Origin of the sequence: Peptoanaerobacter stomatis (assembly GCF_000238095.2) — a bacterium.
Classification (GTDB): Bacteria; Bacillota; Clostridia; order Peptostreptococcales; family Filifactoraceae; genus Peptoanaerobacter; species Peptoanaerobacter stomatis_A.
Genome location: NZ_JH815225.1, coordinates 847,111 through 902,654, shown reverse-complemented (window position 1 = coordinate 902,654; position 55,544 = coordinate 847,111). Strand labels below are relative to the sequence as shown.

The 55,544-nt window shown below is 30.0% G+C and carries 76 protein-coding genes, 1 tRNA gene and 1 pseudogene (1 of these 78 running past the window's edge); 61 read left to right on the top strand and 17 right to left on the bottom strand.

What is annotated here, in order from left to right; genetic code table 11:
- Window positions 1-393: 393 nt before the first annotated feature.
- From rnc to guaA, 4 genes are all read left to right on the top strand, one after another.
- A complete protein-coding gene (gene rnc, locus HMPREF9630_RS03870; RefSeq protein WP_009525577.1) occupies window positions 394-1,095 on the top strand; it encodes a ribonuclease III in 702 nt (233 codons plus the stop codon).
- A 204-nt stretch (window positions 1,096-1,299) separates the two neighbouring features.
- On the top strand, window positions 1,300-2,328 hold the full coding sequence (locus HMPREF9630_RS03865) for an elongator complex protein 3 (RefSeq protein WP_009527230.1): 1,029 nt from the start codon (window positions 1,300-1,302) through the stop codon (window positions 2,326-2,328).
- Between the two features lie 46 nt (window positions 2,329-2,374).
- The gene (locus tag HMPREF9630_RS03860) at window positions 2,375-3,496 is read left to right on the top strand and encodes an amidohydrolase family protein (RefSeq protein WP_009527229.1); all 1,122 of its coding nucleotides are present in this window, start codon (window positions 2,375-2,377) and stop codon (window positions 3,494-3,496) included.
- A gap of 404 nt (window positions 3,497-3,900) precedes the next feature.
- Window positions 3,901-5,430: a glutamine-hydrolyzing GMP synthase gene (gene guaA / locus HMPREF9630_RS03855; RefSeq protein ID WP_009527228.1), complete on the top strand. Its 1,530-nt coding sequence runs from the start codon at window positions 3,901-3,903 to the stop codon at window positions 5,428-5,430.
- 51 nt (window positions 5,431-5,481) lie between these two features.
- On the opposite strand, the gene HMPREF9630_RS03850 is transcribed toward guaA, so the two are convergent.
- The 5 genes from HMPREF9630_RS03850 to HMPREF9630_RS03830 form a co-directional block, all read right to left on the bottom strand.
- Complete coding sequence (locus HMPREF9630_RS03850; RefSeq protein WP_009527227.1) at window positions 5,482-6,600, bottom strand: site-specific integrase; 1,119 nt, start codon at window positions 6,598-6,600, stop codon at window positions 5,482-5,484.
- Between the two features lie 374 nt (window positions 6,601-6,974).
- Window positions 6,975-7,733: a type II toxin-antitoxin system PemK/MazF family toxin gene (locus tag HMPREF9630_RS03845; RefSeq protein ID WP_009527226.1), complete on the bottom strand. Its 759-nt coding sequence runs from the start codon at window positions 7,731-7,733 to the stop codon at window positions 6,975-6,977.
- 74 nt (window positions 7,734-7,807) lie between these two features.
- Complete coding sequence (locus tag HMPREF9630_RS03840) at window positions 7,808-8,599, bottom strand: thermonuclease family protein (protein WP_009527225.1); 792 nt, start codon at window positions 8,597-8,599, stop codon at window positions 7,808-7,810.
- Window positions 8,600-8,633: 34 nt separating this feature from the next.
- Window positions 8,634-9,056 carry an ImmA/IrrE family metallo-endopeptidase gene (locus HMPREF9630_RS03835; protein ID WP_009527224.1) on the bottom strand — a complete coding sequence of 141 codons (423 nt, stop codon included), beginning with the start codon at window positions 9,054-9,056 and terminating at the stop codon, window positions 8,634-8,636.
- Between the two features lie 12 nt (window positions 9,057-9,068).
- Entirely contained in the window at window positions 9,069-9,488 is a 420-nt protein-coding gene (locus HMPREF9630_RS03830) for a helix-turn-helix domain-containing protein (RefSeq protein WP_009527223.1), read from the bottom strand.
- Between the two features lie 179 nt (window positions 9,489-9,667).
- Here HMPREF9630_RS03830 and HMPREF9630_RS03825 point away from each other — a divergent pair, with 179 nt between their 5' ends.
- The 49 genes from HMPREF9630_RS03825 (at window position 9,668) to HMPREF9630_RS03600 (ending at window position 40,926) form a co-directional block, all read left to right on the top strand.
- Window positions 9,668-9,877, top strand: a complete 210-nt coding sequence (locus HMPREF9630_RS03825; RefSeq protein WP_009527222.1) for a helix-turn-helix transcriptional regulator — start codon at window positions 9,668-9,670, stop codon at window positions 9,875-9,877.
- A gap of 53 nt (window positions 9,878-9,930) precedes the next feature.
- Window positions 9,931-10,143 carry a hypothetical protein gene (locus tag HMPREF9630_RS03820; RefSeq protein WP_009527221.1) on the top strand — a complete coding sequence of 71 codons (213 nt, stop codon included), beginning with the start codon at window positions 9,931-9,933 and terminating at the stop codon, window positions 10,141-10,143.
- An 11-nt stretch (window positions 10,144-10,154) separates the two neighbouring features.
- Window positions 10,155-10,331: a hypothetical protein gene (locus tag HMPREF9630_RS10405; protein WP_009527220.1), complete on the top strand. Its 177-nt coding sequence runs from the start codon at window positions 10,155-10,157 to the stop codon at window positions 10,329-10,331.
- Window positions 10,328-10,594, top strand: a complete 267-nt coding sequence (locus HMPREF9630_RS03815; protein WP_009527219.1) for a hypothetical protein — start codon at window positions 10,328-10,330, stop codon at window positions 10,592-10,594. Before HMPREF9630_RS10405 ends, HMPREF9630_RS03815 begins: the two co-directional genes overlap by 4 nt.
- A 294-nt stretch (window positions 10,595-10,888) precedes the next feature.
- Window positions 10,889-11,143: a hypothetical protein gene (locus tag HMPREF9630_RS03810; RefSeq protein WP_009527217.1), complete on the top strand. Its 255-nt coding sequence runs from the start codon at window positions 10,889-10,891 to the stop codon at window positions 11,141-11,143.
- 2 nt (window positions 11,144-11,145) lie between these two features.
- Window positions 11,146-11,628: a siphovirus Gp157 family protein gene (locus HMPREF9630_RS03805; protein ID WP_009527216.1), complete on the top strand. Its 483-nt coding sequence runs from the start codon at window positions 11,146-11,148 to the stop codon at window positions 11,626-11,628.
- A gap of 11 nt (window positions 11,629-11,639) precedes the next feature.
- A complete protein-coding gene (locus tag HMPREF9630_RS03800) occupies window positions 11,640-12,350 on the top strand; it encodes a hypothetical protein (protein ID WP_009527215.1) in 711 nt (236 codons plus the stop codon).
- A gap of 105 nt (window positions 12,351-12,455) precedes the next feature.
- Complete coding sequence (locus HMPREF9630_RS03795) at window positions 12,456-12,968, top strand: hypothetical protein (RefSeq protein ID WP_009527214.1); 513 nt, start codon at window positions 12,456-12,458, stop codon at window positions 12,966-12,968.
- Complete coding sequence (locus HMPREF9630_RS03790) at window positions 12,965-13,237, top strand: hypothetical protein (protein WP_009527213.1); 273 nt, start codon at window positions 12,965-12,967, stop codon at window positions 13,235-13,237. The genes HMPREF9630_RS03795 and HMPREF9630_RS03790 overlap by 4 nt, the downstream gene beginning before the upstream one ends.
- A gap of 30 nt (window positions 13,238-13,267) precedes the next feature.
- Complete coding sequence (locus HMPREF9630_RS10070) at window positions 13,268-14,077, top strand: helix-turn-helix domain-containing protein (RefSeq protein WP_207634964.1); 810 nt, start codon at window positions 13,268-13,270, stop codon at window positions 14,075-14,077.
- Complete coding sequence (locus HMPREF9630_RS03780) at window positions 13,971-14,813, top strand: DnaA ATPase domain-containing protein (RefSeq protein ID WP_081580846.1); 843 nt, start codon at window positions 13,971-13,973, stop codon at window positions 14,811-14,813. Before HMPREF9630_RS10070 ends, HMPREF9630_RS03780 begins: the two co-directional genes overlap by 107 nt.
- A gap of 195 nt (window positions 14,814-15,008) precedes the next feature.
- The gene (locus HMPREF9630_RS03775; protein WP_009527210.1) at window positions 15,009-15,431 is read left to right on the top strand and encodes a single-stranded DNA-binding protein; all 423 of its coding nucleotides are present in this window, start codon (window positions 15,009-15,011) and stop codon (window positions 15,429-15,431) included.
- Between the two features lie 14 nt (window positions 15,432-15,445).
- Entirely contained in the window at window positions 15,446-16,012 is a 567-nt protein-coding gene (locus HMPREF9630_RS03770; protein WP_009527209.1) for an NUMOD4 motif-containing HNH endonuclease, read from the top strand.
- 18 nt (window positions 16,013-16,030) lie between these two features.
- Complete coding sequence (locus tag HMPREF9630_RS03765) at window positions 16,031-16,381, top strand: DUF1064 domain-containing protein (protein WP_009527208.1); 351 nt, start codon at window positions 16,031-16,033, stop codon at window positions 16,379-16,381.
- Window positions 16,382-16,440: 59 nt separating this feature from the next.
- Window positions 16,441-16,644, top strand: coding sequence for a hypothetical protein (locus HMPREF9630_RS03760; RefSeq protein ID WP_009527207.1), 204 nt, complete (start codon window positions 16,441-16,443; stop codon window positions 16,642-16,644).
- Window positions 16,645-16,808: 164 nt separating this feature from the next.
- On the top strand, window positions 16,809-17,222 hold the full coding sequence (locus HMPREF9630_RS03755; RefSeq protein ID WP_009527206.1) for a sigma factor-like helix-turn-helix DNA-binding protein: 414 nt from the start codon (window positions 16,809-16,811) through the stop codon (window positions 17,220-17,222).
- A gap of 204 nt (window positions 17,223-17,426) precedes the next feature.
- A tRNA-Trp gene (locus tag HMPREF9630_RS03750) sits at window positions 17,427-17,500 on the top strand.
- A 97-nt stretch (window positions 17,501-17,597) separates the two neighbouring features.
- On the top strand, window positions 17,598-18,515 hold the full coding sequence (locus tag HMPREF9630_RS03745; RefSeq protein ID WP_009527205.1) for an HAD family hydrolase: 918 nt from the start codon (window positions 17,598-17,600) through the stop codon (window positions 18,513-18,515).
- A 107-nt stretch (window positions 18,516-18,622) separates the two neighbouring features.
- Window positions 18,623-19,621, top strand: a complete 999-nt coding sequence (locus HMPREF9630_RS03740) for a hypothetical protein (protein WP_009527204.1) — start codon at window positions 18,623-18,625, stop codon at window positions 19,619-19,621.
- 714 nt (window positions 19,622-20,335) lie between these two features.
- Window positions 20,336-20,722 (top strand): hypothetical protein, encoded by a 387-nt coding sequence (locus tag HMPREF9630_RS03730; RefSeq protein ID WP_009527202.1) that lies wholly within the window; start codon window positions 20,336-20,338, stop codon window positions 20,720-20,722.
- A gap of 390 nt (window positions 20,723-21,112) precedes the next feature.
- The gene (locus HMPREF9630_RS10300; RefSeq protein WP_141567346.1) at window positions 21,113-21,250 is read left to right on the top strand and encodes a plasmid mobilization protein; all 138 of its coding nucleotides are present in this window, start codon (window positions 21,113-21,115) and stop codon (window positions 21,248-21,250) included.
- Window positions 21,251-21,305: 55 nt separating this feature from the next.
- Complete coding sequence (locus HMPREF9630_RS03725) at window positions 21,306-21,587, top strand: HNH endonuclease (protein ID WP_009527200.1); 282 nt, start codon at window positions 21,306-21,308, stop codon at window positions 21,585-21,587.
- 90 nt (window positions 21,588-21,677) lie between these two features.
- The gene (locus HMPREF9630_RS03720; RefSeq protein WP_009527199.1) at window positions 21,678-22,037 is read left to right on the top strand and encodes a P27 family phage terminase small subunit; all 360 of its coding nucleotides are present in this window, start codon (window positions 21,678-21,680) and stop codon (window positions 22,035-22,037) included.
- Window positions 22,034-23,788 carry a terminase large subunit gene (locus HMPREF9630_RS03715; protein WP_009527198.1) on the top strand — a complete coding sequence of 585 codons (1,755 nt, stop codon included), beginning with the start codon at window positions 22,034-22,036 and terminating at the stop codon, window positions 23,786-23,788. The genes HMPREF9630_RS03720 and HMPREF9630_RS03715 overlap by 4 nt, the downstream gene beginning before the upstream one ends.
- Complete coding sequence (locus tag HMPREF9630_RS03710) at window positions 23,789-24,988, top strand: phage portal protein (RefSeq protein WP_009527197.1); 1,200 nt, start codon at window positions 23,789-23,791, stop codon at window positions 24,986-24,988.
- The gene (locus tag HMPREF9630_RS03705) at window positions 24,972-25,550 is read left to right on the top strand and encodes an HK97 family phage prohead protease (protein WP_009527196.1); all 579 of its coding nucleotides are present in this window, start codon (window positions 24,972-24,974) and stop codon (window positions 25,548-25,550) included. The genes HMPREF9630_RS03710 and HMPREF9630_RS03705 overlap by 17 nt, the downstream gene beginning before the upstream one ends.
- Window positions 25,519-26,889 (top strand): phage major capsid protein, encoded by a 1,371-nt coding sequence (locus tag HMPREF9630_RS03700; RefSeq protein WP_009527195.1) that lies wholly within the window; start codon window positions 25,519-25,521, stop codon window positions 26,887-26,889. The genes HMPREF9630_RS03705 and HMPREF9630_RS03700 overlap by 32 nt, the downstream gene beginning before the upstream one ends.
- 12 nt (window positions 26,890-26,901) lie before the next feature.
- Complete coding sequence (locus tag HMPREF9630_RS03695) at window positions 26,902-27,168, top strand: hypothetical protein (RefSeq protein ID WP_009527194.1); 267 nt, start codon at window positions 26,902-26,904, stop codon at window positions 27,166-27,168.
- A gap of 8 nt (window positions 27,169-27,176) precedes the next feature.
- Window positions 27,177-27,482, top strand: coding sequence for a phage head closure protein (locus HMPREF9630_RS03690; RefSeq protein WP_009527193.1), 306 nt, complete (start codon window positions 27,177-27,179; stop codon window positions 27,480-27,482).
- Window position 27,483: 1 nt separating this feature from the next.
- The gene (locus HMPREF9630_RS03685) at window positions 27,484-27,837 is read left to right on the top strand and encodes an HK97 gp10 family phage protein (protein WP_009527192.1); all 354 of its coding nucleotides are present in this window, start codon (window positions 27,484-27,486) and stop codon (window positions 27,835-27,837) included.
- Window positions 27,834-28,154: a hypothetical protein gene (locus HMPREF9630_RS03680; RefSeq protein ID WP_009527191.1), complete on the top strand. Its 321-nt coding sequence runs from the start codon at window positions 27,834-27,836 to the stop codon at window positions 28,152-28,154. The genes HMPREF9630_RS03685 and HMPREF9630_RS03680 overlap by 4 nt, the downstream gene beginning before the upstream one ends.
- A 2-nt stretch (window positions 28,155-28,156) precedes the next feature.
- Window positions 28,157-28,372, top strand: a complete 216-nt coding sequence (locus HMPREF9630_RS03675) for a hypothetical protein (protein WP_009527190.1) — start codon at window positions 28,157-28,159, stop codon at window positions 28,370-28,372.
- Window positions 28,362-28,943: a major tail protein gene (locus tag HMPREF9630_RS10065; RefSeq protein WP_009527189.1), complete on the top strand. Its 582-nt coding sequence runs from the start codon at window positions 28,362-28,364 to the stop codon at window positions 28,941-28,943. The genes HMPREF9630_RS03675 and HMPREF9630_RS10065 overlap by 11 nt, the downstream gene beginning before the upstream one ends.
- Window positions 28,944-28,956: 13 nt before the next feature.
- Window positions 28,957-29,499, top strand: a complete 543-nt coding sequence (locus HMPREF9630_RS10060; protein WP_009527188.1) for a hypothetical protein — start codon at window positions 28,957-28,959, stop codon at window positions 29,497-29,499.
- An 80-nt stretch (window positions 29,500-29,579) separates the two neighbouring features.
- Complete coding sequence (locus tag HMPREF9630_RS10465; RefSeq protein ID WP_009527187.1) at window positions 29,580-30,965, top strand: DUF4236 domain-containing protein; 1,386 nt, start codon at window positions 29,580-29,582, stop codon at window positions 30,963-30,965.
- 143 nt (window positions 30,966-31,108) lie between these two features.
- A complete protein-coding gene (locus HMPREF9630_RS10400; RefSeq protein WP_009527186.1) occupies window positions 31,109-31,279 on the top strand; it encodes a hypothetical protein in 171 nt (56 codons plus the stop codon).
- A 121-nt stretch (window positions 31,280-31,400) separates the two neighbouring features.
- Complete coding sequence (locus HMPREF9630_RS10100) at window positions 31,401-32,192, top strand: BRO-N domain-containing protein (protein ID WP_009527185.1); 792 nt, start codon at window positions 31,401-31,403, stop codon at window positions 32,190-32,192.
- A gap of 1 nt (window position 32,193) precedes the next feature.
- Window positions 32,194-32,439, top strand: coding sequence for a hypothetical protein (locus tag HMPREF9630_RS03650; RefSeq protein WP_009527184.1), 246 nt, complete (start codon window positions 32,194-32,196; stop codon window positions 32,437-32,439).
- A 71-nt stretch (window positions 32,440-32,510) separates the two neighbouring features.
- Complete coding sequence (locus HMPREF9630_RS03645) at window positions 32,511-34,517, top strand: phage tail tape measure protein (protein WP_009527183.1); 2,007 nt, start codon at window positions 32,511-32,513, stop codon at window positions 34,515-34,517.
- Between the two features lies 1 nt (window position 34,518).
- On the top strand, window positions 34,519-36,753 hold the full coding sequence (locus HMPREF9630_RS03640) for a hypothetical protein (protein WP_009527182.1): 2,235 nt from the start codon (window positions 34,519-34,521) through the stop codon (window positions 36,751-36,753).
- Window positions 36,750-37,772 (top strand): hypothetical protein, encoded by a 1,023-nt coding sequence (locus tag HMPREF9630_RS03635; RefSeq protein WP_009527181.1) that lies wholly within the window; start codon window positions 36,750-36,752, stop codon window positions 37,770-37,772. Before HMPREF9630_RS03640 ends, HMPREF9630_RS03635 begins: the two co-directional genes overlap by 4 nt.
- On the top strand, window positions 37,765-37,956 hold the full coding sequence (locus tag HMPREF9630_RS03630; protein WP_009527180.1) for a hypothetical protein: 192 nt from the start codon (window positions 37,765-37,767) through the stop codon (window positions 37,954-37,956). The genes HMPREF9630_RS03635 and HMPREF9630_RS03630 overlap by 8 nt, the downstream gene beginning before the upstream one ends.
- A complete protein-coding gene (locus HMPREF9630_RS03625; RefSeq protein ID WP_009527179.1) occupies window positions 37,949-38,614 on the top strand; it encodes a pyocin knob domain-containing protein in 666 nt (221 codons plus the stop codon). The genes HMPREF9630_RS03630 and HMPREF9630_RS03625 overlap by 8 nt, the downstream gene beginning before the upstream one ends.
- 19 nt (window positions 38,615-38,633) lie before the next feature.
- Window positions 38,634-38,894: a hypothetical protein gene (locus HMPREF9630_RS03620; RefSeq protein WP_009527178.1), complete on the top strand. Its 261-nt coding sequence runs from the start codon at window positions 38,634-38,636 to the stop codon at window positions 38,892-38,894.
- Between the two features lie 2 nt (window positions 38,895-38,896).
- Window positions 38,897-39,070, top strand: a complete 174-nt coding sequence (locus HMPREF9630_RS10395) for a hypothetical protein (RefSeq protein WP_009527177.1) — start codon at window positions 38,897-38,899, stop codon at window positions 39,068-39,070.
- Window positions 39,071-39,142: 72 nt separating this feature from the next.
- Window positions 39,143-39,487, top strand: coding sequence for a hypothetical protein (locus HMPREF9630_RS03615; RefSeq protein WP_009527176.1), 345 nt, complete (start codon window positions 39,143-39,145; stop codon window positions 39,485-39,487).
- Window positions 39,484-39,831: a hypothetical protein gene (locus tag HMPREF9630_RS03610; protein ID WP_009527175.1), complete on the top strand. Its 348-nt coding sequence runs from the start codon at window positions 39,484-39,486 to the stop codon at window positions 39,829-39,831. The genes HMPREF9630_RS03615 and HMPREF9630_RS03610 overlap by 4 nt, the downstream gene beginning before the upstream one ends.
- Before the next feature lie 79 nt (window positions 39,832-39,910).
- Window positions 39,911-40,570, top strand: coding sequence for an endolysin-like domain-containing protein (locus HMPREF9630_RS03605; protein WP_009527174.1), 660 nt, complete (start codon window positions 39,911-39,913; stop codon window positions 40,568-40,570).
- 5 nt (window positions 40,571-40,575) lie between these two features.
- Window positions 40,576-40,926, top strand: coding sequence for a hypothetical protein (locus HMPREF9630_RS03600; RefSeq protein WP_009527173.1), 351 nt, complete (start codon window positions 40,576-40,578; stop codon window positions 40,924-40,926).
- Between the two features lie 315 nt (window positions 40,927-41,241).
- Here HMPREF9630_RS03600 and HMPREF9630_RS10585 read toward each other — a convergent pair whose 3' ends face one another.
- Window positions 41,242-41,367, bottom strand: coding sequence for a hypothetical protein (locus HMPREF9630_RS10585; RefSeq protein ID WP_009527172.1), 126 nt, complete (start codon window positions 41,365-41,367; stop codon window positions 41,242-41,244).
- A 27-nt stretch (window positions 41,368-41,394) separates the two neighbouring features.
- Window positions 41,395-42,411 (bottom strand): hypothetical protein, encoded by a 1,017-nt coding sequence (locus tag HMPREF9630_RS03595; protein WP_040465177.1) that lies wholly within the window; start codon window positions 42,409-42,411, stop codon window positions 41,395-41,397.
- A gap of 709 nt (window positions 42,412-43,120) precedes the next feature.
- Here HMPREF9630_RS03595 and HMPREF9630_RS03590 point away from each other — a divergent pair.
- Complete coding sequence (locus tag HMPREF9630_RS03590) at window positions 43,121-43,951, top strand: type II restriction endonuclease (protein WP_009527170.1); 831 nt, start codon at window positions 43,121-43,123, stop codon at window positions 43,949-43,951.
- 18 nt (window positions 43,952-43,969) lie between these two features.
- Here the strand turns inward: HMPREF9630_RS03590 and HMPREF9630_RS03585 are convergent, their stop codons facing one another.
- From HMPREF9630_RS03585 to HMPREF9630_RS03545, 10 genes are all read right to left on the bottom strand, one after another.
- Window positions 43,970-44,884, bottom strand: a complete 915-nt coding sequence (locus HMPREF9630_RS03585; protein WP_009527169.1) for a DNA adenine methylase — start codon at window positions 44,882-44,884, stop codon at window positions 43,970-43,972.
- 45 nt (window positions 44,885-44,929) lie between these two features.
- Window positions 44,930-46,099: a tyrosine-type recombinase/integrase gene (locus HMPREF9630_RS03580; RefSeq protein WP_009527168.1), complete on the bottom strand. Its 1,170-nt coding sequence runs from the start codon at window positions 46,097-46,099 to the stop codon at window positions 44,930-44,932.
- Entirely contained in the window at window positions 46,092-46,307 is a 216-nt protein-coding gene (locus tag HMPREF9630_RS03575) for a DUF3173 domain-containing protein (RefSeq protein WP_009527167.1), read from the bottom strand. Before HMPREF9630_RS03575 ends, HMPREF9630_RS03580 begins: the two co-directional genes overlap by 8 nt.
- A gap of 5 nt (window positions 46,308-46,312) precedes the next feature.
- Entirely contained in the window at window positions 46,313-46,729 is a 417-nt protein-coding gene (locus HMPREF9630_RS10045) for a hypothetical protein (RefSeq protein ID WP_050995388.1), read from the bottom strand.
- Window positions 46,696-47,172, bottom strand: a complete 477-nt coding sequence (locus tag HMPREF9630_RS10040; RefSeq protein WP_009527166.1) for a hypothetical protein — start codon at window positions 47,170-47,172, stop codon at window positions 46,696-46,698. Before HMPREF9630_RS10040 ends, HMPREF9630_RS10045 begins: the two co-directional genes overlap by 34 nt.
- 41 nt (window positions 47,173-47,213) lie before the next feature.
- Window positions 47,214-48,479, bottom strand: coding sequence for a cell division protein FtsK (locus HMPREF9630_RS03565; protein WP_040465176.1), 1,266 nt, complete (start codon window positions 48,477-48,479; stop codon window positions 47,214-47,216).
- Complete coding sequence (locus HMPREF9630_RS03560) at window positions 48,472-48,816, bottom strand: hypothetical protein (protein ID WP_009527164.1); 345 nt, start codon at window positions 48,814-48,816, stop codon at window positions 48,472-48,474. Before HMPREF9630_RS03560 ends, HMPREF9630_RS03565 begins: the two co-directional genes overlap by 8 nt.
- Before the next feature lie 116 nt (window positions 48,817-48,932).
- Window positions 48,933-49,307 carry a hypothetical protein gene (locus HMPREF9630_RS03555; protein WP_009527163.1) on the bottom strand — a complete coding sequence of 125 codons (375 nt, stop codon included), beginning with the start codon at window positions 49,305-49,307 and terminating at the stop codon, window positions 48,933-48,935.
- A 392-nt stretch (window positions 49,308-49,699) separates the two neighbouring features.
- Complete coding sequence (rhuM, locus tag HMPREF9630_RS03550) at window positions 49,700-50,647, bottom strand: RhuM family protein (RefSeq protein WP_009527162.1); 948 nt, start codon at window positions 50,645-50,647, stop codon at window positions 49,700-49,702.
- Window positions 50,648-50,660: 13 nt separating this feature from the next.
- Window positions 50,661-51,833 (bottom strand): DUF6076 domain-containing protein, encoded by a 1,173-nt coding sequence (locus tag HMPREF9630_RS03545; RefSeq protein ID WP_009527161.1) that lies wholly within the window; start codon window positions 51,831-51,833, stop codon window positions 50,661-50,663.
- Between the two features lie 102 nt (window positions 51,834-51,935).
- Here HMPREF9630_RS03545 and HMPREF9630_RS03540 point away from each other — a divergent pair, with 102 nt between their 5' ends.
- The 7 genes and pseudogenes from HMPREF9630_RS03540 to HMPREF9630_RS10620 form a co-directional block, all read left to right on the top strand.
- Entirely contained in the window at window positions 51,936-52,163 is a 228-nt protein-coding gene (locus tag HMPREF9630_RS03540) for a hypothetical protein (protein ID WP_009527160.1), read from the top strand.
- Complete coding sequence (locus HMPREF9630_RS10755) at window positions 52,164-52,676, top strand: tyrosine-type recombinase/integrase (RefSeq protein WP_009527159.1); 513 nt, start codon at window positions 52,164-52,166, stop codon at window positions 52,674-52,676.
- Window positions 52,639-53,229 (top strand): site-specific integrase, encoded by a 591-nt coding sequence (locus HMPREF9630_RS10750; RefSeq protein WP_009527158.1) that lies wholly within the window; start codon window positions 52,639-52,641, stop codon window positions 53,227-53,229. Before HMPREF9630_RS10755 ends, HMPREF9630_RS10750 begins: the two co-directional genes overlap by 38 nt.
- A gap of 10 nt (window positions 53,230-53,239) precedes the next feature.
- Window positions 53,240-53,377: a hypothetical protein gene (locus HMPREF9630_RS10520; protein ID WP_009527157.1), complete on the top strand. Its 138-nt coding sequence runs from the start codon at window positions 53,240-53,242 to the stop codon at window positions 53,375-53,377.
- A 30-nt stretch (window positions 53,378-53,407) separates the two neighbouring features.
- Window positions 53,408-53,623 (top strand): hypothetical protein, encoded by a 216-nt coding sequence (locus HMPREF9630_RS10515; protein WP_009527156.1) that lies wholly within the window; start codon window positions 53,408-53,410, stop codon window positions 53,621-53,623.
- Window positions 53,624-53,730: 107 nt separating this feature from the next.
- The gene (locus HMPREF9630_RS10510; RefSeq protein WP_009527155.1) at window positions 53,731-53,946 is read left to right on the top strand and encodes a hypothetical protein; all 216 of its coding nucleotides are present in this window, start codon (window positions 53,731-53,733) and stop codon (window positions 53,944-53,946) included.
- 250 nt (window positions 53,947-54,196) lie between these two features.
- A pseudogene (locus HMPREF9630_RS10620) lies at window positions 54,197-55,544 on the top strand (VapE domain-containing protein) (it continues 38 nt past the right edge of the window).

The window sequence follows — 55,544 nt, the reverse complement described above, 5'->3', positions numbered from 1 at the left end:
TCTCCTATCTATAAAATGATAATAATATAAAAATTTACTGATAAACAATCTGAGCATATACTAAACATAAAATATATCAAATGAAGATTGTAGTTTTAATATTAAAAATAAAAACATATATCTATATAGATAAAAAAAAGTTCAATAATGTCTGATTGTTTATGAATAAATATAAATCAAAAAATGGGTTTATATTTATTAAATTTATTTTAAAATATAGTTTTTGTTATTTATATTCAAATAAATTTTAATATAAAATACATTTTTTATTTATACCATAAAAAATTTAATATTAACATTTTGATACATTATTTTTAAAAAATATGCTATAATTATAAAGAGATTTTGTATAAATTTTTGTATTTAAAATTTATTTTATTAAGTAGGTGGACGGTGAAATCGGACAAAGCATTTTTTAGCGGGATAGAGAAAAATATAGGTTATGTCTTTGAAAATAAGGGGCTTATAAAAACTGCACTTACACACAGTTCGTATGTCAATGAAAATAAAAATTCAAGAGATAATGAAAGGCTTGAATTTTTGGGAGATTCTATATTAAGTCTTGTAGTGAGCAACTATATATTTAATTACAAGAGTAATTTAAAAGAGGGTGAGCTCACAAAAATAAGAGCAAGCTGTGTATGTGAAAAATCACTTATAAATGTTGCTAATAAACTTAAAATTGGTGATTATATAAGGCTAGGTAAGGGAGAGCAAAACTCCGGAGGGAAAAAAAGAACTTCTATATTGGCAGATGCAACTGAGGCGATAATTGCCGCTATATATTTGGATTCTGATTTAGAAACAGTTTCTAAATATGTGATATTATGGCTTGAAGATACTATTGTATCAGCTATTAAACACAAAAAAGACAGTGATTATAAAAGCAAACTACAAGAAGAGATTCAAAAAGTAAAAGGTAGAGTTTTGAAATATGAAGTGGTCGATGTAGAAGGTCCGGACCATGACAGAAAATTTACTATATGCGTTTATTGTGATAACAAATTGATAGGAAAAGGACAAGGGAACAGCAAAAAAGAGGCTGAGCAAAATGCTGCTCAAGATGCACTTTCCAAACCAAATGATAATTTATAAGCTAAAGCATGAAGTTAAAAAAATTTGACATTATGCTTTAACCTATATAGTTATTTAATGCTAACTGTTTTAAATATTTATTTAGCAGTAAATTAATTTTTTACAATTTATCCAATATAACCGTCAATTTTTGATTAAAGATGACAGCAGATTGATTATGATGAAACCATATAAATTTTTATGATTAAAAAAGGAATGATTTGATTGAAAAAAACAGCATCTGTATTTATACCTCACTATGGTTGTCCAAATGATTGTGTTTTTTGTAATCAAGTCAAAATATCGGGCAAGACAACCAATCTTGACTATGCTGCTATAGAAAAAGACATAATTAGAGATATATCAACGATTGATGAAAAAGATATAGCAGAAATAGCTTTTTTCGGAGGGAGCTTCACAGCAATAGAAGGTGAAGTACAGGAGATATGCTTATCGCTCGCTGATAACCTAAGGAAAAAGTTAAGTAGAGACATAAAAATAAAATTGTCAACAAGACCGGATGCAATAGACGAAAAAATTATAGACAGATTATTAAAATATAAAGTAGACACAGTAGAACTTGGAGTACAATCTTTAGACGATGAAGTTCTTTTTTTTAGCAATCGAGGACATAACAGCGAGCAGGTGTTTAAAGCATCTCAGCTTATAAAACAGGCAAATATTTCTTTGGGATTGCAGATAATGATAGGTCTTCCAAATGACACAAAAGAAAAATTGTATAATACAATAGAAAAAGTAATATCAATAAAACCTGATATTGCAAGGATATATCCTGTATTAGTCATAAAAGATACACAGCTTGAGCATATGTACAGACAGGGAATATATAAGGCAATGGAGCTTGATGAAGCGATAGATTTGTCAGCATATATGTACAAAAAATTTGAAAATTCAGGCATAAATGTAATACGCATAGGATTACAAGCTACAGATAATATAAATTTTGACAAAGACGTAGTTGCAGGTCCATTTCACAGTGCATTTGGAGAATTGGTTTTAAACAAGATTTATAGAGATAAAATTGAGCAGATATTGTTGGAAGAAAATTTTGCTCAAAAGACAGTAGTTATAAAATCACCTAAAAAATATATTTCCAAAATACTTGGAAATAAAAAGAGAAACTATAACTATTTTAAAGACAAATATGGAATAAGCATAAAAATAGAAAGCTCTCAGGATGATATAATAGACATAATGGGGAGAAGATTTTCAGATAAATCTGTATTACAATAAATTTTTATCTGCACATATAAAATTATTAATATTGATTGGAGGAACAATGTTAGTCATTTATTCAGACAAGATAGTATTGCCCGATAAAATTTTTTCGGGATATATAAAAATACAGGACAATTATATACAATCAATAGATAAATCTATCACAAAGGAAGAAGAAAAATATTTGACGGATCTTAGTGGAACAACTATTATGGCAGGAATTATCAATATAAACAGCAATAATATGAATAAAAATGATTTATATGATATGAACACACTAAGATTTACAAATAAACTTAGAGTTATAGAATATTCTTATGCAGCAGGAGGCGTAAGCACATTATACCATGGTATAAATCTCTCGGAGAAAAACATCAAAAGTGAGCACGAAAAAGGGAAAACTATGGAGATAATGCAATTTATAAAAGATTACAATAATTCTCCTATTTCACTGATTGACAACAAGACGCATTTAAAATTCCAAATACACTCTGTGAAAACTATGGACGATGTGAAACTTATGTTGGATGAAAATTTGCTTGATTTTGTATCTTATGATTTGCTGACAAATTATAAGAATAACAACCTTTATAAAGACTTATATATGCAAAGTTTTTTGCAAGACGAGTTGAACCTCACAGAAGAAAAAGCAGACAAAGTGATTGAAAGAATAAGAGAATTAAGAGGAGAATCGAATATAGACGAGCTTGCATATCTAATCAAGTACGCCCATTTTAGAGGAGTAAAAGTGTGCACATCGGAGTACAAATCCGCAGATAAAATTTATAAAGAGTTTAAAGACACAACAGACATAATAACACTTACGAGCGAAAATTGTAAAGAAAACATATCAAAAGATATATATTTCAAGCTGATAAATACATCAAAAGCCTTGGAAAAATGTACAGATGAGTACTTATCAGATGGAAAAGTTATAATTTCCTCAGATAGAGAACCGAGTGAATTGCTGATATGTCTAAATAAAATGGCAGACAAAATAGGATTGAAAGATGCAGTGAAAACTGCTACAAAAAATCCTGCAGATGCACTTGGAATAGAAGACAGAGGAGAAATAAAAGAAGGTAATATTGCAGATATAATCGCTTTTAAAACTTTTGATGAAGAGCCGATTGTAGTTAATATGATAAAATCAGGAAAAGAAGTGTTTAAGATAAATATTTGATGCTGATAAATTATATCTTTTCGATATTGTCTTGTGCTTATTAGGACATTTACTGTTTTTTTTAAGTTGCTAAAGATAGTATAATATATAAAAAAGATATTTTTGACAAAGATAATTTATAATATTCAAATTAAATAATAAGCGATTACAAACAGATATAATATTTTTATTGTGTATTTTTTAAAATAAGTTTTCATATGATACTAAAACCTATTTAAAATAACATATAACATTAAAATATAAAAAATGCTTTTAAATGTGTTTGATTAAGTGAATTGTTAACACTATCGCAGCAAAAGTACCCATAATCAAATACATATCTGTTCAGCATTTTTGTTGTATGTCTATTTAATATTAGTATTATTTGTTTTAAATAAAAAATTAGTATAAAAGTGGAGGAATACATGAAAAACGAAACAGCCATTATAGTAGATTTTGGTGGACAATACAACCAACTTATAGCAAGAAGAGTAAGAGAAGCTAATGTATATTGTGAAATAGTTCCTTATGATAAAGCTCTTGACAGAATAAAAGTTATTCAGCCTAAGGGAATAATATTCACAGGTGGACCAGCAAGCGTTAATGAAGAAGGCAGTCCTGATATAAGCGATGAAATATTCAAATTAGGTATACCTATTCTTGCAATATGCTATGGAGCACAATTGGTAGCAAAAAAAACAGGCGGAAAAGTAGAAAAAGCAGAAAACAGAGAATATGGAAAAACTACGATAGACTATGCAAACAGTAGTCTGTTTAAAAATATAAGCAAATCAAATATATGTTGGATGTCACATACAGACCATATAGTTGAGTTGCCTAAAGGATTTTCCATATCAGCAAGTACAAAAAATTGTAAAATAGCCTCTATGGAAAACCATGATATGCAAGTTTATTGTCTGCAATTTCATCCGGAAGTAGAGCATACTGTAGACGGATTTACAATAATAAAGAACTTTTTATATGAAGTATGTCATCTATCTCCAAGTTTTACATCAACATCATTCATAGATGATAAAGTAGAACAGATAAAAAAATTAGTAGGAGATAAAAAAGTAATATGTGCGTTAAGTGGCGGAGTTGACTCATCAGTTGCAGCAGTACTCGTAAACAAAGCGATAGGTTCAAATCTTACTTGCATATTTGTAGACCATGGCTTACTTAGATATAAAGAAGCTGAACAAGTAGAAAAAGTATTTAGAGAAACATTTGATATAAATCTTATAAAAATAGATGCAAGTCAAAAATTTTATGATGCATTAAAAGGAGTAACTGATCCTGAAAGAAAGAGAAAAATAATAGGTGAAGAATTTATAAGAATATTTGAAGAAGAGGCAAGAAAATTAGGGAATATAGATTATTTAGTACAAGGCACAATATATCCTGATGTAATAGAAAGTGGAACAAAAGACGCAAGTGTAATAAAATCTCATCACAATGTAGGTGGGCTTCCAGAAGATATGAAACTTACTTTAATAGAGCCACTAAGAGAATTATTTAAAGACGAAGTAAGAAGAGTAGGTTTGGAATTAGGTATTCCGGAAAAAATGATATTCAGACATCCTTTCCCTGGTCCCGGACTTGGTATAAGAGTATTAGGAGAAGTAACAAAAGAGAAATGTGATATATTAAGATTAGCAGATCATATATATAGAGAAGAATTGGATAATTTCGGACTTACTAAAAAAATCTGGCAGGCATTTGCTATACTCCCTGATATAAAAACAGTTGGAGTAATGGGAGATGAAAGAACATATAGCTATGCGATTGGACTAAGAGCAGTAACATCAACAGATGGAATGACAGCTGAATTTTACCCGATGCCATATGACGCATTGCAAAAAATATCATCAAGGATAGTAAATGAAGTAAAAGGAATAAATAGAGTAGTGTATGATGTAACAAGTAAACCTCCAGCAACAATCGAGTGGGAGTAGTTGTCGAATGATAAAATGATTGAAATTGCAAGGTTTATGATATATAAAAAACTATGTTGACCACGTTTTGACCACGTTGTTATTTATTGCTGAAATTAACTTTTCATTTGCGTTTGGATATAAATGTCCATAAGTTTTTAAAGTTTCAACAGTAGAAGCGTGTCCGAGTCTTTTAGATACTGTCAATATATCTACACCTAAACTAATCAAATAAGAAGCGTGGGAGTGCCTTAAACCGTGAACTTTTATTCGAGGTACTCCTGCGATTTTTGCATATTTATCTATAAATTTAGAAAAATATGTTTTTGTCATAGGATAGTAGTTATCAGTAAATAGAAAGTTAATATCATCTTTTACTAAAAATAACGCCTGTAATTCCTGCCATTCCTTAGTTAGTTTTATAGTGTTATCATCTAAGTCAATTATGCGATAAGATGATTTTGTTTTTAAAGTAGAATAATAATATTCATCCTGTGTTTTATAAATTAGATTTTTATTAATATCAATAAGATTATTATTAAAATCTTTAGGTGATAGTCCTGTAAATTCTCCAATTCTCAATCCTGTAAAAAATAAGAAGTGAATGGCGTAATACATTATCTGTTGTCTTAGATCTTTTCTTGGATTTACTTCCTGAAATTTATTAAAATCTTCCAATGTCCAAAACTCTATTTTTGTGTTTTCTGTTTTTACATTCCCTGCAATCTCCGCAGGATTGCTATTAATTATATTGAGCCTTACAGCTCTTTCAAAAATCTGATGCAAAAACACATGAATGCCTTTTACATATCGTTTAGAATACCCTTTTTGTATTAGCTTATCCTGCCAATTATTTATGCTCATCGGAGTTATTTTTTTCAGTTCAGCGTTTTTAAAATATCCTAATATATGAACATCAGCTATGGTTTTTCTGTTATGAAATGTAGTTTCTTTTACTTGTGTGCTATACCAAGCCATAAATGTATCATAAAATTCTCCGAAGATAGTGGTTTCATTATAGATTAATATGCCTTTATGATAACTACTTTTTAATTTAGTATATTCTATCTCAGCTTCTTTTTTTGTCTTAAATCCTCGTCTTGTGGTTTGTTGTCTTTTGCCGGTTATTGGATTAGAGCCTAAGCTTATCTTGAAATAATACTTTCCGTTTTTATCTTTTTGGATATTCATTTTGTATCACCTCCTGATTGTGTATTAGAATATCAATATTATATTTGTAGATAAAAAAGTTGAAGACGTATAAATACACCTTCCACAAAAACACAAAGTTTTATCAATTCGTATATTTATACTATTAAAATTATTAAGGGGTAGGTAGAAATACTGAGAATTCCTATGTGCCTAGGGTTATCCTTTTTTATGCCTTTTTTAGGCTTTCAACAAATCTTTCGGGTTTTTTAAGTAACTGAAAAAAACCCTATACATAAAGTATAGGGTTTTCTTGATTTAGTGTTGCCTCGATAGCAACTTGTAAATTAAGTTTAACTACGACTTAGTTTCCTAATCGTATTGTTCCTATATTTTATCATTTAATTAATAAAATGTCAATATTCTTTTATGAATAGTTGTGTAATCTTTTTATCTATTTGCTCCATAGTTTTATTGGACAGTTGTATATCATAAAGTGGTTCTTTTTGATTTAAAGGATCTTTTACTCTCATTTTACTTATTGTTGTTATTTGGGAAATTAATGCAATTCCTCCTTGCTTTAAGTGAATTATTTTATTTCTACATTTATTTAATTCTTTAACTTTAATATGTGTTAATGATATTTTACTTTCTATTTCATTTACAAAACTATTATAATCTTCTAATGAATTAAAATCCTTCATATCAAGAATTTTTAGTTTGCTTTCCAAGTCTGCTATATAATTATCACATTGAGTTGATAAAAGATCGATTTTTTGATTAACAATATTATAAAATTCATTTCCTAAATCTACTTCTGTTTTATGAATGTTTGTGTTTTTTGAAGACATTGGAATTATTGTAAGATTTGGATTTTCTTTTGTATCTTTTTTATTTAAAACAATTCCGTAGTGCACACCGCCATATTCAGAGCCTATGTTAAAACCCATATTTATTTCAACTATAGAACCTCTTTTAAATTTTGGAATGTATATTGGATTAAATTTACTCTCATTTTTTAAATAGTTCGTATAATCTTTTAACCAATATGTCAATATAACAGATTTTTTATAATCATTGGTTTCTAAATCATTTATATAATTGCTTAAGTTTTCTAATACTCCGATTTTAAATTTATCAAACGCTTGCTTATTATTTATATCTTTATAATCCATAAGTTCTCCTTTATATATTAAAAATTTATTTAATTAAAATATTATATTATAGCTTTTAATATATGAGTTGCTACTTATCTTTCTGAAGCTCTATAGCCTGCTTTTTTTGCGTCTTCTTCCGTATCGAAATATACTGCGTTTTCATCAGATACTTTGTTATAATAAGCTCCACTCGGAACGTGATATACTTTAGTTTTTTTATTGCCTTTTATCTTGCCTTGTGCTGTATTTGTATTAGAAGCATTATCTGTTTTTGTAACAGCTTTTGTATTATTTGCTTGTGTAGTTTTTTGCGTATTTGATTGTTGCTTAGTGTTTTGTTGTGATTTATTATTGCTTGGATAGTTTGCTTTTATGTCTTTCCAAATGCCTATTTTCTTTTCTCTTAACTCTTTTTCTATTTTTTTATAATCATCATATTTTTTTGTATTTTCTCCATATTTTACAACTTTAGCAAATCCATTTTTTACAAGTTCTTCATTTAAGCATTTACCGTCTACATATACATATGCTAACCATCTGCCATATTGGTCTTTTTGTTCTTTGTCAAATTCTAATGTTATTTTTTTGTCTTTTACAAAGTTAGATGTAAACTCTGTGGCTTTCAGAGCCATAGGTATGCTTTTTTTAATATCTTTGTGATTTACTTCAGGTGTGTCTATTTGTAATAATCTTATACGTTGTTCTTCTCCATCAATTTTTATTGCTATTGTATCTCCATCAAATATATTTGTTACTTCATATTGCTTTGTTAAATCTATCTCTTTAGTGATAGTTTTTGATACTTCCGCATATGTATTGTGTAATGTGGGTAATGATGTAAATAATAGCGTTGCTGATAATAGAGCTGTTAATAATTTTTTCATTTTAATTTCTCCTTTTTTTATATAATTAAAATTATTAAAAATTAAGCTCGTTAAGATGTTTTAACGGTATGCCTGTTATATGACTTAACTCATTGTTAGTATAATCTCGTAATTGCCATTTTTCTAAGCTTTCAAATACTAAATATATTGCGAATCTATTTGCTTCGTTTTCTAAGCGGTTTGGTATATGTATATTTGTGTCCATTAAAATTCTGTTTTCATCTTTATGTAATATGAGGTGACCTAATTCATGAGCACATACGAATTCTCTTCTTTTTTCTGATAGATTTTTGTTTATTACTATGAAATAGTTGCGTTTTAAATATCTATAAAAGCCTCTGAGCTGTCCTATATTTGAAAATGATACATCTATATTTAAACAATCGCATAATTCGTATACATTTGTTGTTTTGTATTTTTTTATTAGCTCTATTACTGCCTGTTTCTCTTTTCTCATATTATACCACCTTTATTTTAAATACTTTTTAGGTGTGTACTTTTTGTTTATCTTTTTCACTAATCTTTCTTGTCTTTCCAATTCTTCAAGGAGTAGTTCTATTGTAGTATCATCTAAGGGTTCACCGTCAAACATTAAGCCTTGCTCATCTTTGAGTTGTTCTTTGATTTTTTTCATTGATTTTGCTATGTCTTTTTCGTCTTTATCTTGTGAATTTTGTTCTTTATTTTTTGTTTCGTTTCCCAAAAGGTAGTCTGTTGTTACGTTAAAATATTTGGCTATTTGCAGTTTTACTTCATCACTTGGAACACGTTTATCACTCTCATATTGAGATAATGTTGAGTTGGCTATATTTAATATATTAGCAAATTCTTTTTGAGATAAATTATGATTTTCTCTTAATGTTTTTAATCTGTTTCCAAAACTACTCATAATTGCCTCCTTACCCGTTAAATAATTATAAATTCACATTATGTAAATATAGTATACAAAAAAATTTACAATTTGAAAATATAAATTCACAAAACGAAAAATATTTTTTAAAAAGCTATTGACAATTTACAATTTGTGAATTATTATATATACATAATCAAACGAAAGGAGTGAAAAGCTTGGAAAATAAACTGAAAGAAAAAAGGGAACAATTAGGATATACACAAGAGCAGATGGCTGAAAAATTAAAAATTTCTATAGGTGCTTATAATATGTATGAAAATGGAAATAGGCATATACCAAAAGCTATTGTAAATAAGATAGTAAATATTTTACATTTAAAAAATGATGATATTTTTTTGCCTGAAAAATTCACAATTAGCAAATAAAATGCAAAAATAATTTACTATAAGCAAATTAAACGAAGAAAGGAGCAGAGTGTATGGATGATAAGGTAAGTGTTAAGACAAAAGAAGATTACCCAATCATATTAACTCCAAGTCATGTAGCTGAAATAATGGGTTGCTGTAGTACATCAGCAACTAAATATATCAATGAGGCAAATCTGGAGTTAAAAAGAAGAGGGTTATTAGTTAATATTATTAAAAATGCAAGGATACCAAGAGACAGATTTTTTGAAATATACGGAATATAGGAGATAGCAAGATGAAAGTAAAAGAAGTAACTATATCACTTACAAAAAGAGAGCTTGATATCTTGACTATGGCTATTGAGTCATATCAAGACGAAATCGAAGATGATGAACATAAAGACGAAGTAGATGCTGTATGGGATGATCTATATGAGCTCGACAAAGTATTTAAAAAGGAGGAAGAAATATGAAAACTACAGAGGTATGGTTGGCATATTTTGAAAAGCACGCAAAATTAAGAGAGGATAGTATAGATACACATTTAGACGACAAAGAAGATTATCTTATATATCTATCTATTAGAGGCATAGAGGCAAGAGCTGTAGTAAGAGCTGATGAAAAAAGTATAGCATTACTAAAAGAAAAAATAAAAGAGGTTATAGGAGTAAAGAAGATAAATTCAAAAGAGCTTGACGCTATAAACGTACTGGGCTTACAGATATATGAGATATAAGAGGTGAAACTATGAAAATATTAAGAATATTAAGATTAATAAAAATCAGAAAATCGTTAGGGAGAGGAATGATAAAATGCTTACATTTATAAAAAAATTAATACAAAAACGAAAAAAACAAAAGAAATGGCAAAGACAACTTGAATTAATAGAAGAGTTTAAAAGGAGGTGATTAACTTGCAGGTAAATAAAAAAGCTCTTACAGAAACGGCAATTTCTGATAAGAGCAAACAAAAATAATCAATTGAATAAATAATAGCACAATTAAAAACAAAATGCAACAAGGAGATAAATATGCAATATAGTAACAGCGGATACAAAGCGTATGAAAGTAATATAAAAGCAAATATAAACAATCTTTTAACAGATTATGAAAAGCATATAGATTTACTTGAAACAATAATAAGCGATAAAGACAACGAAATAGATGATTTAAAGATAAAAAATGAAAGTCTGAAAGAAGAGATAGACGAATTAAAAGAACAAATGATATATATGCGACCTATAAGCGAATATGAGCATATAGGAATGAGTGAGGGAGAGTTTTAAATATGAAATTATACGAATTAAAAGAAATATATAACAACATATTAATGCTGATAGATAGTGAACAGACAACACAAGAAGATATGAGCTTGGCACTTGAACAAATCAATGATGAAATAGAAGAAAAAGCAGAAAATATCGCTTGGCTTATAAAAGATATAGATGCAGATATAGACAAGTTTAAAAAGATAGAAGAAGAATTCAGCACGAAAAGAAAAGCATTAGAAAACAAGAAATTAAGCCTTAAAAAATACTTAGAAGATACAATGATAAATTTGGACAAAAAGAAATTCAAGACAGAGTATTTCAGCTTCAATATACAAAAAAACGCACCGTCACTAAATGTAGCTACAGAAAACTATATACCTAATGAATATTATATTACAGAAAGAAAATTAGACAGAAAAAAACTGTTAGACGCAATCAAAAACGGACTTGAAATCAAAGACGTATCACTTAAACAAAGTGAAAGTCTAAGGATAAGATAGGAGATAAACAGATGACTATCAGAAAATTAAAAGCTGAAGAAATAGAAGTAAGGTTATTAAGTATCAAGGAGAACGGCTATTGCGTTCTCCTGTATAAAGATGCAAGAGCAGATATGCGTATTCTTGACGAAACATTTGGAATATTCGGTTGGCAAAGAAAACATGAGCTAATAAACGGAAACCTATTTTGCACAGTATCTATACTGGATAGAGAAACTAATACATGGATAAACAAACAAGACGTAGGTGTAGAGAGTTTTAGCGAAAAAGAAAAAGGACAAGCAAGCGACAGTTTTAAAAGAGCATGTACAAATATAGGTATAGGTAGAGAACTATATACAGCACCCTTTATATGGATAAAAGCCTTAGATGGAGAAATCAAAAAAAGTAACAATAAAAATAATGTATATACAAAACTGTACGTTTCTAAAATTGCCTATGATGAAAGCGGAAATATAAGCACATTAGAAATAAAAGATGAAAAAGATAATATAAGATATTCAACAGCTCTTAAACAACATCAAGATAAAAAGCAAGAAAAAACAAATTCAGCAAATAATACAGGAGCAAAAATAGTACAAACTCAAGCTGATGAGATAAGAACACTTGCAGAAATCAAAAGAGTAAGAATAACAGACATTGAAAATAAAAAAGGTAAAAAATTAGAAGAATTTACACCTGCCGAATATGCAACAATTATGAAATATTTAAGAGGCTTATAAAAACATTGCAATAACTTGATTATAAAATCATATAGCTTTAAAACGTATTTAAAAGCGATTTAACAAAAGATTATATTTAATAATAAATTATTAGCAAGGTGCAAAATGGATGTTGTAGCTAAAATTAACGACATTGTAGAACGTAATATCACAATAACATTATCTAACAATTGTGATATTAAAAAAATAAAAACAGACATAGAAAAAGACAAAGAGTATTTAATCAAAATTGAAGACATAAAAAGCAAAAGAACTTTACAACAAAATAAATATATCTGGGAGATAATATCACAAATAGACAAAAAGATAAACGGATATATGTCTGATGAGATGAGTATTTATATAAGCTTAATAAAACAAGCTAAAATTAAAACTGTATATATCGAGACAGTGGAAGAAGCTAAAAAAGAGTTATTAAAAGTATTCAGATATGTTGAAGATATAGAGGACAGAGTGAGTAGTAAAGGCATTAAAACAGTGTTATATCGTTGTTATTATGGTACGTCAAAGTTTGATAAAAAAGAAATGACAGACTTTATAGAGTGCCTTATCAATTACGCTTATGAAGTCGGTATTGATATATATGGATATGAGCAAATGCTTAGGGGGAGAAGATGAACGAGCAAATAAACAGAAGTTACTATGCGGTTATACCTGCCAATGTGAGATATAACAAATCGTTAAGTAATATAAGTAAGCTTGTATATTCAGAGCTAACAACGATTTTAACAAAAGACAAGAAGATAACAGTTGATGCACATAAAATAAGCAAGAATTTAAATATCCCTTACAACAACGTATTAAAAGCTATAGTTGAATTAAACGAAGCTAAAATAATACGAGTTGAAAACTGGGAAGAAGATAATTTTGATATATATTTTATTTAAATAATTAGAAACTGAAAGATGGGTAAGGAAATGGAATTAGTACAAAGAGCTTTTAAAGGAATATGGATACCTGCTGAGATATGGTTGGCAGAAGATTTAACGATTATTGAAAAATTATTCTTGGTTGAAATAAATAGCTTGGATAATGAAAAAGGTTGCTTTGCGACTAATAAACATTTTAGCGAATTTTTTGGAGTTAGTAAGGGACGTTGTTCACAAATCATCAACTCTTTAAAAGAAAAAGGTTATATTTCTGTATATATAAAAAGAGAGGGAGAAGCGATTAAAGAGAGAGTGTTAAAAACTAATCTTAAGTTAGTAAAAGTTGACTCTGATACCCCTTTAGAAAATGATAACCCCCTATTTAGAAAATGCGAATACCCCTATTTAGAAAATGATAAAGAGAATAATACATTATTTAATAATACATTTAATAATACAAATAATAAAAAAGAAAAAAAGAAAAGTGAGTTTGATTTGCTTATAGATGATTATACAGAAAATGAAGAACTTAAAAAAGCTATATATGATTTTATAGTTATGAGAAAGACAATTAAAAAGCCACTAACCACAAGAGCATTAAATCAAATCCTAAATAAGTTAAATGAGTATGCAAAAGATTATAACACCAAAATCAAGATATTAGACCAAAGTATTGAACATTGTTGGCAATCTATATACGAACTTAAAGACAATAACAATTATCAAGACTATAGCAAGAAAGGAGAAGCTAATGCAGGAACAACAGACAAACCAAAACAACCTTACACATCAAAATACGACTCAAAGCCAGAAAACCCAGACAGTTGGAAATACGCAGACTATTCCGACGTTATCTAATCAAGAAAGACCAAAAAAGGTTTATCAATGTGATATATGCCACGATGAGGGATTTATATTTTATAAAAAACGAGGCTATGGAGATGAAATATACGAATATTCAAAACGTTGTGAATGTCAAATTGCTAAGGAAAATCAAAAGAATATAGAAAAAAGTGACTTGTCAGAAATATATAGACGATGCACATTTGCAAATTATATTGTTGGCACAAAAGAACAAGGAGAGGCAAAAGAAAAAGCAGTTGGATTTTATAGAGAATGCACAAATCCAAATCCTGTAAGTACAGCATATGGAATGCTTTTTTATGGGCAATCAGGAGCAGGCAAGACACATTTAGCTATATCAACACTTAATAACTTTTTGCAATATGGAAAAACTGGATTGTATGTAAATTACTTGGAATTAGTCAGGAAATTATCACAATTTTCAATGGACTATATGCAATACAATCAAGAAATTAGCAAGTGTATAAGTGTTGACGTATTGCTTATAGATGATTTATTCAAAAGTAAATCAAATAGTGATATATCAAGTGCAAAGCTAACGTATATGATTGAGATTATAAATCATAGATACTACAACAAAAAAATAACAATGTTCACTACAGAAAAAAGCATTGACGATTTACTTACAATTGATGAGTCTTTAGCGAGCAGGATTGTACAGATGACAGATGATAGATATATTTTGAATATGAATAACGTAGCAAATTTTAGATTGAATAAACAAAGTTAAATATGCGTAGAATTAAAAATTTGATACCTAAAACAAGAGTTAATTCATTTTTAATATAAAACTATACTAAAAATAAAAAACGCCTTAAATCGGCTTATAAGACGTTAAAACTATAAAACAGTATGAAAGGATTGAAAACGAATAAATATAACATATCGCTAACATAAGCGAAATGATGAAAGGATTGAAATTACAATGAATACAGTTATTATGATTGGAAGATTAATAAGAGACCCTGAGCTTAGGTATATTGCATCTACAGGTAATGCTGTAACGAGATTTTCAATAGCTGTTGACAGAGCATTTGCCGCAAAAGACGCTGAAGTTACTGCTGATTTTTTCAACATAGTTGTATGGGGAAAAAGAGCGGAGACTTGTGCCAATTATCTTGCAAAAGGCAGAATGGTTGCAATAAGAGGCAGATTACAAAACAACAACTATACAGACAAGGACGGAGTAAAAAGATACTCGGTAGAGATAATTGCCGAAGAAGTGAAGTTCATAGACTATGGAGATAAGAAACAACAAGGAAATCAAGATAATCAAAGTGAAGATGATTTTAGTGATTTGGACGATGCGGGATATAGAGCTGTTAATGACGATGAAACACCATTTTGAGAAAGGATTTTACAATGTTTGATTTTGATATATATTGCTTACCTAATGAAAAATGGAAAGATATACCTGATTATGAAGGGATATATCAAGCATCAACATTAGGTAGAATAAGAACGGTAGATAACAAAATAACGCAATCTACAAGACACGGTACAAGAATGTGGAGAGGTAGAATATTAAAAAATAAAACAAAGATACCAGACAAGAGCGGATACAAGGTTACTTTATGGAAAAATAAAAAAGCTATAGACTACTTAGTGGCAAGGCTTGTTTGTGCTACATTTTATGGCAAAAATGATAATATGACAGTTAATCATAAAAACGGTAATAGGTTTGATAATAGAATAGATAATTTGGAATGGCTAAGTTTGGCAGATAATGTGAAACATGCATTTAATAATGATTTAGCTTATCAGGAAAAAATAACATTAAAAAATAATGGAAATATATTTCAATTTAGGTCTATGGCTCAAGCTTCAATATTTTTAAAGAGAAATAAAGGATATGTAAGTGGAAGATTAAAAGAAAATAAAGATATAAAAGATATTAATGGAGAAGTTTATGAAGTTATAGGTTTCTAAAAACAAAAGGAGATATGGATGTATAGATATAACAAGTATTCAAATCAAAAAGTAGTAATTGATGATATAAAGTTTGACAGCAAGAAAGAAGCTAAAAGATACTTAGAGCTTAAGCTATTAGAAAAAGCAGGAGAAATAAGCGATTTAAGATTACAAAAACCTTTTGAGCTAATAAAGAAACAAAAAGACGAGAGAGCAGTAACATACAAAGCCGATTTCGTATACTATGACAATAAAAAACAACGATGGATAGCAGAAGATGTAAAAGGCTACAAGACAAAAGAGTATATCATCAAAAGAAAGTTATTCAAGGTCATATATGGTAAAGATTATGACTTCATAGAGGTGTACTATGGCAATAAGCAATGAAATTTATAACACAAGCTGTTAGGTTTAAAAACAGATGATATTGATTAGAGGTAATGCATATGAATAAAGAATTAATAAAAAAAGCAGTACAAGATAAAATATATAGTTTATATTCAGATATAGACAAAAACAAATATTTAGCGTGGAAAAATCCACACTTGAAAGAAAAATTAGAAAATCAAAATGAAAAAATAGAATTACAGATACAAAAATATGAACAGCTGTTAAATGATGCTGTTAAGGAGTTTGAAGAAAATGAGTAAAAATAAAATCTATCACAAACAAAATACAAAGGAGTAAAAACAATAGTTACAAGAGATAATTATTATGAAATGTTTATTGATGCTATAAATAAAGAGCTTGGAGATTTAAAGTTTAAGTATATGATTTTTAATTCTATTCTTAAAAAATTAAATGAGGTGAGTGCTTGAGTATAAAAGAAGATCTATTTAATATAAGGCAATTATCAAGAACTATTGATGCAAAGGAAAGAGAATTAGCACAAGTCAGAAGGTATTATAAGACCTTACAGGGAATTGATTATTCAAAGGAAAAGCTGTCAGGGGTTTTAAAATGTGATTTTACCAATACAGTTGATAAGATAATTGACCTTGAAAGAGAGATAACAGCTGATATTGATGAGTTGTGTGATAAAAAAGAATACTTAAATAAGCAGCTTAAAAAAATATTATTTGGTGAGGAATATCTGATAATTCAAATGTATTTCTTTGAGGAAATGAATAATGAGGAGATAGCTGTAAAAATAAATAGGAGTTACAGTACAGTAAAAAGAACGAAAAGAAAGGCTTTTGAAAAAATTTTAAAAGTTGACCCACAATGACCCATAGTTATGTGATATTATGTTATTGTGAAATTTTGCAAATAAGCAAAGGTTGTAAAAAGTTGATGTTGTAGCTTTTAATAGCTGAATAAATTAGTGTATATACAAAACCTACTTATTTGCAAAATCCAATGAGAAAATTAGGCATAAAACCTCCAAAGAAAAATATATTTAATTAAGATATCTTCATCGGTATCTTAATTTAGGAGTATGATGTAATGGTAGCATAACGGTCTCCAAAATCGTCAGTAAAGGTTCAAGTCCTTTTACTCCTGCCAATGAAAAAATTTACTTAACAAAATTAATAAAAAATATATTTTATATTCAATTATTTTGATATAATATAACTAACATTATTTTTAGGAGTGATTTTTAATGGCAAATATAATAGCTATAGTTTGGGATTTTGACAAAACATTAGTTGATGGATATATGCAAGACCCTATTTTTAGCCATTTCAACATAAATGGGAGTGAATTTTGGAAAGAAGTTAATGAATTACCTGAAAAATATAAAAAAGAGCAAGGAATAAAAGTAAATCCAGACACAATTTATTTAAATCAGCTTATAAAATATACAAAAGAAGAAAAGTTTAAGGGTTTGAATAATGAAATGCTCAAAGGTTTTGGAAAAAAATTAAAATTTTATTCTGGAATACCTGAAATATTCAAGAAAACCAAAACACTCATAGAAGAAAATGATATATATAAAGAATATGATATAAAGGTAGAACATTACATAGTTAGTACAGGTTTAACACAAATTATAAAAGGTTCTAATGTTATGGAATATGTAGAAGGTGTTTGGGGTTGTGAGTTAATTGAAGCAGAAGATGGAAATGGAAATAAAATAATAAGTGAAATTGGTTATACAATAGATAATACAAGCAAGACAAGGGCATTATTTGAAATAAATAAAGGTGTAAATCATCATGAGGGAGTAGAAGTAAACACTAAAATACCAGAGGAACACAGAAGAGTGCATTTTATAAATATGGTATATGTAGCTGATGGACCAAGTGATATTCCAGCATTTTCCGTTGTAAATAAAAATAAAGGTGCAACATTTGCAATCTATCCCAAAGGAGATATGAAAGCAATGAAACAAGTAGAACAAATGAGAATAGATGGAAGAGTAAATATGTATGCGGAAGCAGATTACAGTGAAGGAACAACAGCATATATGTGGTTATGTAATAAAATAACTGATTTTGCAGAGAGAATAAGAAAAGAAGAAAAAGAAAAAATATCTCAATATGCAGAGAATAAAACACCTAAGCATCTGCTTGATTAGATATGACTCCATTAAAATTTAATATTATAATAAAAAAGACTTCTTAATTGGAGTCTTTTTTATTATAATACTTGTAGATAAAAAATAATTTTGATGGAGGTTTTAAGATGGAAAATCATAAATTTAGTGTATATAGAATTAATATAAAAACTCCTAAAAGAGAGAAAAATAAAATGAAATATATTAGAGAAATTTTATATAAAAATAAAGAGAGAAGCAATATTAATTTTTTTGAAGAATCATTAGAATTTTTAAAAAATAATATATCGAATTTTGAGATAAGTAAAAGATGTTGTAGAGTTAATAACATAGAAATGGAAGAAACTTTAATATCATCAAAAAATGCAATAATATTATACGGATTTATGGATACTGGATATTATGGGGAAACTTCTACTATAGTTTCTAAAGATGGTAATAATTCAACGATAAAGAATTTTGATGATACTGAATTTGTTAAGTTTTATTATTCTATTTGCTTTATAGATGGATTGGATTATATAATTTTAGGTATACATCATAAAATTCATTTAAACATGACAGATCCTTTTAAAAAGTTTATTTCAGATCAAATAAAAGATAAGTTTTCTTTGAGAAATGAAGAGGAAGAGATTATATATCCAGCTAAAATTAATTTTGAGAGACTTATGCCATATTCATGGTATGAAGCTATCTTAAAAAGCCCAGTTGAAAAAATAAGTTTTATAAAAAGAGGAATACCTAAAGATGAGGCGGATGAATTAGAAACAAATAAGAAAAAAGAATCCGATTCTAATATTGACGACACAATGAAAGATATAACAAGAACTCTTAGTTATTCTATAAAAGAAGAAAAAAATACTTTAGAGAATATAAAAGATATCTTTACACCAAATCAAAAGTTTACTTACGTGTCTGTTTTTGAAGATACACCAGATGACATTAAAACGGAAATTGCACTTAATAATAAGAAAAAGGTAATAAAACTGTCCAATATAAATAATACTTCAAGATTTAGCATGGATTTATCAGATGAAGATTTGGAATTTGATAATGATGGTACAGTTAATTTAGAAAGTATAAAAAACTGGAATAAAATTTATTTGGAGATGTTTAAATTTCAATAGAAAAGAGTGATACTAATGAGCCCGAATATATATTATTTCTTAATGGTCTTAGTAATAGGGATTTCCACAATTTTATTTCTAAGCAATGTGAGTTCATTAAACATTTTTAAATTTACTAATTTTTTAAAATATATTTTTGATAAATTTGACCATTTTCAAAAAATAGCATATATAATGATTTTTTATGTTATTCCTTTTATAATGGGAGTTGCAATAGCCTTAAGGCATAAATTAACTTTAGATGAAATAAATGTTTTAATAAGTATAAATGCCATAGAAATAGGCTTTCTTTTTAATTTATTAACTATTTTAATTGATAAAATAAAACAAGTAAAAATGGAAATAGAAATAAAAAAAACTAACCTGCAAACACATAATAATGATATACTATCTTATAATATATTAAAAAGGGTTTTTTATATTTCAGCATTTACTATACTATTATCTGTTCTATGTGTTTGTTTAAGTTGTATAGCTACTATAAATATGACAAAAATCATGGATATATTTATTAATACAATAATATATGCATTTTTCATTAATTTTATTTTAAGTATTTGTTATATACTGAGAAATTTTTTTATTGTTTTTAAATATTATATAGATTGAACTAAATTATTTTAACAGTTATTTACAAACTAATCTTTCAATCTCAAGGCTTTTTTGCTATAATATGGGTAGATAAAAAAATAATTACAGAGGGAGGAATATTATATGAGGAGTATATATATAATTTCTGATAAAGAATTTGATTTTAACAAATTGAGTAAATTAAAAGATTGGATCCTTATTACTGATGAAAAAATAATAAGAGAATTAACAACTGTCTCGAAATATTTCGTTTTTATTTTAGAAAATAAGAAGAAAAATGTTCGAATATTTTTTTCAAAGTCATATGGTTGTTATCATTCTGGACCAGTCTTGCCGATTAATTTAGGAAGTAATGACATTTATAGTGAAAGCTTTGATTTTTATGATAAACCTTTAAATATCAATGATGATATAGTTTATAAATTATGTAATGATATAAATAAACTTATAGAGGATATAAATGAGAAAAATACTGGAAGTTTAGAAGCAGTTTGCACAATTAGACCTTAATCAGCTATAGAATACAAAGAACTCTTAACAGGGTTCTTTTTTATTGAAAAATAAATAAAATTTCAAAAAAGTATTGACAATGTAATTACATTTATGATATAATAGTTTTATAGAAAGGAGGGGGAGATGGACAAGTTAGAAGAAAAAATAAAAAAACTCTGCAAAGTGGTACGAACACTTACAGAGTTAGCCTTAGAAATCGGAACGCTTATCGCAGTGATAAGAATGATTTTTAAGCAGTAGCTAAAGGGGAGAAATCCCCTTTCTACTAAGAATATATTAGCATAAATTGTCCATTTCGTCAAATATGAAAAAATCTATATTTAAGTTGTTGTTTGAATTATTTAGATTATTTGTTGTAGTTGCTGGTTTATATTTGGTAATAGTAAGATGAAAAATACAACCATACAAATAAGAGTTGACGAAGAAACTAAAAAGATGATTGAAGAAAAAGCAAAGCAGGAGAACAGAAGTGTAAGTAACTATCTAATCAACTTAGCTTTGCAGGATATTAACAAAAACAAATAATCTAACTAAAACCGTTATGTGATTACATAGCGGTTTTTTCATTGGAGTGAATGATATGAATTTTTATAAATCAACAGCATGGAAGAATAAACAAAAGAAAATTCTTAGACGAGATGAATATCTTTGTCAGGAATGTAAGAGATATGGAAAAAGCACTAAGGCAGATACAGTACACCATATAATACCTATTTCAGAAGATAAGACAAAAAGATTAGATAGCCACAATTTAATTAGTTTATGTGGTGATTGTCATAATAAAATGCATAACAGGGTTACAAATGAGTTGAGCGACAAGGGATTGGATTTGAGGAGCAGGAAGTATCCCCCCTCTTCCTGAGTTCCCTCCAGGGTCTTTGGGGACCGGGTGGGGGTAACTTTTTCCAATAGAGCGAGTTTTTTAAATCTTTTTTAGGAAGGAGGATAAAAAGTGGCAAGACCAAAAAAGCCAGTAAAAGATGAAAATATAAAATTGAAAATTATAGAAGATATGAAAGGTTTGGGAGTTTATAAAAAAGAATATGATTTAAATATTGAAATACTATCAGATTTAATTTTTCATTATGAAATAACTCTTGAAAAATATAAAAAATCTAACTATCAATGTGTATCTTTTACCGCAGCAGGTGGAGAGAAAAAATCATCAATAGTTGCTACTTTAGAAACTCTTAGAAAAGATATTGCTACTTATTCTACAAATCTTGGACTAAATCCAAAAGGTTTAGAGTCAATAACAACAGAAAATAAAAGCAAATCAAAACTTGCTGACATATTGGGTAGTTTAGAATGAAAAAGAATTTTGATTTAGTAAAACAATATGCAAATGACATTATAACTGGGAAAAAACTCGCAAACAAAGAGCAAATACAAGGATGTCAAAGATTTTTAGATGATTTGAATAATAAAGATTATGATTTTAAAGTTAAAGATGCTGAAACAGTTATAGCAATCATAGAAAAAACTTTTGTACATGATCAAGGAGAAAAATTAGATGGCACACCACTACAAGGTGAGCCTTTTTTATTGGAACCTTGGCAAAAATTTATAATCTATAATCTACTTGGATTTTATAAAGCAGGTACAAAAATACGAAGGTATAAAGAGGCTTTTATATTCATACCACGTAAAAATGGAAAAACAAGATTTGTTGCTGCTTTATCTTGGGCATTAGCACTACTTAATAGAAAATCAGGAAGTAAAATATATATAGTTGGTGCGGCACTTGAACAATCTTTGCAATCATTTAATTTTATACTTTTTAATCTTGGCCAGCTTGGAGAAAAAGATAATTTTAGAATTTTAGATAACAATCAAGAACATAGCATTACTGGTGATTTAGGTGATGGAAGTATTTATATAAAAGCCTTAGCAGCAAATCCGGATAGACAAGACTCATTAAACTGTAATGTTGGGATAGCTGATGAACTACATGCATACAAATCACCTAAGCAATACAATATTATCAAAGAGGCAATGAAAGCATATACAAATAAGCTTATGATAGGTATAACTACAGCTGGAGATAATATGAATTCATTTTGTTATAACAGATTACAATACTGTATGAAAATACTTGATAAGACTGTTACTGATGAAGAATACTATGTGTTTATTGCATGTGCTGATAAAGATGAAAAAGGCAATGTTGATTATCTTAATCCAATAGAGCATGAAAAAGCAAATCCTAATTACAACATAACAATAAGACCAGAAGATATTTTAAATTCAGCAAGACAAGCACAAAATGACCCACAACAAAGAAAAGATTTTTTCAGTAAAGAATTAAATATATATACTGCTGCTATGAATGCATATTTTGATATAGATGTATTTAGATACTCAAATACACAATCAGAAAAAGAATTAAAAATAAATCCTAATTGGGATTTAGATAAAAAATTAAAATATTTAGCAAGTCTAAAAATTAAATGGACTGGTGGATGTGATTGTTCTAAACTTTATGATTTATCAGCAACAGCCTTACATGGAGAATATAAAGACATAGATATATCTATTACACATGCATTTTTCCCTATCACACAAGCAGCAAGAAAAGCAGAAGAGGATAATATTCCACTTTTTGGTTGGAAAGATGATGGCTGGCTAACAATGTGTAATACTCCAACTATAAATTATTCAGATTTGATAAATTGGTTTTTATATATGAAAAAATTAGGCTTTAAAATAAGTCAAGTAGGATATGATAGGAAATTTGCAGAAGAATTTTATACAGGAATGAAAAAAGCAGGTTTTTCTGTAGTTGATGAGCCACAGTTATATCTTAATAAATCACAAGGATTTAAAAGAATAGAGAAAAAATCAATTGATGGTAAATTCTATTATTTAGGCTCACAAGCATATGAATATTGTGTAAAAAATGTTAGAGCTATAGATAAAACAGATGATGCAATTCAATATGAAAAAACAGAATATAAACAAAGGATAGATCTATTTGATGCTGATATTTTTGCAACTGTCAGATTAATAAAAAGTAAAGAGAAAAGTCAAAAAGCAAATGATTGGCTAAAAGGAGGAAATTAAATGAATTTTTTTCAAAAACTAAAATCAAAAGCAAGAGCTGAACCAATTCATCCATGGTTTTTAACTACAGATGCATATGATACTTTATGTATAAGTGGATATCAAAGACTTGATACAAATCCAGAAATAAGAACTTGTGTTCATAAAATAGCAAATCTCATATCATCAATGACCATATACCTTATGGAAAATGGTGAAAAAGGTGATAATAGAATAAAAAATGAACTATCAAGAAAATTAGATGTAAATCCCTGCTCATATATGACAAGGAAAAATTTTATATACTGGATAGTATCAACAATGCTTTTAGAGGGAAAAGGAAATAGTATTGTATTTCCTAAAATAGACAGTGCAGGATTAATTGATGATTTAATTCCCATACAGCCTGGTGTAGTCAATATTTTAGTAAATGATAAGCCATATACTGTAAATATAAATGGTAAGGATTATACAAATGATGATGTATTACACTTTGCTTATAATCCAGCAAGTAATGAACCTTGGAAAGGTAAAGGCTTTACAGTTGAGCTTAAAGATTTAGTAGAAACATTAGCACAAGCTACAAAAACTAAAAAAGGGTTTATGTCTGATAAATGGAAACCATCCGTGATAATATCAGTAGATGCTATGACAGATGAATTTGCATCAGAAGATGGTAGAGAAAAAATATTAAAAAGATATATATCGGATAGTCAAGCTGGCAAACCTTGGGTTATTCCAGCAGATATGATAAAAGTAGATACATTAAAACCTTTATCATTACAAGATTTGGCTATAACTGATACTGTTAAATTAGATAAACAAACAATAGCTGGACTTATAGGAGTACCAGCTTTTTTCTTAGGGGTAGGAGAATTTAATAAAGATGAGTATAACAACTTTGTTGATACAACTATATTACCTATAGCACAAGTAATAGAACAAGAATTGACAAAAAAATTATTATACAGTCCTAACTTATATTTTAAATTCAATCCACGCTCATTATACAATTACTCATTAACTGAAATGGTAGGTGCTGGTGGTGAAATGGTTAAGCTTATGGCCATGAGCAGAAATGAGTTAAGAAATTGGCTTGGTATGAGTCCAAGAGAAGACATGGAAGAACTTTTGGCTCTTGAAAATTATATTCCACAAGACAAGCTTGGGGACCAATTAAAATTACTTCAAGGAGGTGATAATAATGCTAAGGATGAGTAAATCTCAAAATTTAGAAATACGAACAGAAACAGAGGGTGAAAAAGTAATAGAGGGATATTTTGCAGTATTTAACTCCCCTACTGAATTATGGCCAGGAGTTAATGAGCAAATAGCAAATAGTGCTTTTAAAAGTATTGGGGATGTAAGAGCATTAATAAACCATGATGATACCCTCGTTCTTGGTAGGACAAAATCAAATACACTTGAAATAATAATTGATGATAAAGGTCTATATGGAAAGATAAAAGTAAATGAAAATGATAGAGCAGCAATGGACCTTTACAGTAGAGTGCAAAGAGGTGATATAGACCAGTGCTCTTTTGGTTTTATCATAAATGATGAAGAATATTTAACAAATAGCGATGGCTCAACTCTTATAACTCTAAAAGATGTGGATTTAAGAGAAATATCTGTTTGTACATTTCCAGCCTATCCTCAAACAAGCGTACAGGCAAGAAAACAAGATTTAGAACAATATGAAAGTAAAAAATTAAATATAATAAAAGAAAATTTATTAAGGAGGCTTAAAAATGGCACTAAGGAAACTAATGTTAATCAATAAAAAAACAAATTTACAAAATGAGTTGAATTCTTTGAGAACTCAAGATGAACAAATACAAACAAGAGAAAAAGAACTTGAGGAAGCAATAAAAGAAGCTAAGGCAGAAGATGAAACAAAACTTGTTGAGGAAGAAGTAGAAAAGTTTGAAAATGATAAAAAAGAACTTGAAGATAAAAAGCAGAATTTACAATCAAAAATAAATGAAATAGATTCAGAGCTTGAAGAAATAGACAAACAAGATCCACAAAGAAAAGATAACAAAACAACAGTAATACAAAGGAGAGAAAATAATATGATATTTACAAGAGATAAAATTCACGATCTTGTTCAAAGAGATGATGTAAAGGATTTGCTTACACAAGTACGTTCATTGATATCAAGAAAAGACAAATCAATTGTAGGTGCTGAACTTACTATTCCAACAGTAATGATTGGATTAATAAGAGATGAAATCCATAGATATTCTAAATTAATAAATAGAGTATATAAGAAACCAACATCCGGAAAAGCAAGAGCTTTAATTGCTGGTGCTGTACCAGAAGGTGTGTGGATGGAAGCTTGTGGCACATTAAATGAATTAGAATTACAATTCCATATGACAGAGGTTGATGGATATAAAATTGGTGGATTTATGGCAATATGTAATGCTACATTGGAAGATTCTGATATAGATTTGGCTAATGAAATAATAGATGCTTTAGGTCAAGCTATAGGATATGCTCTTGATAAGGGTATATTATATGGAACTGGTAAAAAAATGGCTACAGGAATAGTTACAAGATTACATCAAGCATCTAAACCAGATACTTGGATTACTACTGATAGACCTTGGGTAAATCTATCAATTACAAATGTAAAGCAATATGACCCAGCAGGTGCAAGCACAGCAGAAGTTTTCTTTTCTGATATAATTGGAATTGCATCAGCAGCTAAACCAAATTATATACCAGATTCTCAAAAAACTTGGGTAATGAATTCAAATACAGCAACAATATTCTTACAAAAATCTATAGCATTTAATGCAGCAGGAGCCTTAGTTGCATCAGCACAAAAAACTATGCCTATAATAGGTGGAGATATAATAATACTTGAATTTGTTCCAGATGGAGATGTTATTGGTGGGTATTTTAAAGGATATTTACTTGCTGAAAGAAAAGGAATATCTCTTGGTGAATCAAAAGAAGTTAGATTTATACAAGACCAAACAGTATTTAAAGGCACAGCAAGATATGATGGTACTCCAATTATAGGAGAAGCATTTGTTCATTTTAATATAAAAAATGTAGCACCAACAAAAACAGTAACATTTGCACCTGATACAGCTAATCCTGGATTATAGGAGTTGATATAAATGGATGAAAAAATCCTTTTAGATTTAACTAAATATAGATTAGGCATCTCAACAAATGTAAGAGATGCCTATATTTCTGCAATCATAAAAGCCACAATAAAAGAACTTGAAGATGAAAAAGGTTTAAAATTAGAATCAAAAAATGATAATCATGTTTTATTCATAGCTGATTATTGTGCTTGGAGATATTTAAGTAGAGACAAAGATGGTGCAATGCCAAGAGATTTACAATTTAGAATGCATAATTTATTAGTGCATAATAAGTAGGTGCTGTTATGTTTGGATATAATAATGAGATTATACTAATATCAAAAGAAATAACAACTGATGATAATTTAATTGAGCAAGAAACAGAAATAGAAAAATCAATACTTTGTAGAGAAAAATCAGTAAACAGAGATGAATTTTATAAAGCAGGAGCACAAGGATTTAAGCTTGGTTATATAGTTATTGTTCATAGTTTTGAATATAATGGTGAAGACAAAGCTATTTATAAAGGTAAATCATACGATATATTGAAAACTTATCAAACTGGAGTAGATGAAATTGAACTTACCTTATCTCAAAAAGTAGGTGTTTAATATGGATATTAGTAATGAAATACAAAACATATTAGAAGAGTATTCAGAACATGCAAGAAAAGTTCTTGAAGAAGCATCAGATAAAACAGCAAAAGAAACTGTATCTAAGTTAAAAGCAGCATCACCAAAAAAGACAGGGAAATATGCTAAAGCCTGGAGTAGTAAAAAAGTGCATGGCTTGTTTTCAAAAGGAAATATAGTTTATGTAAAGGCTCCACATTATAGACTAACTCACCTATTAGAATATGGGCATGCTAAGAAAAATGGTGGAAGAGTGCAAGGTAAAAGATTTGTTGCACCAATTGAGCAAGAAGCAAATAGAATGTTTATACAGGAGGTTGAGCGTAATATATGACAAGAAAAAATTTAATTAATATATTAAAAAGCTTAGGATTTCCAATCAGATATCATTCATTTAAAACACCACCAAAGCCACCCTATTTGGTTTATTTAGCTGTAGATACTGATAATACTTTTGCAGATAATAAAGTTTATGAAAAATATACAAATTATCAAATAGAATTGTACACAAATAAAAAAGACTTTGATACACAAGAAAAAATAGAAGAAGTCTTTGATGAATATGATATACCTTGGGAATCAAGCGAAATTTATATTGAAGAAGAACAATTATATCAAGTTATTTATTTTGTAACAGTACAAGGAGGTTAAATATGAAAATAGTAAAGACTATAGTAGGATTTACTGATCTGAAAGAAAATATATTCAGATGCATAGGAGATGTGTTTGAAGTGACAGAAGAAAGAGCAAAGCAACTTATAGACTATGAAAAAGATGGATTAAAAATCCCTCTTGTTGAATTAATTGATGAAGAAGAAATAAAAGAAGAAGTTAAAGAAAAGAAAGGAGCTAAGAAAAATGGCAAATAAAAATAAAGTAGCTTACGGTCTTAAATTAGTGCATTATTCGATAGGCACAGAAAAAACAGGCGGTGTAATTGAATGGGCAGTGCCTGTAGCTTTGCCAGGTGCGGTAAAACTTGGCAGAGATTTAAAAACTGAAACAACAACTTTTATAGCTGATGATTCCGAATACCATACATTCAACCTTTCAAGCGGTGATACTCTTGACCTTAATATCGCAAAATTCACTGATGAATTTAAAAAGAATGTGCTTGGATATGCTAACGGCTCAAATGGAGAACTTATAGAGATAAAAGGGGTACAGGCTAAGCCTATTACCTTACTGTTTCAAGAAAAAGGCGATAAGGAAGATACAAGGTATATAATGTTTAATTGCGTTCCCGGAGCAATAAAAAAAGAATGGGAAACACTCGAGCCGGGAAAGCCTAAAGTAATGACAGAAACAATATCATTGACTTTTACAGGCATTGAAGTATCGGGTAAACAAATAGGACTTGTCGAGGTAGCTTCTGAAAACACTAATTATAAAAATCTTTTCACTACCGCACCTACAATCGCCGTTGCACCTGGCATATAAGGAGTAAAAACAAATGGAAAAAACGATAATAATTGATGATAAACCTGTGAGGCTGAGAGCTACAGCCTCTTTTTTAAAAATATATAACGCTCAGACAGGAAAAGACTTCATACCAACTATAATGCCTATATTCGATAAGATGATAGATAGCAGTATCTCAGACGCTATACACAACATAAAGGGAGTGCAACTTATAGACGTGTTTAATCTTATATGGGCATTAGCAAAAAACGCTGATAAAGATATACCCGATCCTGATACTTGGCTTGACAGTTTTGAAAATTTCCCACTTGATGAGATAATGCCTGTTGTTTTTGAATTACTATTAGGCACTTTTTTCTCTGTGAATTTTCAAAAAAAAACGAAGATATGGATGCAGAATACAAAGGAGAAGATACTCTCACTACGTCAAGACTTATCGCAAGTTGCCTCGCAAGGAATATCGCTATTAAAGACCTTGACGGACTCACAGTCGGACAACTCGTTGATATCTTCGTTGAGCAAAACGACCAATACACAGGAGATGGTGAAGAAACAGAAGTTTGGGGAAGTATAAAAGATTTGACTTAAAAGTATTGAAAATATTTTCTTAGTTTGATATAGTTATCTTAATATCATACTAAGGGGGATAATCTTATGGGAACTCGCTTTAGAAAAAGTATAAAATTAGGTTCAGGAGTTAAATTAAATGTAGGCAAGACTGGTTTAAGTTTGAGTGCAGGTACTAAAGGAGCAGGAGTAACTATGAACTCAAAAGGAAGAGTTACAGGCACAGTAGGGGTGCCGGGCACAGGGGTATCATATACGAGTACATTAGGTTCAGGAGCAAAATCTAAAAGGAATAAAAGTCAAAGATATGATTATAACGATTATGCCTTTAACGAATATAATTATAATTCTGCTATTAACTATGAAACTAAGAAAAAAACTTTTACTATAAGATTTTTGGGCATAGACAATACATTGTTTTACGCTGACGAAAATAGTATTGAATTAATATATAACTATGGTAAGAGTAATCAGATAACAAAAAAATGGGAAACATCAGAGATAGAAAGGGCAGAGATACAAGAAAATTTTTTAATGTTTGGAAGCGAAAATGCTTGTCTTGGATATCTAAGATTCAATATTAAAACACATATTAAACAGGCTGAAAGGTTTGTTGATATAATTGAAAATGGTTTTGAAAAACCTGTTTTAATAACTCAAGAAGTATTAAAGAAAGAAACAATGCCTATATATATTAATAATCTTAATTCAGATTTTATAAATGACGTATTAAGAGAATATATTAAAAATATAGATGAAGTAGAAAAGCAAATTATTCTTGAAGTACAATTACAAAAAGATGCTGTAGGTGTAAATATATTATTTGAAAATAATATAATTGGGAAGATATATCCGAGAAATACTGAACGTTTAGATTTGATTAGACATAGTTTTCTGTTTTTTGAAAATTATAATTTTACAAAGGAGTATTATATAAAAAATCACGTATTTGATTTATTGAAAGAAAGAGAATTAAATTTAGGTTTGATAAATTTTGTGATTACTAATACTGATGAAACAGCGGAAAGAGAAAAAGAAATATCTGATTTTTTAGAAAAAGAAAAAATAAAACAGTCTAAAAAGCAAAACAGAGTACCTTATCCTATCCCACAAATAGAGAAAAAGAAAATAAATTATACTAAATTTATTTTACCTGCTTTTATAATTTTGGCTTTGATAGGTATGTTTAGTGGTAACAGATTTATAACACCAAGCGAAAAAATAACACTTGATGAATTTAATAAAATTCAAACAGGAATGACATATGATGAGGTTGTAAAAATAATAGGCTCTCAGGGAGAATTACTATCTCAAGCAGATATGGAATTAAAAGGACTTGAAGAATTAGGAATAAAAAGCGGAGATTTAAAAACAGAAATGTATATGTGGTACGGAGCGGATAATATAAGTAATGCAAATGTGATGTTTCAAGGTGGTAAGGTGATATCAAAAGCACAATTAGGTTTAAAATAAATAAAATATACTTTTAAAGACACTGTAAAAGGTGTCTTTTTTAATGCAATTTTAGTGGTCGGCTAAAATTTTTAAAAAATCTCTTGACAAAGTATCCAGATACAAATATAATGTATTCAGATACAAGAAAGGAGGTTTTAATTTTGCAGAAAAGTAGAGCTGAATATTTCAAAGAACGAAGAAAAAAGTTAAAGGATTTTGGAGTTTTAATTGAAAGAGAGAAATTAGAAGAATTTGAAAAACAATTAAAACAAAAAAATATAACAAAAACTAAATGGCTCAATGATAAAATTGATATCGAGTTAAAAAAATAGAAGATTACTGTCGCCGACCAAGACAATTAGTAATCTTCCAAGAAAGAAAGTTTTTTCTTTATTATATTGTATCACAAGGAAAAACTTCTTTCAAGAATTTATTTTTTGGAGGAGGAAAACAATGAATAATGAACTAAAAATATTTGAAAATAAAGAATTTGGACAAGTAAGAGTTTTAACAATAGATAATGAACCTTGGTTTGTTGGAAAAGATATTGCTGAAAGATTAGGATACAAAGATACAGTAGACGCAATAAAAAGACACGTTGATGAAGATGATAAGCTGACAAGGTGTTTCACCGCATCAGGTCAAAGACGTGAAATGATAGTAATAAATGAAAGTGGACTATACTCTTTAATTTTATCAAGTAAACTACCTAACGCTAAGAAATTCAAGAAATGGGTAACAAGTGAAGTCCTACCATCAATAAGAAAGACAGGAGAGTATCAAACACCTAAGAAGAAACAGGAGAAATTATCATCTATAAATAATGCTGCAAGAACTATACTTCCTGTACTTGAAAAAGCCGGAATGAAACCTGAGTATCAAGTATATATGTTAAACCAACTTTATGGAAAAGTCGGACTTGAAATACCTATGGAAAGAGTGGAACAGGAGCAAAGATTATATGATAAAACAGCAATAGCAAAGAAATTAGGTGTATTATCCAAAAACGGTAATCCACATGCTAAAGCTATAGGTGCAATAATATCAAAGGTTGATATTGAAAATGATGAACGAGAATTAACAAGTTTTGAAAGAAATGGGCATGTAGGAACAGAATATCAATATAAAGAAAGTGTTATTTTTAAAATTCAAAATTGGTTAGAAGATAATAGTTATCCAAGTGTGATAAGTAAAGACGGTAAAACATATAAAGTATCATATACAATAGAAGTGGAGGTAGCTTAAGATGACACAACTTGAAATAGTAGATGAAATAGGAAGAATATCATCTGAAAGTGAAAAAGTAAAGTTCTTAGTTAGTGAATTAATAGGGTTTTTCAATAAAGTGTTGTGCAAAGATGATGATTCTAATATGTTAAAGTATGAAGCTCAAAGAATATTTCCACTTGTAATGATGATGGATGATTATTCCATATTACTTGATGATAAGATAAATAATTTATATGATGCGTTAGATAAAGCAAGAGCATAATAACAGGTAATGAAAACCACTCAAACAGAGTGGTTTTTTAATGCAAAAAATCAGGAAAGGAGGGCAAGTAAATGGCCGGAGACATAAGAGGTATATCTATTGAGATAGGAGGAGATACACTGCCACTTCAAAGAGCATTAAAGGAAGTCAATAAAGAGACAAGTAAGTTACAAAATGAATTAAAATATGTTGATAAAGCTTTGAAATTAGATCCTAAAAATACTGACCTTTTAAGACAAAAACAACAGCTTTTAGCAAAAACAGTTGAAGAAACTAAAAATAAGTTGGAAGTTTTGAAAAATGCTGAAAGAGACGCACAAGAAAAGATGTCACAAGGGATTGAAATAAATCAAGAGGACTACAGGCGACTTCAAAGAGAGATTGTAGAGGCTCAAGAGCAGTTGAAAAACTTTGAAGAACAATCAAACAAAGTAAATACAACATTCGGACAAATAAGCTCAACATTTGAAAGTGCAGGAAATAAATTAAAAGATTTAGGTAGTCAGCTAACAGCATTATCAGCAGTAGCTGGAGTGGCGACAGCAGGAATGGTTGCTCTTGGAGTAAAAGCTGGAGTATCAGCTGATGACCTAAACACATTAGCAAAAGTTACAGGACTATCAACGCAAGAGCTACAGGCTTTCAAGTATGCAGAAGACCTTATTGACGTATCTACTGGAACTATGGCAGGAGCTTTGGCAAAACTAACTAAAAATATGGCTAATGCTAAAGCTGGGAGTAAGGATCAGATAGAAGCTTTTAGACAACTTGGAGTGTCTTTTACGGACAATACAGGGCATTTAAGAGATAGCAATGATGTTTTTTACGATGTGATTAATGCACTATCTAAGATACCTAACGAAGCCGAGAGAGACGCTCTTGCTATGAAATTATTTGGAAAATCAGCACAAGAACTCAATCCTTTAATCTTAGGCGGTACTGAAGATTTAAAAAAATATACTCAACAAGCTAAAGAGTTTGGGATAGTGCTGGATCAAGAAACATTAGACAAAGCAAATGCCTTTAATGACAAGATAGATACAATGAAAGGACTAATAAATGGCATAGGGAGTATTTTTGGGGCAAAAGTTGCTGAAGCATTACTTCCGCACATGGATAGCATTGTTAATTTTATAGGTGAAATAGCAAAGGCAATCTCAAAATTAGATCCCACTATCGTTACAGTAGTATTGGCTGTGGGTGGATTATTAGCTGTATTAGCACCTGTGCTAACTACAATCGGTCAAATGTCATTAGGATTAGCATTTCTTACTGGCAAAATGGCAATATTTGGAGCAGGAGCAGTAGCAACTGGTGCTTCAGCAACAGCAGGAGCAGGTGGAATAACATTTTTAGGAATGTCTTTTACATCCTTATTAGGCCCGATTGCATTAGTAGTCGCCGCATTGGTAGCAGTAGGCTTAATTGTGTATGGAGTTGTAAAAGATTGGGACAATATTAAAGGTGCGGTTTCAGGTGCAGTTAGTAATATTGGTAAAGGTTTGGGAGAGTTAAAAGACGGCGCAGTAAATTGGGCAAATGATACAAAAGAAAATATAAAAAATACTGTAAATGAATGGAAAAGCGGAGCGTCAGAATTTGCGGGTAATGTAAAAGATAAATTTGTTAGCGGATTAGAGGCTTTGAAAAATAATGCAAGTGATAAATTTCAAGGTATATTTGATTTTTTTAAAAGTATTTGGGATAAAATAACAGGATTTCTTAAAAAGCCTCTTAAATTTCCTAACATTGAACGACCTAAAATACCTTTACCAGACATTAGTATAAGCGGTAAATTCTCATTAAATCCGCCACAAGTACCTAAAATATCAGCGGGTATCAAATGGTATGCTCAAGGGGGTATATTTGACTCTCCGTCTGTAATAGGTGTCGGCGAGGCGGGAAAAGAGGCAGTGTTGCCGATTGATAAACTCGACGGAATAATGGCAAAAGCTATTGAAAAAACAGGCAATACAGATGTTTTGATTGCGTTGTTGCAAGAAATAAGAGCATTAAGGCAAGATACAAAAAATATGCCGTATATTCAAAGGACTATATCAAGGCAAGGGGTGATATGATATGGAACAATATGCAGGTGTCTTGAGATTTGACGGAGAAAAAGATACTTTCGATACAAGAGTTGAAAAGCTAAGAGATAATACAAAATATGAAATCACTGACCTTACTATACATCTTTCAGCGTCAGGTTTACAAGGCTATGATAAAATTGAGGGTTATATAGTCGCAGGGAATATACAAAGTGTCAGATTTTACTTTACAAGAAAAACAAAATCATATCTTGACTTAAAATTGGAAGGTGCAAACAGTGAATATCAAAGAAATGGAATAAACGGGTTAAGACCTTTCAGATATAACGGTAGCACGCTTTATGGACATTTATATATAACTTATGAATGTACAGCTAAATTAAAGGACACAGTACTACCTACTATATCTAATCTTAATATAGATTCATCTGCACCAAGGAAAGATATTGTAGTAACTTGGCAAAGTGAAAGACAGGAAAAGTATGAGATAACAGCAGTTACAGGCGGTAATACTATCTATACTAAAACAGGCAATACAGAAACAATGCATACTATCCCGGCTAATACATTCGCTGACGGTCAAAAAGTAGATATAACTGTCAAAGTCTTATATTCAGATAACGGTAACCTTTCATCAAGTGCTTGGGCAAGTGAAAAGACAAGTATAACACTAAAACAGCCGACGGTTAAGATATCACAATTCAAGCCTACAGGCACTATAAATCCTCTTGCTGATATAAATGTGTCGTGGGAATGTGAAACTCAAGCAACGTATAAACTCGAATTAATCAGTGATAATAAAGTTATAAAAACTTATACAGGTACAACTCTTAAGATAGTAACAATTCCTGCAAATACTATATATAATGGCTTAATTGACTTTAAGCTAACTGTATCAGATGGATATACAGAAGTTGTCCATATAGAAAGCTATAATGTAACTAATAATCCAAAGGTACAGATATTAGGCTTAGAGCCTAACGGAAGTGTAAGAAATAGTTCATTTCCTATAGAGATAGCTTGGTCATCAATAAATCAAAAGAAATGGATGCTACAAATTCTTGAAAATAATGTGCAAAAAGGACAATTTACAGGTACAAACGAAAACAATCTAACATTACCTGAAAACTATCTCAGTGTAGGCAGTATAAAGTTGATACTGTATGTATATAATACCGTTTACGGCGAAGAGGTACAGGATACAAGAGAAGCTGTCTTTGAAACTATCTCTAAGCCTAAACCGCCTACATTTGAAGAAAAAAGTAATTACAATACTTCAAAACCTATTTTTGTATGGAATCCTGATGGTAAGCAAAGGGCTTATCAGGTATTGATATATAAGGCTGATACACTGATTGAAGATAGCAATATCGTCGAAAATGATATTTCAACTTATAGTACAACTGCAAACCTTGAAAATAACACAACTTATATATTAAAAATCAGAACAAAAAATCAATATGAATTGTGGTCTGATTATGCAAGTAAAGATATATTTGTATCTTTTACAACACTTGCTCCGGCTACATTTACTATCAATGCAAATCAAACTAATCACTCCGTATTGATTAATTTTCATAGCGAAATAGATACAGATTTTAAAGAAAATCAGATATGGAGAGCTGATGGAAAAGGCAAATTCAAACTTGTAGCCAAGGGTTTAGGCTCAAATGGTACATTTATTGATTACTATATACCGGGCAATATTGAATTGAGATATAAGATAATATCAAAATCTAAACATGATGCTGTCACTGAAAGTGATATTAAAAGTATATCAGTTGACATAAAAGGGTTTTTACTATGCGATGCAGAAGATACATCACAAAAAACAAATCTTAAATTCAACTACGCTACAGGCTTTGAAATAGTTAGAAATAGGACATTTGTTAAGTATCTTGGCAGTAAAAAGATGATAGTAGAAGATGACGGCTCAACTGAATATATGAAAGGCAGTTTTACTTTTGAAATGCAGTTAGCAGATTTTGACCTACTTTTATCTTTATATAACTCTAAAAAAACTCTTTTTTACAGAGATAATAGGGGTAAGGCTTTATTTTGCGGTATATCAAATCTTAAACAAGAGTACATTTTTAGGATACCAACATGGGTAAAAGTGTCATTTGAACTTATTGAAGTCGAAAATAAAGTTGAAGCTTATGAAAGCAGTGACGGAGATAAGACGCTAAAAGAAGTGTTAATTGATGCTACGTGGATTTTAAATGGCGAAAAGGATATGGTAGGTTGGGAGTGGATTACGTCATGAGAATAATCAAATTCAAATATAGACTACTTGATAAAAAAGAAAATATAAAGCGTCTTTTAAAGGTGGTAAAGTGCTCAATATCTCATGATAGCCTTGCAAAACTCAAATACTCCGCAAATCTTACAATTGAAAATAGCGAAGATATTGACTTTAACAATGATTTGATACAGATATCTTGTAAAATAAATGATGTAGAAGATACATTGGCAACGCTTTTAATATCAAATTCACGAAAGGTTTATGGTTCTTATAGTCGTGAAATTGAGTGTTTTGACAAGTTATTGATTCTTGAAGAAAACAAACTTAAGGAAAGACTTACAATCAAAGCAGGTAGTAACATTATAGATGAAGCGATAAAGCAGTTGCAAGGAGCAAAGCACAAGATACAACTACAATCTTATGTAACAAAGGCTGATGCAGATTTTGAGATAGGTACATCAAGACTTGATGTCATTAACTATCTTTTAAAAATTATAAATTATGAAAGCTTATATTCAGATAAGGACGGATACTTTGTAACTCGTCCTTATATTTTGCCTGAAAACAGAAAAATCGACATTGAATACAACGACATTTCGGACAGTGACGGATGCCTAATACTTGAAGATACTCAAGAAGAAATTGACCTTTTCAATATACCTAATGTATTTGTGAGGGCTACTAACAACAGTCAGATAGCGCCGCTTAGAGCTGTGTATATCAACAATAATCCTAACAGCTTATCAAGCACAGTAAATCGTGGTCGTGAGATTGTTGATTTTAAAACTGTAGATGATGTGCTTGACTATCAGACGCTATATGATATAGCTCAAAAGGACGCAGTATCAGCAAGTAATATATATAAGAATATTACTTTAAAGACAGGAATAAACATAGGACATGGTTTTTTGAATTGTGTAAAACTCAATGTAAAAACTTATAAGATTAATGATAAATTTATTGAGACATATTGGAAGATAGATGATTGTAATGTGGGTGGAACAATGGAGCATTCATTAAGGAGATTGATTAATGTATAGAAAACTAATAGGAACAGTTACAAGCGTTAAGCCGTTTCGCATAAAGTTTGATATAGACGATAAAGTAAGTGATAGAACTTACCCTTGTCTTGAATCGTATTCACCTACAAGTGGTGATAGAGTGGCAGTATTACAATTAGATAATTCGTACTTAGTATTAGGAAAGGAAGTGTACTATGATTGAAATAACAAAATTTAAACCATCTGATAGAGCAAGTGCGGAAGTGTTTAATAAGCGTTTGGAAGAAATAGAGACATATCTCAAAAATGTTGTTGAAGAAAATCAACAACTTAGACAACAGTTGAATAATAAAGTTGAGGTATTTTCATTTAATTCAGTAAGTATTGATGTTTTAAACAATTTCGCATATCCAAATAATTATGAAACTGACACGAATTTAGGTATACAACTTGGGTTACAAGTGAATTGGGTTCGCATTAAGTATTTTAAACATAGTAATGCTGTAGGTTACGGAACACAAATAGCAATACCATTTGAAGGTGGTTACTTTTCTACAATGTATATACGAAATTCTACAGGTAATGCTTGGGGTGCTTGGAATGATATGCGTTCAGTTGAACCCGCTAATAAAAATACTATCGTAGATGCAAATGTTGCCTTAGAAAACGGGAAAATATATTATTGTAGTTATCAACAAACCGCTAATTTACCATATTCTGATGACGGCATATTACATGTATTTAGTCCTGGTAACGTAACTGGTAATGAAACTGTTTGTTTCCAAATGTGGTATAGCTGGAATATGGATTGTGTGTGTTATAGAAAATGTGTATGGGGAAGTTGGTCGCCTTGGAAAAGAATTGCAACTACTAATATTTAAGTAAAGGAGAGTGATTAAATTGAAAGCATTAATAAATTACAAGATCGACGAGCAAGGCAAAAAACACATATTAAATGCTCAAGCATTACACACTACTGATACTATTGATTTTGAAATAGTAGAAGTATCAGAGTATTGTGATATGAATAAACTTGCATATGATGATAAAAACAATATCATTGAAGATAAAGAAAAATTAGAGATGCAAAAGAAAATAGAAGAAATGGCAGAAACGATTGTAAATGAAGAATTTGAAAAACTAATAAATGAGGAGATGTAAAAATGATAAAATTATTTGAATATTTAAAAATAACTGCTACAAAACTTGCTAAAGATAAGAAAAAGAACGCTGAAAAAATAGAAAATTTCAAAACAAAGTTAGATATTTTTTTAGTAAAAGATAGAATAACAAGTGAAGAATATCAAGAGTTATGTGATATTCTCGAAAAAGAATAAGAAAACAAGGTGATATTAAGAGACTTAATAGGTCTTTTTTTATTGCCTTTAATTTTAAAAAGGTGGTGAAATATGCAAATATCAATAGAAGTTTTATTTTCAATTACAGTGGCGTTAATAGGAGTTTATGCTACTGTATCAAAGATTTTAAAAGACAACAAAAAAGACAATGAGGAAAGACAAAGGCAAGTAGCAAACGACAGAGAAAAGCAAGCTGAAAGACATATAGAGATTAAGAAATCACTTGATTATATAGCTATAGATGTTGATAAAATAAACAATACAATTAAAGATATAGACAACAAAGTAGATGCAATAGATAGGAGAGTGACAATAAATGAGCAAGCTGTTAAGTCTGCTCATCATAGGCTTGACAATATAGAAGAAACTTGCAGAGTTAGGAGTGACAGCAATTGAACTTAAGCAAAGATGAAAAGAAAATCATTGAAAAACTAAGACAAGAACAGGAAATAAAAAAAGATAAAAAATATATTGAAACAAGTAAAAAATTAATGTTTGCAATTATGTTACTTGTATTTATAGTGTTTTTTATTTGTTTATATCTAAGTGTAAAATTAAATGATTCTAACCTTGCAAGTCATACATTAGACAGAGCAGTTATCTTCTCTGCTCCTGTCTTAACTGCATTAATAGCAAAATCAGGACTTGAAAATAGACAAAAAGGCAAGATTAGAGAGCAGATAATAAATCGTATGGACAATGTAGAATTAGGACAAGAAGATTTTAGAAATGGAGTATAAAATCAGGGAAGAAATTTATCCGGACAAGTAATTTCAATGTTTTTCTAATGTTTTCCTATTTGGAAGGAGTTGAGAAAAGTTGAGTAGAGTTGAGAAAGCAGTACAATTTATGATAAAAACAGCAATAGATAATAAAGCTGGATATGACCAGGAATACAGATGGGGAGAAAAAGGCGATTATGATTGTAGCAGTTTAACAATAACGGCATTTGAAAAGGCAGGATTTCCTGTCAAATCTAAATACGGTGCTACTTATACAGGTAATATGAAAAGTGCATTTATAAGTTGCGGATTTAAAGATGTGAGAAACATTGTTAATCTAAGTACAGGTGCAGGCTTAGTAAGAGGTGATGTCTTACTTAATGAAGTACACCATGTCGCTGTATATATTGGCAATGGTCTAATAGTACAGGCAAGTATCAATGAACTTGGACGAGCTACAGGCGGAAGACCTGGCGACCAAACTGGCTATGAGATTAATATATCTCAATATAAAAATTATCATCGTGGCGGTTGGGATTGTGTGCTTAGATATAAAGAAAAGATTGATACAGATGTATTAGACAAGAAAGGAGAAGTTAAAACTATGAGTGAAAAAGAAAAAGAGTATGCTGTACAGGCTATTAATAAGTTAGCTGAATTAAAGCTATTAAATAGTCCTGATGTGCATATAAAGAATATTGATAAAAGCAATTGGGCATTGTGGGTTATGATGGCTAAATTAGCGGAAAGGAGATAACGTATATGTTTAATACAGATGCAATGATAGCAATAATTATAGCTATAAGCTTTTCAATTACAGTATTTTTTATGAATAAAAACAAGATAAAATTAGATTATATTACAGAACTGAAACTTGCTTTACTGCTTGCAAAAATGAGCTTTAAAGATGTAAAACTTCAAAAAATAGCGGATATATTAATGTCAATTGTCGTTGGCTTAGAAAATACACATATGACAAGCAAAGAGAAAAAAGCAGAGGCAATGAAAAAAGCAGTAAAAGAAATACAAGAAAAAGTAAATGTATCATTAGATGAAGATATATTATCAATGATAATAGATATAGCAGTGAGCTATATGAAAGAAAATAAGTAAATTATATTTCAAAAATGATAAAAGCATACCCTATTTGCATAGAGTATGCTTTTTTGTTTGCAAATAAGAACGGGGCTTCGGCACTCCTTATCGGAGAGCCTTGCCCCTTAGAATAATAATGTTTTATATGTGTACTATCTCTCTATTTCCAAAGTAGCAAGTATAGCAGTTAGATTATATGAAATGTTAAAAAATATATAAATAATTTTTTAGTATAATTTTGATTTAAATACAAAACCCACCAAAGAGCTTGGTGGGTTTAATTGTTATAGCCTTAGTGAAAATAAACCGCAAGTTGAACCGGTTGTTATAATTCTAAAAATATTTATATGTTTTTTCTATAAATCTTTTTTCATATGAATTATTATTTTTCATTTCATCAAACTCATATTTAATGAAGCTTAATATATAATGAATGAATGAATGAATGAATTTTTTCATACAAATCTCTCCCTTATTTTACAATAACTACTTATGGAATATATAAGGAAATATTCCTGTAGCAATTATCGAACAAATCACATTAAAAATTAATGCAAATAAAAAATTAACTACCAACCTAACATTTGAATGTTGTTCTTGCTTTTTTAGTCTATCAATTAATTTTTTATCTCCTTTTGTTATATTAAACATATACCCAAACCCATAATCTCTTAACAAGTCATAAATTTTAGTTGCAAAATGATAGGATATTCTACTTATAAAACCTAATACAGCTATAATCGTAATATTGTATAGAGATAATAATTTTAAATTTTCTTTACTAATTTGACCTAAATTATTAAAATCAACAGAATCTATAAAATTTAAAAATATTGTTGCCAAAGCTAAAAATGCTAACAAAGTACTTATCAATTCAATAGCTTTAGAAATAATATATTTTTTCTGTTTAAGATAATTTATGTATTTTGGGTTAATTGTTGGTTGCTCATTATTTTTTACCCATTCTTCAACTATGGATATTAATTCTTGACCTATTCTTTGAGATATATACTCAGCTCTTACCACTATGGGGAAAAATTTTTTATCTAATTCTTCCATATCATCAATTTCTCCAGAGAATATTATTTTAAGAATCTCCTCGGGTCTCATACTATTGGACATTTTTAGTATAAGCCTGTGTCTCTGTGGTATCTCATAATTTGGTATTTTTAAAAGTGCATCCCACGTTATAGTCATGTTTAATATAGACTTATTTTCATTCCAATCATGATGTTTAAAACTTTCATATCCAGAAAATTCAATGTATTCCCTATCATCGAATTTAACACCTATTGTTATTGAAAACTCTGTATTATTGTGTAATGAGAATTTTCTATTCACTCTTTCTATGATATCGTAAACGTCATTGATTTTAAGCAATATATTATTATAAAAAATTTTTTGTGTATTATCTGGATTAGTAAATATTCTATGACAAAGAGCATTATAAGTACTTAAGCTATGTTCTTCAGCTGTTGGAATTAAATATTCACTATCTTTCAATATAATCACTTCTTTCATTAATATAATAAATAGCTTTTAGTTATTTTACCACAAAATATCAAGAATAGTAAAGTAAAATTTTTCATTTTTTTCCATAATACTTCCGCAAAAATAAAATTGTGATGGTTAAAATAAATTACAATTAGTTTTAATAATTAATTCGACTTAAGCATTTTAAATATTTGCAGGGTATAATAAAATAACTAAGGTTATACTAAATATATAAATACTCCAACGAAGAAAAATCCTCAACTGATTACAAAAAAAGGTTGTACTAAACATAGAAGAAACTTTAAATATTTATTTTTAAAAAGGAAAAAAAGAGTATACTTCTAATTAAGAGACCGTTTTTATTGATTTAAGTAAGTGAGGGTTCGGAGAGAGTATGATGACACACACGATCTACCTCATTACAAAAAATATCTTTACTGAAATTTTAGTAAATGATATACTAATACAAAACAAGTAAAAACAATTATCAAAGTTGCACAAATACTGACCACGCTCTGACCACACCTCATTATTATTTTGTTGAATTTAGTATATATTTGTAAATAAAAATGCTTTAAATTCAATATTTTATTTGATATAATGCTAAGTAGCAAAAGAGTGGGAATAACGGATATTACAATAAAAAGGCTTTGAAATAAATGTTTCAGAGCCTTTAATTAAATAATCGCAAACAATTTGCAAACAAAAGGAGAAGAACATGTTACCATATACAGATAAAATAATTGATACTATTACTAAATATTTACCTAAAAATGAAAATGAATGGGAACTTGTTGGTTTTATCAATAAAAAGAAAGAAATATATACTTTTGGTAATGATTCAAAAATTATTGGAAGACTTTTTGAAGTTATAACTTTGGAAGCATTAAATAATTCTGTAAAAGAATTAGGGTATACATTACATGAATCAGAACAGCAAACAGTGTACCCTGACTTTTATTTTGTAAAACCTAATGGAAGAAAAATAGCAATTGATATAAAAACAACGTACAGAAGAAGTGAAAAAGCAAAATTTGGCTTTACTGGAGGTAGTTTTACAAGTTTTATGAGAAACGGAACAAAGAATATTGTAGGTAATTATTTTGATTATGACGGTCATTATATTTTAGGTGTTGTCTATACTCGAGAGCCGAAACCAACTACTGGAAAAGTTACTTTTGAGAGTTTAGATTCTATAATTCCTGCCTATAAAAATATAGAAACATTTGTTCAAGAAAAATATAGAATATGTGGTGATAAGAAAGGTAGTGGAAATACCGATAATATCGGAACAATTACTTCTGCCTCTATAAAACCTTTTGTATACGGTGCTGGACCATTTTCTATTTTAGGAAAAGATATTTTTCACGATTATTGGGTAAACCATCCAAGATATACTGATAGTGAAGAGATGAAGCAATCATTATATAACAACATTGATACTTACATTGATTGGCTTTCTAAAACAGATAAACCTAAATCACTAGAATTAAAAAAATTATATTCAGATTATCTATCTCAGTACGATGAAACATTTAATAAAAAATAGAGCAGTCGGCTCTATTTTTTACATTTCAAAAAGAATAATTTGCTCTTGTTTAGGATGCACTTCATTTAAGTTCAAATTAGATTCACTTATTACTAGGGCTTCTATCATTTTATTTCGATTAGATTCCTTTGCTCCTAAGTGATAAAAATGTTCAGTAGTCAACAACTTCCCATGCGTCCATTTTTCCATGTGAGTATTTTTTCTGTACTGATTTTCGTACCACATACTAAAGGCGTATCCAGCTTTTCCTTTTTGAGTAAGTTCTGCGAGTAATACCGCATATTCTTCACTCCAAGAATCATAATATCCATCATAACGATCAATATACGGAGGGTCTAAATAAACAAAGTCATTTTCTCCCATCATCTCAAATGCTTTAGTGAAAGGCATACAGATAAATTCCCAATCTTTGCCCTCCATTATTTTTTCAACCCATGAAACTTGATTTACAATTTTTGTAATCAATGCTTTTTGAAATCTCTCTGGTTTTCGTCCAAAAGGAACATTATAATTCCCTTTATTATTAAAACGTATCATTCCATTAAAATTGGAACGTTGTAAAAATAAAAAATCTAAAGAGCTATGTTCTTTATTAAATCTATCTCTAACTTCATAGTAATAAGATGTCTTATCAGCCGGTGTACTAGATAATTTAGTTGCTTCATTTTCTAAAAAAGTCCTAACTGTTTGAGCAGTAATCTTCTTTGATTGAATATCTTTGTAAAATTGAATGATATAGGGATTGGTATCACTAAAAATAGCCTTCTGGGGCTCTAAATTAAAACCTACTACACCAGAACCCATAAATGGTTCAAAGTATGTTCCTTGACCATCCCACTTTATTGATTCAGCAATAAATGGAACTAATTTAGTTTTTATTCCTTGAATTTTGATAGGTGGTACTTTAGGTGTGATAATTTTTTTAGGTAACAATTGTAATTCTCCTTTCTTACTATATATATTCTATTATAACATTTTTTATACTTTTTTCTTCAGAAACTGATTATAAACTTTTCCTCTTTTTACATTGCCATTATCAAAATTCAAAATATTATTCAGTTTATTAGCAACTTTCCTATTCATATTCGGATATAAATGTCCATAAGTTCCTAGAGTTGTTTTAATATCTTCATGTCCTAGTCTGTCACGAATTACTAAGGCATTCTCTGCTATAGAAATTAATAGACTAGCGTGTGAGTGTCTTAATGCATGAGTTTTAATTCTATGCACTCCTGCAAGTTTAGCATGGCGTGTGATAATGTGACTTGTAGCACTTTTATTTGTTGGTAATCCGTTATAGGAGAATACAAAATCAGTTACAATATTTTTTCTTTGAATAGCTTTCCATTCATTCAAATAATTTATTGTCATATCATCAAGGGCTATAACTCTGTTACTAGCTAATGTTTTTGGCTCAGTTATATAAAATTCATTAGATGTTTTATAATACATATTCTTATTAACTTCTAAAGTTTTCTCAATAAAGTCAACATCTTCCCATTGTAGAGCTTGAGCCTCTCCAATTCTAAGGCCTGTCATGAACAGCGAATATATGAGAGTAAAAGCAAATCTATCATAATAATCTTCTATATCGAAGGTTGAGAAGACCTTTTCGGCTTCTTCTTTTGTCCAGAAGTCCACTTTTTGCCTTACTTTCTTTACGTTCCATACTTGTTTAGCGATATTTTTTTGTAATAATCCTAGTTTTACTGCAAGGTCTAAACTCTTTTGAAATAGTCCATGTATAGATCTTACATAACCAGATGAATAATTAGATGAAAGATTATTTTGCCACTTCTTAACCATTGGAGCAGATATATCTTTTAATTTACGGTTAAAGAAATATTTTAAGTGTATCTCCATTGAACATAATCTACTATCAAAAGTTTGTGGTTTAACTGACTGCTTATAATCCGGTTTGAAATACGTTTCATAAAACTCCCTATATGACATAGTAGAATTTTTCTTTACTGCTGAATCCGAGAAATCGTTCATATAGGATTCATATCCCTTTTTTGCTTCTAATTGGGTTTTAAAACCTCTCCCCCAATACTGAATTCGTTTGCCATGTTCATCATAACCTAGACTAGCCACAAAATACCACAATCCTGATTTCTTATCTTGATACACGTGAGGAATTTTAGGCATGATGATGTTTCTCCTCTAATTCCTTTGTATCAATAGGAAATCCGAGTATATGCTCTACAGATGACAAAGGAACTCGCCCTAAACGTTTTGAAGAATAATATCCATAACCTTTGTTCACAAGATAAATTTTTGCTCTTCGAACTATATCAGCCGATTGTGACGGACCGAATCCCATTTTTTGAAGTTCATGTTTTGTGATGGTTTGCATACTGCTTACCTCCTTTTTTTGTTATATTGTTCAAAAATAATAATATTTTCAAAGTTCTCGTTTTCAATTTTATAAATTTTATTATAATGTGGTTCAATTCCTATCAGATCTCTTGCCGATTGATAAGGCATTTTGATTCTCTTAGGGTACTTAATGCCCTTGCTTTTTCGATATATTCTAATTCCTTTAGGATAAAGCCATAATCGACTTCCTTTTATATATTTTTTTTTCTGAGAATCAATATCCGAAAATTCCGCATTAGTTAGATATGCTGATAGGTATGCACCTATGTTATCTATGTTTTTTAATCTTTCAATTCTACAAAAGCCAAGTCCCCATATCTGTTCAAACTCTTGGCATGGCATGTAAAGATTGGCAGAATAACTCTTTAATAATAAATGAAGATGTGAAAACCGTGCCATTCAGAAATATCTTTGCTGTTTACTCCATGTGGCTCTAAAATGGCGATATAATCTAGTTTTTCTTTATACTTGTAATTTAATCTCTTAATAAATTTATTGAATTCCTTGTAAATACTTTTAGGTTGCTTAGCTATTTTGGTATCTCTAAATGTTAAAGTTGCCCAAAGTTCATTTTTACGCCCTGAAAAATTTGCATTTATTAAATACCTTAATTTCTTCATTGTCTGTTTTAGAGAGTTCTCACTCTGATTTCTTGTTGTTGTGTGTTCGTAATATTTAATCTCTCCTGTCGATTTAATAACATAACGCTCAGAATCAATCTTCAATATATTATTTTGTCTATTTGATTTCTGTAAATACTGCACCTCATATAATAAATCATTCATGATTGTAACAGTTACAAAATCTTCAGGTTGAATTGAAAAATCTTTGCTATCGTCCATACGAAAACCTCGCTTTTGATTCTTCAAAATTCTCTTATTGTTTAATTAAAAACTAGACAATCCAGATAATCACTACTATTTTTTTGTATCAACGGTGCTTCAAAGTAAACTGGTTCTATATGTTTACTGTCAATCATGATATGACCCGCGCCTATTTCTTTTACAGTTTGAAATTCAGTATTACTATTTCCGAAAAGCATTCTGCGACCATCATTGGTCATATTCCCCATACCGATACGCACTCCAAATTGGTCTCTTTGCTGCCCGGTTAATCCATTATTTGAATTAGAAGATATATCTGGTCGTTGCATAATCAACACTATCTCTATTCCCACCATACGCCCTTTTAGAAGCAGGTTATTAAAGTACCCAGTAATTTCTTTTGCAACTTTAGGATTAGCAACAGATAGGACAGCCGAAAATTCATCAATGATAACCACTAAAGGTTTAGCATTGTCGATATCTTTCCAAGTTTTGCCAAAAGAATGTTCGTCATCAGTAAACCATTCAGAATACCTACGCTCCATTTCGGAATTAACTTCTCTTAGTACTCGTGCTATTTCATTATCTGATACAGCAAGATTTTGCACCTTTCCATATTTCTTCAAGTCTATTCTTTGACAAATGATAGCTAAATCTGCCGATTTCGGGTCACATACATATATATCACAACCTCCACCTTTACCTTTTATCCTTAAATAATCAAGTATTAACATACTTGCAAGGTAGATCTTACCAGAATTTGATGCCCCACATATAATGAGATGACAGGGGTTTGAGAATTTCCACGAAATCTTTTCTGTTAGTTGAATAGTGTTATTTAATACTTCTCTGGAAGAAAAATCTAACCTATTATCGGGAAAGCGGTCAAATATGTACACGCAGTGGGTATTATTATTTTCAATATCTTGCAATGGTAAATTCAGCATAGCCTGAAAATGACTTTTAAATTGATTTGCTTGATCTGTGAATAAATCTGCATTCTTTTTGAAAAGAATAAGGATTTGCTCATCAGTAACTAAGTAGCCAACTTCTGCTGATATTTCACTATTATATAGATTATTATGAACAATAAATTCCTTGATTTTATAGTCTAAACTAACTTTGTATTTGTAAAAAGTATATCCCATGTATAGAAGAAGTAGTATCGAAAGAAATAAGCTCATAATTAAATAATCCGATTTCATAAGAAACTGCCCAAATAAAACGAAAATCAGTCCAAACAACATAATTTGAAAAATTCTTTTCCTTAAAAGAATAGGGGGCTTAGTAAAGATTGTTATCATTTTGTAATTTCTATTATTCATCATCTACCACCTCAATCCCCTCTGCTTTGAAAGAACACGCTATATACTTGTAACTATCTCCAGCCACATAGGCACTACCTGTCAACCCAATAAATTCAACTAAACAGTTCTGAGGAATTGCTTTAGAATCTTGGAAAAGAGGTTTAGAGTGTTCAATCTTTACATTAAAACGTTCAAACTGTTTTTCAATGGCTACGCACTCATACGTGTAGCCAGCAACTGTTTCTGTTTTTACTCGCTTACCATTTTCTTCTACATAAAGAAAATAAGGTTTTTGATTGACAAGGATTTTCGCTCCTTTTATCGTCTCTTCTGCATTCAAAATTGGTCTAATCATTGTTAGTTCTCCTTTATATATTTTTAAGTGTTGTAATTACTTCACGACACTATTATAGGATAAGTGTCGTGTTTTGTCAACACATAAAGTTGGAATAAAAAAAATAGGCTTGAAGCCTAAATTTTTCCATGACGCACTAAAAGAGAACCCCTCACTATCATTCTGATAACAAATGAAGTGGTTACATAACTTGTTTCTGTATATAGAGGTAAAATCTTTTTTAACTCAGCAATGCCATCAATAGTAGTTTGATTTACTTGTAAATCAGTTCGAGTTTTTGGGGCACTTCGTTCTTCAACTTGAGACCCAAATTTTAATATTTTATCCCAGTTTTTTTCAGCAGTAATTTTTTTCGAATCTAAATAAGCTTGATTCACGACAAATCCATTAGTAAGATGAAGATTATCAAATTCTCCAGTTGCTTTTATTTCTTTTTTAAGAGCATCGATACTATTTCGTGTTTCTATTGCTAGTCTAACAGCTAATCTCACTATATCACCACCTTTTTATTACTAATACTATTATACAAAAAATGTTGTGTTTTTGCTACACAATAATTTCAACTCTGCAAACAATTTGCAAACAAAAGAAATTAATTCTAATAAATTCTTATAAAAATAACTAATTTAAATCCTTAATTTTAAACTATATCAAACCTTATCAATTTAGAAAACAATAGAGTGGGAGTAGCCTAAGCACTCATCAGAATCATTGATATTACTGATTATTCTCAGGTTTCAGGTGGTTAGCTGAAGTATTTTTGAAGTACTTTTTCATAAGAAAAAAAGTGGTAAGCCACTTTTAAGAGAAAATAATTAAGCCAACAGAGTGTAAAATTCTGCTGGCTTTTTTTATCTGCGTAAATGGTTTAAGAAAGTACAATTTACCATGTTAAGAAATTCATTACGATGTTAATCATGATTTCTTTTTCCTGTGGTTTTGATTCTGCGATAAGAAGAGTTAGGGCAACTAAGGTGCTGTCTGATAGTATTTTCTTGTTGTTTTTATAGAGAACTTGGTTCATATCCAAGAAATATAAAAATGTTGTAGCTGCAATTCTTTTGCATCCATCTACAAAAGGATGATCTTTGATGATGAAGTAAAGAAGGTTTGCTGCTTTTTCTTCTATTGACGGATAAGCCTCTTCTCCAAAAGCACTTTGATAGATGGAGTCGATGATTCCCTTTAATACGCCTTTTCCTTTTTCTTTTCCAAATATATCAGATGTTTCCGAATAGGACATTTTAGAGATTAGATTTCTGCATTCCTCATAAGTGAGTTTATATACTTCACCGGAACTTAATTTTGGTTTGGTGATAGTTTGGTGATCATAATCATCAAGCATATCTAATGCGAGTGAATATCTCTTCACGACTTCAAGAACCTTTTCGGCATCAAGATCAAGTACACCTGCTATGATATTTGACTGTATTTCTACTACTCTGTTCAGAGCAGCTAATCTTCTTTCGTTGACTGCGTACCCTTGCACAATATAGTCTTTTAAAATTTTATTAGCCCAGCGTCTAAATTCAACTCCTCGTGCTGATTTTACTCTATATCCGACTGAGATAATCATGTCGAGATTGTAGTATTCGACAGACCTTTTTACTTCTCTGGCACCTTCCTTTTGAACTGTCGCAAATTTTGCGACAGTTGAACTATCCAATTCTTCTTTAAGTGCATTATTGATATGTTTACCTATAGTCTTTACATCACGTTCGAATAAAGTTGCCAGTTGGTTTCTATTTAACCAAACAGTTTCTTTATCCGGCGTTACTTCTACAGGAAGTTCTAATTCACCATTTTTATAAATAATAATTTCATTGTGCATCCGTCTAATCCTCCTAACTGAGCAATTTATCTGCCTCTATGATAAATGACTCAATAATTTTTTCTTTAGACTCACTATCATTTGAGGTATTATATTTAGAAGAAAACTCTTGGTGAAGTAATTTAATGTCGTCAAGTAGAGTTGTATCTTTATCTAAGCTTCCGCGTCTTATTCTTCCATAAATTCTATTATAGTAAGTTGTAAATACTTGATACAAAGGGTTTTCAGCTTGTTTTTTCTTGTATATTTTTTTGCTGGCATATTCTTGGCACGCCTGCTTAGTGCCGGTAACTTTTCTTGTACAGTATTCCGCAAGGCTTGAGTATCTTGCAACGAAATATCTATCACAGTTTTTGCATTTACGAAGAGTCTGTTCCTTATGAATCAAGACCTGGACCATCTGCTTTACAAATTTCGTCAAACTATCACAGATAGGAAAGGATAGATCCTCATTTAATTTGTTTGGAAGGATTTTTATGATATCTTCCCATGAGGTCATTAATTGATTATTGGTGTCTCTTATATAGGGATTCAGCTCATTTAAAATAAGATCATATCCCCTATTTTGATTGTAAGCTTGATAAATCAATGCGATTTCGGATGTTGGCAGTTTTACTTTATACTCAGAAGAGATATTAAAAATTTCAAGAAGCTCCTGCCTCATTTGTTCTCTGTGTGTGAGTATATAGAAGATATCGTTATAAAGATTTACATAAGCGGTGCTTGCTGAATCAAAGTCAATTTTATATTTTCCGTCGTACAAACCTTCTTTACAGACCAAATACCGAAGAATTGTCCAAACATCGCCAAACAAGATATATAAAATAGGATATACCTCTGTAAGCTCATTGAATAACTTCAAGTAAGAACTAATAAAATTCTTGGTGTCATTTGTCAAATCAAAGTCGCTCTCATCCAAATCCAATTCACCCGTTTCTTCCTCTTCTTTTTCAATAAAGAGTAGTTTTCTAATCTCTGAAAAAGGAAGTTTTTCTGATGTAACATCTAAACCGAACAAGTTTAGGAGTAAAGAGAACTCATCACTTTCATAAATCATATTCTGTTCAATCATTTCGCTGAAATCCGTTGGTAAGTATTCAAAATAGATGCTCTCTTTATTTTGACTCAGAGTATAAAAAGAACTCTGTAGTAATTTTGAGTTGATAATATCGTTATATGAAAACAATGCAAAAACCTCCTTTTCTCAATCATACCAATAAATTATAACACAAAATAACAAAAAACTCAATATAATCTCTTGATAAACAAAAAGAGGTATGGCAATATAATGTCAAGAGATAGAAAAATAGTCAATATCGATAGAAAGGAGGACGAATTGTCCCAGATTACAATGTTGAATGCAAAAGACGTACAAAAAATTCTACAAGTTTCTCAGGCAAAAGCTTACGAGATTATAAGAAGTCTTAATATGGAACTGAAAGAAAAAGGATTTTACGTCTTACAAGGAAAAATCAATAAGGACTATTTTGAAGAGAGATTTTATGGAAAGGGTTAGATGATAATGCCGGCTTATAAAGATAAAGAAAGAAATACTTGGTATTCCAGTTTTAAATATAAGGATTGGAGTGGAAAATCCAGAAGTAAAACGAAACGAGGATTTGCTACTAAAAAAGAGGCACAGAATTGGGAAAGCCAGTTTAAGCTAAGAGAATCACATGAATTAGATATGAGATTTGATGAGTTTTACAAGCTGTATTTAGAATACTGTGAGAAGCGATTCAAGATAAACACAGTTAGAACAAAAGATCAGATATTTAGTTTTCATATCTTGCCATTCTTTGATAAAAAGAGAATCAATGAGATTACTCCGGCTATGATAACCGCTTGGCAAAATATTTTATTAGATGAGAGAGATGATGAAGGTAGAAGCTACAGCATGACCTATCTCAAAACTATACACAATCAATTGAGTGCTATATTCAATCATGCCTGTAGATTCTATAATCTTCCCAAAAACCCGGCAAGAACGGTTGGGAATATGGGGAAAAGAGGAGAGCGAAGAAGTTGAATTTTGGACAGTAGAAGAATTCAATCAATTCATAGTAGCTATTGAAGATAAGCCCCATTCAAGCTTGGCATTTAGAATTCTCTTTTGGGGAGGACTCAGATTAGGAGAAATGTTGGCATTGACATTAAAAGACTTCAACTTTGATGATAATACAATCAATATCAACAAGTCTTATCAGAGAATTGACCAAAAAGATATTATCACAACGCCTAAGACTCCAAAAGCGGTAAGAGTAGTTTCAATGCCCAAGACTGTTATGGAAGAGGCTCAGAACTTAATCGCTTGCACTTATGGAGTTGGGAAAGAAGATAGGGTATTTACTTTCAGCAAATCATTTTTACATCACGATATGAAAAGAGGATGTAAGGCTACTGGAGTGAAAAAGATAAAGGTTCATGCGTTAAGGCATTCTGCAATATCACTGCTGATAGAAAAAGGATTCAGTGTTGTGGATATTGGTAACAGGGTCGGGCACGATTCATCAGAAATCACTTTCAGATATGCCCATATGTTCCCTAATAAACAGCAAGAAATGAGAGGAATGTTGGAGTAGGTTATAGAAAATGTTTAGAAGCAAGTCATCAAGAGAGATAATGCGACAAATGGCTAAGAGAACTGAGAAGGAGCGTTTAGATAAGCTCAAGAAAAAAGAGAAGAACAGAAAAAGAGCAAATACGATTGCTTTTAGGATGAGCGACTAGGAGCGGAGACTATTTGAAAATAGAGTTGCAATGAGCGGCTTATTAAAACAGGATTTTATTATACAGTCCCTTTTATTTTCAAATGTTCAGTTTCTTGGTAGTACAATTGCGATTAAAAAAATTGAAGAGCGATTGGTCGAAATTGAAATGATGATCAAAAGTGTGCTGAAGAAAAAAGAATTGGATTCTGTGCTTGTAGAGGAATTAAGCAGCATTATAGAGCTTATGCAAAATAAAAGCCTTTAGCCAAAAGACCAAAGGCAAGATGAAAGTACAACTTGGTATTTCATCCCTGACAAGATTATTTTATCAGGTTGTACTTCCGTTTTCAATAAAAATTTTAGGAGGTTACCATGATAAACAAGGAGAACTATCTACAAAATATTCCACTTGAATTAAGGCAATATAAGCAATGGCTGTGGTTTAAGAGAATTGTAAAAGTGGACAAATGGGGAAAAGAAAAAATTTCTAAAATACCTATCAGCCCAATCACATTAAAATCAGATGGTTGGAACGATAGAAAGCATTGGACGGATTTTGAAACAGCAGTTAAAAATTCACCGAGCTGAAAGCGAGGGATGCTTATTGACCTTTAGGTCAATAAGATAGAAAATAGCAGTATATGGATTGTCTTTTGCACTAAGCAAAGATGATCCATTTGTTTGTATCGACTTAGATCGAGTTGATGACAGCTTTGGAGATTTTCTAAATGATTTCAATGACACCTATCGAGAAGTCTCACAATCCGGGAGAGGTGTTCATATCTTTGCTAAGGGTGTGATTGCAAAAAACTTCAATAATCAAATCGAAAAAGTGGAGATGTATCAGGAAAACAGGTGCATTGCGATGACAGGAAATATCCGAAAGTTTGGGAGTATGACTGTCAGAACAATCAAGCCAAAGCAAAAGGAACTGGATAAATACTATAAATTATTTGCTCCGAAGGATAGCATTAAAGAAGCGATTAGAAAGTATCAAGTGATGGATGACCTAGTTCCTTATTGCAACAAAGTTATAGAGATAATGTGCAGACATAATGCGAGGGCGAAGGCTTTGTTTGAAGGATCGAACACAAGCGGAGATCCAAGCAAAGATGATTTTGCACTCCTTGTTTTCCTAAACAGCTTTACACACGGAAACGCAGAAATGATGAAAGAAATCTTCCTCAGATCTGCACTGAGGGGTGAAAAAAATTCTGATTTTGAAATTCGAAAATGGAATGACCATATGACGAATATCCTCGGTGTTGAAATCGAGAGAGAGTTTGGAATCAAATATTCTAAAAGTCGTATGGAAGATGCAATCACTTTTGTCACACATAAAAGAACGATAAATTTGCCTGCAATGTATATGAAATCCTTGACTTATGTCGGCAAGGAACACATTTCAAAATTGCTTTCAAAATACCTTGGAGCGGAAAAAACGGAGCTGAATTCTTGGATAATGAAACATATCTTGGTAGGTATGGTAAAACGGGTATTTCATCCGAGTTGTAAGTTTGATGAGCTGATGGTCTTAACAGGTTCTCAAGGTGTGGGAAAGACATCTTTTATTTAAAAGTTGGCATTATTTCCGGAATGGTATTGTTCGCTCAATAACATCAAAGGCAAGGATGCAGTCAGCAATTTGGTGGGGAAAGTCGTAGTAGAACTGGAGGAATTTGTGGCACTTAGAAATGCAAAGAGTGCCGATGAAGCGAAGCTCTTTATTTCTGCAAGAACAAGCACAGTAAGACTTCCGTATGAAAGGTTTTCAAGAGATGTAAAACGAAATTGCATCTTAATTGCGACCACAAATGATGCTACTTTCTTAGGGGATTTTTCAGGAGAGCGAAGATATTTGCCGGTAAAAGTGGATATGGACAAAATACAAATGCCGCTCATGTATGATCCTGAAAAATTTCCTGTATTGGAAACTATCACAAGAGAAGAACATGAGGAAATGGTAAGGAGTGATTTCGAAGGAGCTATTGCAGAAGCCGTATATATTTACGAACATAAACTGCACGATTTCTATTTGCCGAAAGAATTGAGAAATGATCTGAGCCTTGTCATTCAAACGCATAAAAGTGAAAACAGACATGTCCAAAACTTCCTGACTTTATGGAATGGAAAACAACAAAATCTGATACTCCGAATCTTCTTTGTTCCGCAGAATTTACAAGTAA

Bases quoted from the DNA above. Each gene is read 5' to 3' on its own strand.
- HMPREF9630_RS03835 (WP_009527224.1), bottom strand. From the start codon at position 9,056: ATGAGAAAAGAGAAACAGGCAGTAATAGAGCTAATAAAAAAATACAAA.
- HMPREF9630_RS10510 (WP_009527155.1), top strand. From the start codon at position 53,731: ATGATAAACAAGGAGAACTATCTACAAAATATTCCACTTGAATTAAGG.
- HMPREF9630_RS03600 (WP_009527173.1), top strand. From the start codon at position 40,576: ATGTTTAATACAGATGCAATGATAGCAATAATTATAGCTATAAGCTTT.
- HMPREF9630_RS03560 (WP_009527164.1), bottom strand. From the start codon at position 48,816: ATGATTAGACCAATTTTGAATGCAGAAGAGACGATAAAAGGAGCGAAA.
- HMPREF9630_RS03580 (WP_009527168.1), bottom strand. From the start codon at position 46,099: ATGCCTAAAATTCCTCACGTGTATCAAGATAAGAAATCAGGATTGTGG.
- HMPREF9630_RS03590 (WP_009527170.1), top strand. From the start codon at position 43,121: ATGTTACCATATACAGATAAAATAATTGATACTATTACTAAATATTTA.
- HMPREF9630_RS03780 (WP_081580846.1), top strand. From the start codon at position 13,971: ATGCAGGAACAACAGACAAACCAAAACAACCTTACACATCAAAATACG.
- HMPREF9630_RS03685 (WP_009527192.1), top strand. From the start codon at position 27,484: ATGGATATTAGTAATGAAATACAAAACATATTAGAAGAGTATTCAGAA.
- HMPREF9630_RS10465 (WP_009527187.1), top strand. From the start codon at position 29,580: ATGGGAACTCGCTTTAGAAAAAGTATAAAATTAGGTTCAGGAGTTAAA.
- HMPREF9630_RS10065 (WP_009527189.1), top strand. From the start codon at position 28,362: ATGGCAAATAAAAATAAAGTAGCTTACGGTCTTAAATTAGTGCATTAT.
- HMPREF9630_RS10070 (WP_207634964.1), top strand. From the start codon at position 13,268: ATGGAATTAGTACAAAGAGCTTTTAAAGGAATATGGATACCTGCTGAG.
- HMPREF9630_RS10405 (WP_009527220.1), top strand. From the start codon at position 10,155: ATGAAAGTAAAAGAAGTAACTATATCACTTACAAAAAGAGAGCTTGAT.
- HMPREF9630_RS03820 (WP_009527221.1), top strand. From the start codon at position 9,931: ATGGATGATAAGGTAAGTGTTAAGACAAAAGAAGATTACCCAATCATA.
- HMPREF9630_RS10520 (WP_009527157.1), top strand. From the start codon at position 53,240: ATGTTTAGAAGCAAGTCATCAAGAGAGATAATGCGACAAATGGCTAAG.
- HMPREF9630_RS03680 (WP_009527191.1), top strand. From the start codon at position 27,834: ATGACAAGAAAAAATTTAATTAATATATTAAAAAGCTTAGGATTTCCA.
- HMPREF9630_RS10300 (WP_141567346.1), top strand. From the start codon at position 21,113: ATGAAAAATACAACCATACAAATAAGAGTTGACGAAGAAACTAAAAAG.
- HMPREF9630_RS03740 (WP_009527204.1), top strand. From the start codon at position 18,623: ATGGAAAATCATAAATTTAGTGTATATAGAATTAATATAAAAACTCCT.
- HMPREF9630_RS03640 (WP_009527182.1), top strand. From the start codon at position 34,519: ATGGAACAATATGCAGGTGTCTTGAGATTTGACGGAGAAAAAGATACT.
- HMPREF9630_RS03625 (WP_009527179.1), top strand. From the start codon at position 37,949: ATGATTGAAATAACAAAATTTAAACCATCTGATAGAGCAAGTGCGGAA.
- HMPREF9630_RS03795 (WP_009527214.1), top strand. From the start codon at position 12,456: ATGGATGTTGTAGCTAAAATTAACGACATTGTAGAACGTAATATCACA.
- HMPREF9630_RS03845 (WP_009527226.1), bottom strand. From the start codon at position 7,733: ATGGATTATAAAGATATAAATAATAAGCAAGCGTTTGATAAATTTAAA.
- HMPREF9630_RS03645 (WP_009527183.1), top strand. From the start codon at position 32,511: ATGGCCGGAGACATAAGAGGTATATCTATTGAGATAGGAGGAGATACA.
- HMPREF9630_RS03765 (WP_009527208.1), top strand. From the start codon at position 16,031: ATGTATAGATATAACAAGTATTCAAATCAAAAAGTAGTAATTGATGAT.
- HMPREF9630_RS03805 (WP_009527216.1), top strand. From the start codon at position 11,146: ATGAAATTATACGAATTAAAAGAAATATATAACAACATATTAATGCTG.
- HMPREF9630_RS03540 (WP_009527160.1), top strand. From the start codon at position 51,936: ATGTCAAGAGATAGAAAAATAGTCAATATCGATAGAAAGGAGGACGAA.
- guaA (WP_009527228.1), top strand. From the start codon at position 3,901: ATGAAAAACGAAACAGCCATTATAGTAGATTTTGGTGGACAATACAAC.
- HMPREF9630_RS03565 (WP_040465176.1), bottom strand. From the start codon at position 48,479: ATGAATAATAGAAATTACAAAATGATAACAATCTTTACTAAGCCCCCT.
- HMPREF9630_RS03840 (WP_009527225.1), bottom strand. From the start codon at position 8,599: ATGAAAAAATTATTAACAGCTCTATTATCAGCAACGCTATTATTTACA.
- HMPREF9630_RS03715 (WP_009527198.1), top strand. From the start codon at position 22,034: ATGAAAAAGAATTTTGATTTAGTAAAACAATATGCAAATGACATTATA.
- HMPREF9630_RS10040 (WP_009527166.1), bottom strand. From the start codon at position 47,172: ATGGACGATAGCAAAGATTTTTCAATTCAACCTGAAGATTTTGTAACT.
- HMPREF9630_RS03710 (WP_009527197.1), top strand. From the start codon at position 23,789: ATGAATTTTTTTCAAAAACTAAAATCAAAAGCAAGAGCTGAACCAATT.
- HMPREF9630_RS10100 (WP_009527185.1), top strand. From the start codon at position 31,401: ATGAATAATGAACTAAAAATATTTGAAAATAAAGAATTTGGACAAGTA.
- HMPREF9630_RS03800 (WP_009527215.1), top strand. From the start codon at position 11,640: ATGACTATCAGAAAATTAAAAGCTGAAGAAATAGAAGTAAGGTTATTA.
- HMPREF9630_RS10060 (WP_009527188.1), top strand. From the start codon at position 28,957: ATGGAAAAAACGATAATAATTGATGATAAACCTGTGAGGCTGAGAGCT.
- HMPREF9630_RS03635 (WP_009527181.1), top strand. From the start codon at position 36,750: ATGAGAATAATCAAATTCAAATATAGACTACTTGATAAAAAAGAAAAT.
- HMPREF9630_RS03675 (WP_009527190.1), top strand. From the start codon at position 28,157: ATGAAAATAGTAAAGACTATAGTAGGATTTACTGATCTGAAAGAAAAT.
- HMPREF9630_RS03705 (WP_009527196.1), top strand. From the start codon at position 24,972: ATGCTAAGGATGAGTAAATCTCAAAATTTAGAAATACGAACAGAAACA.
- HMPREF9630_RS03790 (WP_009527213.1), top strand. From the start codon at position 12,965: ATGAACGAGCAAATAAACAGAAGTTACTATGCGGTTATACCTGCCAAT.
- HMPREF9630_RS03725 (WP_009527200.1), top strand. From the start codon at position 21,306: ATGAATTTTTATAAATCAACAGCATGGAAGAATAAACAAAAGAAAATT.
- HMPREF9630_RS03695 (WP_009527194.1), top strand. From the start codon at position 26,902: ATGGATGAAAAAATCCTTTTAGATTTAACTAAATATAGATTAGGCATC.
- HMPREF9630_RS03745 (WP_009527205.1), top strand. From the start codon at position 17,598: ATGGCAAATATAATAGCTATAGTTTGGGATTTTGACAAAACATTAGTT.
- HMPREF9630_RS10755 (WP_009527159.1), top strand. From the start codon at position 52,164: ATGATAATGCCGGCTTATAAAGATAAAGAAAGAAATACTTGGTATTCC.
- rhuM (WP_009527162.1), bottom strand. From the start codon at position 50,647: ATGCACAATGAAATTATTATTTATAAAAATGGTGAATTAGAACTTCCT.
- HMPREF9630_RS10585 (WP_009527172.1), bottom strand. From the start codon at position 41,367: ATGAAAAAATTCATTCATTCATTCATTCATTATATATTAAGCTTCATT.
- HMPREF9630_RS10045 (WP_050995388.1), bottom strand. From the start codon at position 46,729: ATGGCACGGTTTTCACATCTTCATTTATTATTAAAGAGTTATTCTGCC.
- HMPREF9630_RS03775 (WP_009527210.1), top strand. From the start codon at position 15,009: ATGAATACAGTTATTATGATTGGAAGATTAATAAGAGACCCTGAGCTT.
- HMPREF9630_RS03615 (WP_009527176.1), top strand. From the start codon at position 39,143: ATGCAAATATCAATAGAAGTTTTATTTTCAATTACAGTGGCGTTAATA.
- HMPREF9630_RS10395 (WP_009527177.1), top strand. From the start codon at position 38,897: ATGATAAAATTATTTGAATATTTAAAAATAACTGCTACAAAACTTGCT.
- HMPREF9630_RS03815 (WP_009527219.1), top strand. From the start codon at position 10,328: ATGAAAACTACAGAGGTATGGTTGGCATATTTTGAAAAGCACGCAAAA.
- HMPREF9630_RS03810 (WP_009527217.1), top strand. From the start codon at position 10,889: ATGCAATATAGTAACAGCGGATACAAAGCGTATGAAAGTAATATAAAA.
- HMPREF9630_RS03690 (WP_009527193.1), top strand. From the start codon at position 27,177: ATGTTTGGATATAATAATGAGATTATACTAATATCAAAAGAAATAACA.
- HMPREF9630_RS03830 (WP_009527223.1), bottom strand. From the start codon at position 9,488: ATGAGTAGTTTTGGAAACAGATTAAAAACATTAAGAGAAAATCATAAT.
- HMPREF9630_RS03770 (WP_009527209.1), top strand. From the start codon at position 15,446: ATGTTTGATTTTGATATATATTGCTTACCTAATGAAAAATGGAAAGAT.
- HMPREF9630_RS03575 (WP_009527167.1), bottom strand. From the start codon at position 46,307: ATGCAAACCATCACAAAACATGAACTTCAAAAAATGGGATTCGGTCCG.
- HMPREF9630_RS03700 (WP_009527195.1), top strand. From the start codon at position 25,519: ATGGCACTAAGGAAACTAATGTTAATCAATAAAAAAACAAATTTACAA.
- HMPREF9630_RS10515 (WP_009527156.1), top strand. From the start codon at position 53,408: ATGAGCGGCTTATTAAAACAGGATTTTATTATACAGTCCCTTTTATTT.
- HMPREF9630_RS03650 (WP_009527184.1), top strand. From the start codon at position 32,194: ATGACACAACTTGAAATAGTAGATGAAATAGGAAGAATATCATCTGAA.
- HMPREF9630_RS03850 (WP_009527227.1), bottom strand. From the start codon at position 6,600: ATGAATATCCAAAAAGATAAAAACGGAAAGTATTATTTCAAGATAAGC.
- HMPREF9630_RS03630 (WP_009527180.1), top strand. From the start codon at position 37,765: ATGTATAGAAAACTAATAGGAACAGTTACAAGCGTTAAGCCGTTTCGC.
- HMPREF9630_RS03760 (WP_009527207.1), top strand. From the start codon at position 16,441: ATGAATAAAGAATTAATAAAAAAAGCAGTACAAGATAAAATATATAGT.
- HMPREF9630_RS03730 (WP_009527202.1), top strand. From the start codon at position 20,336: ATGAGGAGTATATATATAATTTCTGATAAAGAATTTGATTTTAACAAA.
- HMPREF9630_RS03860 (WP_009527229.1), top strand. From the start codon at position 2,375: ATGTTAGTCATTTATTCAGACAAGATAGTATTGCCCGATAAAATTTTT.